The sequence below is a fragment of the Streptomyces sp. GL_140 genome (genome assembly GCF_057834465.1).
Genome location: NZ_CM174404.1, coordinates 448,026 through 504,534, shown reverse-complemented (window position 1 = coordinate 504,534; position 56,509 = coordinate 448,026). Strand labels below are relative to the sequence as shown.

Here is a 56,509-nt window from a genome sequence, read left to right as displayed (position 1 = left end):
CCATGCCGGACGGATTCGACGGCGCCGAAACCGCCCGGCTGCTCCGCGAGGCCCACCCGGACCTGGGCATCCTGATCCTGACCACCATCGCCGACGAGGAACACGTGGCGAAGGTCTGGCGGGCGGGCGCCGACGGCTACCTCCTGAAGACCGCCTCGGGCGCCGAGATGCGCGAAGCGGTGCGCAGCGCGGCCGGACACCGCGCGGTCCTCAGCCCGGCCGTGATCTCCACCGTCATGAGCCGCTTCTCCACCCACCACCACCCGGCCCCGACCCCCGAGGTCATGGAACGCATCCGCGCCCTCTCCCAGGGCGAGCTGCGCTGCGTGGCCGTCCTCGCCGACGGGCTCGGCAACCGCGAGATCGGCGAGCGCCTCGGCCTGGCCGAGGGCACCGTCAAGACCCACCTCTCCCGCGCCCTCCACAAATTCGGCCTCGACAACCGAACCCAGCTCGCCCTCCTCGCCAACGACCACCGCGAACTCCTGACGGCCCTGCTCCACTGAGCTGCCCCCGCCCCGGACACCCGGAAGCACCCGGAAGCGGAATGCGTGGGAACGGTGCGTGACCACTACTCCACCTGTGGTAATGCCTTGACGTGCATGTCGAACAGATTATCGAATACGGTCTACGCTGGAGAGACCGGACGGGGAGTCGGGTGTCGACGATCGGGGGCTGACAGGGAGCTGGAGGTGGTGGCGCGATGTTTGCGCACCTGCACGTCGCCTCCGGCTACTCGGTGCGCTACGGCGCGGCGCTGCCCGGCGGGCTGGTCGAGAGGGCGGCCGAGCGGGGTCTGCGGGAGCTGGCCCTGACCGACCGGGACACGGTGGCCGGTGCGGTCCGGTTCGCGCAGGCCTGTGCGAAGTCCGGGATCCGGCCGCTGTTCGGCGCGGACCTCGCGGTCCCGCCGCTCGGCCCGCTCGACCCGCTCGACCAGGCGCCGCCGAAGGCCCGTACCCCGGCCCGGGGCGGTGCCTTCGTCGCCGACTCCGCACCGCGGGCCACCCTGCTGGCCCGCGACGGAGTCGGCTGGGCCAACCTGTGCGCGCTGATCACCGCCGCCTGGGCCGCCCGGCAGCAGGCCGGCGGCGGGCAGCCGATCGTCCCCTGGTCCGCGATCCAGCAGCACGCCGAAGGGCTGACCGTACTGCTGGGGCCGACGTCCGAGCCGGTGCGGGCGCTCGCTGCCGGCCGTCCGGACCTGGCGGCCGAGCTGCTCGCGCCGTGGCGGGAGGTGTTCGGGCAGTACCTCCGGCTGGAGGCGGTGCACCACCGCCGCACCGGCACCGGGCCGGGTTCGCTCCGGCTGGCCGCCCGCACCGTCGCACTGGCCGCCGACCTCGACCTGCTCGCCGTCCTGACCAACGCGGTCCGCTACGCGGACCGGGACCAGGCGCCGGTCGCCGACGTACTGGACTCGGCCCGCCTGCTCACCCCGATCCGGCCCGGCCGCACCTGCAACGGCGAGCGCTCGCTCAAGGGCGCCGCCGAGATGGGTGAGCTCGCCGAAGAAGTCGCCCGGGCGGCCGGACAGGAGAACGGCGGGGCCGCGCACCTGCTCGCCACCACCTCCCGCACCGCCTCCGAGTGCCGCCTCGACCCGTACGCCGACCTCGGGATCGGCCGCGTGCACTTCCCCGAGGAGCGCGTCATCGGCCTGGCCCCCGGTACGTCCGCCCGGACGCTGCGCGAGCGGTGCGGGGCGGCGATGGTCCGCCACGGCTACGACCGCTCCGCGGCCATGCACGCCCGCCTGGAGGAGGAGCTCCGGGTGCTGAACACGCTCGGCTGGCCCTCGTACGCCCTGACCGTCGCCCAAGTCGTCGACGACATAAGGGAGATGGGCATCCGGGTGCAGGCCCGGGGTTCCGGCGCCGGCTCCCTGGTGGTGCATCTGCTCGGCATCTCCTTCGCCAACCCGCTGGAGCACGGACTGCTGATGGAGCGATTCGTCAACCTGCGCCGCCGCACGCTGCCGGACATAGACATCGACGTGGAGTCCGCCCGGCGCCTGGACGTCTACCGCCGGATCATCGACCGGTTCGGCACCGAGCGGGTCTGCACCCTCAGCATGCCGGAGACCTACCGTGTGCGGTGGGCGATCCGCGACGCCGGACTGGCGCTCGGCCTGCCCCCGGACGAAGTCGGCCGGCTCGCCAAGGCCTTCCCGCACATCGCCGCCCGCTCGGCCCGCACCGCGCTGCGCGAACTCCCGGAACTGCGGGAGGTCGCCGCCCACGCCGACCGCTACGGGCGGCTGTGGGACCTGGTCGAAGGCCTCGACGCCCTGCCGCGCGGCACCGCGATGCACCCCTGCGGCGTCATCCTCTCCGACGCCACCCTGCTGCGGCGCACCCCGGTCGTCCCGACCGCCACCGAGGGCTTCCCCGCCACCGTCTTCGACAAGGAGGACGTCGAAGGCGACGGCCTCGGCCTGCTGAAGCTCGACGTCCTGGGCGTGCGGATGCAGAGCTCGATGGCGTACGCGGTCCGCGAGATCGAACGCACCACCGGAGAGCGGATCGACCTGGACGACCCCGCCCAGGTGCCACTGGACGACCCGGCCGCCTACGAGCTGCTGCGCGAAGGCGAATCGCTGGGCGTCTTCCAGCTGGAGTCCCCGGGGCAGAAGGACCTGCTCGGCCGGCTGCAACCGGAGACCTTCGCCGACCTGGTCGCCGAGATCTCGCTGTTCCGTCCGGGCCCGGTGCAGGCGGACATGATCCGCCCGTTCCTCCTCGGCCGGCACGGCAAGAAGCCCGTCACCTACCCGCACTGCGACCTGGAGCCGTGGCTGCGCTCCACCTACGGCGTGGTCATCTACAACGAGCAGGTGGCCGGCCTGTTCTCCACCATGACCCGCAGCGACCTGGCCATGGGCGAGGAAGCGCGCCGCGCCCTGGCCCAGCCGGAGCGCGTGGCGAGGCTCCAGGACTGGTACCGGCGGAGCGCGGCCGCGGCCGGCTACCGGCCGCAGGTGGTCGACTCGGTGTGGCGGATGCTGGAGAACATGGGGGCCTACGGCTTCGCGAAGAGCCACGCGACCGCCTTCGCCCTGCCCACCCTGCAGTCCGCCTGGCTGAAGGCGCACTTCGCGGCGCCGTTCTACGCCGGGCTGCTGGAGCACGACCCGGGCATGTACCCGAAGCGGCTGGTGCTGTCCGACGCCCGCCGCCGCGGCGTCCCGATCCTGCCGCTGGACGTCCAGCACTCCGCCACCGGTTACCGCACCGAAAGGCTTCCGGACGGCCGGCTGGGCCTTCGGGTCTCGTTGGCCGACGTCCACGGCATCACCGAGGAGCAGGCCGCCCGGATCGAAGCGGGCCGACCGTACGCGGACCTCGCCGACTTCTGGGCCCGCGCCCGGCCCACGCACCCGGTCGCCGACCGCCTCGCGCGGATCGGCGCCTTCACCACCCTTGCCCCGGGAGCGGGTCGCCGCGACCTGCTCCTGCAGATCGACGAGCTCCACCGCGGCCGCCACGCCACCGCAGGACCCGGCCAGCTCACCCTCGCCCCGACCGCGGGCTCGCCCACCCGGCCGAGCGGCCTCCCGGCGATGACGCAGAGCGAGCAGCTGGAGGCCGAGCTGGAGGTCATCGGCATGGACGCCTCCCGGCACCTGATGGAACCGCTGCACCCGCTGCTGGCCGAGCTCGGCGTCACCCCCTCCTACCTGCTGGGGGACCGGCCGGCGGGCGAGACCGTGCTGGTGGCCGGTGCGAAGGTCGCCATCCAGACGCCGCCGATGCGCTCCGGACGGCGCACCATCTTCGTCTCCCTGGACGACGGCAGCCCTGGTGGTCAGATCGACCTCACCTTCTTCGACGACACCCACGAGCAGGCGGCCCACCCGCTGTTCCACCACTTCCTGCTCCTCGCGCGCGGGGCCGTCTCACGCCGCGGCAAGTCCGTCTCGGTCATCGGCACCCACGCCTGGAACCTCCAGGACGTCGCCGACACCCACCGGGACGGCGGCGCCGCCGCCGTCCGAGCCCTCCTCGCCACCGAACCCCGCCCCGATCACTCCGACGGCTACTTCGACGCTCGCTCCGGCGGAGCCGGCACGGGCGGCCGCCCGACCGGATCCGGGGGAGCGGGACGGCTGTGGCACGCCAGCCAGGGGAGCGCCGGATGAACGCGAACGCCCCCACCGAAGTGACGATCCTCCACCTGCGCGTCCACGGAGCCCCGTTCGACACGTACCGTGAACTGTTCACCGTGCTCGGAGACATCACGCCCGTGGTCCAGGCCCTCCCGCCGGACAGCGCACTCCTCGAACTGGCCGGAGCCATCCGGTACTTCGGACAGTCGCCGGCCCAGCTCGCCGACCTGCTCCAGACCCGCCTCGCCGCCCGCTACGGCCTGCTCACCACCGGCGGGATCGGCCCCAACCGCATGCTCGCCACCATGGCCGCCGACGCCGCCGCCCCCGGTACCGTCACCGTGCTGGACGACGACCCCGTCGAGCAGCGTGGATTCCTGCGGACCCGTCCGGTCCGGGAACTGCCGGGTGTCGGACCGGCGCTGGCGCGCTCCTTGGCCAAGTACGGCATCCAGCGGGTCGGAGACCTGGCCGACCTGCCGGTGGCCACCGTCCAGCGCATCGCCGGAGCCTCGACCGGCCGTCTCGTCGACGAACGCGCCCACGGCGTCGACCGGCGCGCCGTCACCCCGGCCGGACCGCCCGCCACCATCACCAGCGGCCACCGCTTCGACCGCGACGTCCTGGACCACGAGCAGATCCGCCGCGCCCTGCTCGCCGCCGCGGGCGACCTCGGCACCCGCCTGCGCGCGGCCGGGCAGACCGCCCGTACCGTCGAGCTCCAGGTCACCTACGCGGACCGCTCCACCAGCACCCGCTCGCGCACCCTGCGCGAACCCACCGCCCACACCCCGATGATCCGGGACGTGCTGTACTCCGCGTTCGCCTCCCTCGGCCTGCAGCGGGCCCGCATCCGGGCGGTCACCGCCCGGACCGGAAACCTGGCCGCCGCCACCGGCGCCGCCGTGCAACTCACCTTCGACCGCCCCACCGAGAGCCGCCGCGCACTGGAACCCGTCCTGGACCGGGTCGCCGGCCGCTTCGGCTCCGCCGCGACGGCCCCGGCCGCCCTGGCAGCCGCGAAGGCCCGCCCCGGCAGCCGGGGCCGTGCTCCGTAGTCGTCCGTACGGGTCACTATGCTGCCGGGATGACCGAACCATCGCCCCCGCCGCTGACCCTGGAAACCGCGAGGGACCTCCAGAGCATGCTCCGGGCCGAGATCGGGCCCGGCCTCAGCGAGCGGGAACTCGACGCGGTCGAGGCACGGTTCGGCTTCACCTTCTCGGCGGACCACAGGATTTTCCTTGCCGCCGGGCTCCCGCACGGATCGCCGAGCTGGCCCGACTGGCGAAACGGCGACCCCGAAGACCTGGCCGCCAGGCTCTCCGGACCGGTCGAGGGCGTGCTCTTCGACGTGGAGCGCAACGGCTTCTGGCACCCGGCCTGGAGCCCGAGGCCGGCGGGTGCATCCGAAGCGCTGCGGATCGCACGGGCCGAGCCGGCGGCCGTCCCGCGGCTGGTCCCCGTCTACAGCCACCGCTACCTGCCCGGCACAGCGGGCGAATGCGGTCACCCCGTGCTGTCCGTCCACCAGACCGACATCATCGTCTACGGCAACGACCTTGCCGACTACATGCGCCACGAGTTCACCGGCCGGGCGAGCGGCCTTCCCGGCCACTCGACCGTCGGCTTCTGGTCGTACTTCGTCCACGGCGGTTCCGGCACCGACGTCGCCCTGCCCACTCCCTTCACCCCCTACGCCGTCAGCGCGCAGGAGGCTGTCGAGTGCCTGCGGATGCTGGCACTGGAGCGACTGATCGGCCGACGGCACTACCCGCACCAGCTGATCGAGGCAGCCCTCACGGCGCTGGTCCTCGATGTCGGAACGGAGTCGCTTCCGCTGCTCGCCGGCCTGTCGCGCACCGAGCACGAGAGCGCCGACGCGCTCTTCGACAAGGTGCTGGCCGAACTGGGGCCGACCGAGGGCCTTCCCGGCGATGACACCGGCATCCCCTGGGAGGCGGCGCGCTGGGAACTCGTACGCTGGTGGCTCCGGCTGATCGTGAACGGGAGTCTGGCCCCCGGAGCCGGCGGCGACGTGATCACGTACGAGGGTTGGGGCGCACTGGCACGACCCCAGTCGCTTCGGCCGCTGGTCGACAAGGCCGACGCCCACAACGGCTGGGAGGCGATCCGGCACGGCACGCGCGAGCAGCTGGCCGGTGAGATCGTCGCGGAGGCCGAGCGTCTGCTCACCGGCCCCTGGCCGCCTCTGGACTGATCGCCATCGGATTCGGAACGCGCACCTGCGGACCGAATGGGCCCGATATCCAGGCCGGCATGCAAAAACACCCCGGAGCCGATTGACGGCCGGGGTGTTTGTCTGCGTATATTTGATGTTTCACATCTTCGCAGAGCGATGACGTGAAGAAGCTTATGAGGACACTGTATCGCGTCAGGAGTGGAATTGTCAACCGAAGAATTCCGGAATGAACAGCAATTCATCACCGCCCTCTACACTCGCCTCGACGACCTGCGTGACCAGGCCGAACGTGCCGTCCAAGTGGCCCTCGGCGCCGCCGGCACCGGGTTTCAGGCGCGGCTGGAGCGGGATGTCCTGGTCGCCGAGCAATCCGGTCTGCTTTCCGCTCTGAACTCCGGCGAGAACGGCCTCTGCTTCGGCCGTCTGGAGTTCTCAGACGGGCGGGACCACCACATCGGCCGTATCGGGATCAGGCAGGACGACAACGAGCGCACCCCCCTCGTACTCGACTGGCGCGCCGATGTCGCACGCCCCTTCTACCTCGCGACCGGCCATTCCCCCATGGGGCTGCGGCGACGCCGCCACATCACCACCCGGGGGCGCGAGGTCACGGCCCTGCACGACGAGATCCTCGATCTCGCCGACACCGAGCGCACGGGACACGAAGGGGCCGACGCGGACGCCGTGCTGCTCTCCGCGCTCGACGCCGCCCGCACCGGCCGGATGCACGACATCGTGCAGACCATCCAGGCCGAACAGGACCGCATCATCCGCTCCACCCACCGGGGGATCCTGGTCGTGGAGGGCGGACCGGGCACCGGCAAGACCGCCGTGGCCCTGCACCGGGCCGCGTACCTCCTCTACGCGCACCGCGAGCTGCTCGCCAAGCGCGGCGTACTGATCGTCGGGCCGAACCCGGCCTTCCTCGGCTACATCGGAGAGGTGCTCCCGGCCCTCGGTGAGACCGGAGTACTGCTCGCCACCCCCGGCGAACTGTTCCCCGGCATCCGCGCGACGGCCGTCGACCGCCCCGGCGCCGCCGCCGTCAAGGGCCGCGCCGCGATGGCCGAGGTCCTCGCGCAGGTCGTGCGCGACCGGCAGGCGCTGCCCGAGACCGTACCGGCGGGCAGCGGCGAGGAGGCCGACCTGGTGCCCGAGGCGGCCCTGGAGATCGACCACGACGACTACGGGACCCTGCTGCTCGACCGGACCATGGCCCACGAGGCCCGGGACCGGGCCCGCGCCACCGGGCTGCCGCACAACCTGGCGCGCCCCTACTTCGCCTTCCGGATCATCGACGCGCTCACCGAACAGCTCGCCGACCGGCTCGGCGCGGACCCCTACGGCGGCCCCAACCTGCTGGGCCCGGACGACATCGCGCAGCTGGGCAAGGAGATCGCGACCAGCGCCGAGGTGCACGCCGCCATCCACACGCTGTGGCCGCCGCTCACGCCCCGCCGACTGATCTCCGACTTCCTCGCCGACCCCACGCACCTCCCGGAACGGGACGCCGAGCTGATCCGCCGTACGACGACGGGCGACGCGGACTGGACTCCGGCCGACGTCGCGCTGCTCGACGAGGCCGCCGAGCTGCTCGGGGTCGACGACACCGCCCGGCGAGCCGCCGAGGAGCGCGAGCGCCTGGAACGCGTCGCCTACGCGCAGGGCGTCCTCGACCTGTCCGCGGGATCGGAGTCGTACGAGTTCGAGGACATGGAGAACGAGTTCCTCGCGGCCCACGACCTCATCGACGCCGAGCGGATGGCGGAGCGGCAGGAGGAGGACGACCACCGCAGCGCCTCCGAACGGGCCGCCGCCGACCGCACCTGGGCCTTCGGTCACGTCATCGTGGACGAGGCGCAGGAGCTGTCCGCGATGGCCTGGCGCCTGCTGATGCGGCGCTGCCCGACCCGCTCCATGACCCTGGTCGGCGACCCGGCCCAGACCGGCGACGAGGCCGGCTGCGGCTCCTGGCAGCAGATCCTGGGCCCCTACGTCGAGGACCGCTGGGAGCTCGTGCGCCTCGGCGTCAACTACCGCACGCCCGCCGAGATCATGGACGTGGCGGCCGCCGTGCTCCGGGCCCGCCACCCCGGCTTCGAACCGCCGAGCTCAATCCGTTCCACCGGCCGGCGCCCCTGGGTGCGTGCGACCGCGGATCCGGTCGCCGCGGTCGCCGAGGCGGTACGGGAAGGGGCCCCGGCCGAGGGCCGGCTCGCGGTGATCGCCCCGCGCCCGCTGCACGAGGCCCTCGCCGCCGCGCTGCCCGGCGTACGCGCGGGGGAGGAGCCCGACCTCACCCGCCCCGTCGTGCTGCTGGAGCCGCGCCAGGCCAAGGGGCTGGAGTTCGACACCGTGATCGTCGTGGAACCGGCGGACCACGAGCCCAGCGATCTCTACGTGGCCCTGACGCGCGCCACCCAGACCCTCGGGGTGGTCCACACCGGGCGCCTTCCGGAGGGCCTGGAGGAGCAGCCGTAGGGAAGCCGTAGGGAAATGGGGTGGCATCGGACGGCGAGGTCCATATCGTGGACGATCATGACGAACTTGATCACCACCCCCGTGGACCCCGGCCTCCTGCGCGGCGCGCTCGACGTGGAACGCACCGCGCACGGCGTGCTGCCCCACCGGCTGCCCGCCCGGGCCCGCGCCCAGTTCCCCGACCCGTACCTCGCCATGGTCGAGGCCCAGCCCTCCGGAGTCCGGCTGGTCTTCCGCACCCGCGCCACCGTCATCGAACTGGACGCGCTCCCCACGAAGACCGCCTACCAGGGCGCACCGGCGCGGCCGGACGGCGTGTACGACCTGCTCGTGGACGGCCGTCCGGCCGGGCAGGGCAGTGTGCCCGGCGGCAACCTCCGTACGGTCGTCGACATGGTCACCCAGGCCTCGGAGTTCACGCCCGGCCCGCCCGGCACCCTGCGGTTCGCCGGGCTGTCGGACGAGACGAAGGACGTGGAGATCTGGCTCCCGCACACGGAGGTGACCGAGCTGATCGCCCTGCGCACCGACGCCCCGGTCGAGCCCGCACCGGACCGCGGTCGCAGGGTCTGGCTGCACCACGGCAGTTCGATCAGCCACGGATCCAACGCCGCGAGCCCGGCCACGACCTGGCCGGCGCTGGCCGCGGGGCTCGGCGGCGTGGAGCTGATCAACCTGGGACTGGGTGGCAACGCCCTGCTCGACCCGTTCACGGCCCGCGCCATGCGGGACACGCCCGCGGACCTGCTCAGCGTCAAGATCGGCATCAACCTGGTCAACACCGACCTGATGCGCCTGCGCGCGTTGGGTCCCGCGGTCCACGGATTCCTCGACACGCTGCGCGAAGGACATCCGACCACACCGCTGCTGGTCGTCTCCTCCGTCCTGTGTCCCATCCAGGAGGACACCCCGGGCCCCATCGCGCCGGACTTCAGCAGCGGGAGGCTGGGCTTCCGGGCCCTGGGCGACCCGGCGGAGGTCCCGGCCGGACGGCTCACGCTGTCCGTCGTCCGGGAGGAGCTCTCCCGCATCACCGCGCAGCGGGCGGCCCAGGACCCGAACCTGCACTACCTCGACGGCCGCGCCCTCTACGGCGAAGCCGACTTCGCCGAACTGCCGCTGCCCGACGACGTGCACCCGGACCCCGCCGCCCACCGCCGGATCGGCGAGCGCTTCGCGGAGCTCGCCTTCGGCGAGGGTGGGGCGTTCGCGCCCCGAAACCCGCTACAACCTGGATCGTGATCAGGAAGATGAGGGCCCGCGGGCCGTCCGTACTCGCCGCCGCCGCATGCGCGGCCGCCTTGCTCGCCCTGCCCCCGGCGGCGGCTCCGGCGCATCCGGCCGAGGTGGCGCCCCGTACCGGCTTCGAGGCCGCGTACGGGGGCCGGTGGACCACCGGTCCCAGGAGCGGGAGTTCCTCGACACCCTCGACCGGGACCACGAGGCGGCCCGGTCCGGCTGGGCGGCGCGGACAACGCCCCCGCGACCGACGCGGAGGTCCTGGGCGATCCACCCTGCGGCTACCGCCTCACGCCGTCGCGGTACGCCGAGGTCGCCGACCGGCTCGCACTCCACGGCGTACGCGTCACACGTGCGGGTGCAGGGGCGGAGGTGTTCGTTGCGCTGCTCCTCGACGGCCGGGCCCGCGACCGGCTCGCGGTCGGCGAGCCGGTCGCGGACTGCCGATCCTGACGGGGCGTCGAACGGCACAAGTGCGCTGGTCATCCAGGTGGTGTGAGCTATGTTGGGACGGGATCGGTGCGAGAGGGAGGACCGTCGGTGTCATCGGGGCAGAAGGCGCGGGCACAAGCGGCCGCGATCACGCCGAGCGGGCAGGCGGCCGATCACGAGCGGGTCCCGGTCGACCGGGTCCAGGCGCTCTTCGACGGGCATCCCCTCTCTCCCGGACAGCGCCGGATCGCCCAGTACCTGGTCGACCACCTCACGGAGGCGGCGTTCCTCTCCATCACCGAACTCGCCGAGCGGGCCGGTGTGAGCCAGCCGTCCGTGACCCGGTTCGCGGCCTCCCTCGGCTTCAGCGGCTACCCGGCCCTGCGCGAGGTGCTCCAGCCGATCGCGCTCAGCGCGGTGGCCGGTTCCCCGGACGGCCGCGAGCAGACCCGCCGCAACGAGCTCCAGGCGGCCGTCGACGCCGAGATCGAGAACCTGGAGAACCTGCGTCGGCTCTTCGCCGACACCAACCAGGTGCTCGACATCGGCCGCGAGCTGGCCCGGTCGGTGCCGTTGACCGTTCTGGGGCTGCGGATCTCCGTCTCCCTGGCGGAGTACTTCGCCTACGCGGCCCGCCGCATCCACCCCGACGTGCGCCTGGTGACCGGCGGCGGCAGCGTCGCCTACGACGCGCTGTTGCAGGCCCGTGCGGCGGGCGGCAGCTGGGTGCTGGCCTTCGCCATGCCCCGGCACGCCAAGGAGACCCTGGCGGCGCTGCGGGTCGCCCGCCGTGCCGGACTGCGGATCGCGCTGATCACGGACCGCACGCTGGGACCGCTGGTGGACGAGGCCGACGTGGCGCTGACGGCCGGCACCGGCTCACGACTGGTCTTCGACTCCTACGCGGCGCCGGGCATCCTCTCCGCAGCACTACTCCAGGCCATGGCCGACGCCGAACCCGAGCGGACGCAGGCGCGGCTCGAAGGCTACGAGCAGGCCGCTGACCAGCACGGATTCTTCCTCTAGGGCCGATCGTGGGGTCGATCCGGCCAATGTATTCAGGCCATCTGCGGGCATGAATATTTTCATACCCTTGCCTACTCCACGGTATATATGTTTACTGATGGCGGCGCGGTCATCCGTCAAGATGCCAGGGAGAGCGACCCCACGCTTTCTCGGAGCAGACACCCGGCGTGACGTTCCTCCTCCTCACGCCCCGCCAGGTGTCGCGTCCGGCTTCCGGATTTCCGGAGCGCCTTTTGCGGCCTCGGCCAACCCCTGGGCCGAGGCCGCCGCAGACCCCTCATGGACACCTCCCGATCAGAGCTCTACACCCTGTGGAAGCGGCAAGAATGTCTCAGACGGCACTCATCACGCGCAGCCCGGACTGGCCCCTCCAGGTCAAGCGCCCCGGGAACCACGACTGGGAACGCACGGCCGTCCGCTGGCTGCGCGACCTGCTGCCGGCCCGCTACGCCGGCTACGTGACCTTGACCCGCAGTCCCGTACTCCTCGCCCGCCACGCGCAGTTGCAGGTGCAGCACGAGATGCGGGCCGTACGCGTGGCGTTGCAGACCAGCCGGGCCGAACTCCCCTCCCTCGGGGTGGCCGACGTGGTCATCGAGAACTCGATCAGGATGTACGCCGTCGAGCTCGAACAGCTGGCCCGCCTGGCCCGCGGCATCCGCCTCGTCACCGACGCCCTCAGCCAGGCGGCGGCCGCCAGGCGGTAGCGTCTCGGCTACTCGGGGCGCCGTACCGCGGCCACGGCCTCGTCGTAGAGCGCGAGCGGATCGGCCGCTCCACCGCCGCGGATCCAGACCTCCGTGGCGGTGTCCGCGCAGGCGAAGACGGCCGCGATGACGGCCATCGCGCGCGCGTCGGGGACCGGACCGCTGTCCAGGCCCATCCGCTTCTCCACGCCGGGCAGCAGCAGTTCGCGCCAGTGCAGCCGCTTCTCCACGTAACGCGCCCTGAGCGAAGGCGTGGTGAAGATGAGCGTGGTGATCTCCAGGACCCGTTCGGGGGTGTGGTCGGCGACGAGGATCGCCGCGAGACCGGCCCGCAGCGCGTCCCAGGCCGAAGTGGATTCGGGCTGGGCGTCGACGGTCGCCCTGAGCAGCTCGCCCAGGGAGTCCTGGTCGCCGCAGACCATGTCCTCCTTGGTGCCGAAGTAGCGGAAGAGCGAACGCTGGGAGATGCCCGCCTCGGCGGCGATGCGGGCGATCGTCGTGTCCTCGTACCCCTGCTCGGCGAAGAGCCGCATCGCCGTGTCGAGGATGCCCTCGATCGCCGCCTGTCTGGAACGGTCCCACAAAGTCGGCGGCGCCTGGCTCTTCCCCATGCGGCCCAGCATATCCAGCCGACCACCACTTTGGCGGTCGCTGACTGCTTGGCAGTCACTGCCAGGTACGCGTACGGTGGCCGCGCACGGGGACGCACGCCACCACACGAACGGGAGACGCGCCATGAACGCGGTCGACTACCGGGGCCAGACCACGCTGATCACCGGCGCCAGCTCGGGTCTCGGGGAGGAGTTCGCCCGCCGGCTGGCCGCGCGGGGCTCCGACCTCGTCCTGGTCGCCCGCCGCGAGGACCGCCTGCGCAAACTGGCCGAGGAGCTCTCGGCGGCCCACGGGATCGAGGCCGTGATCCTGCCCATGGACCTCGGCGCGGACCGGGTCGGCGAGGTGCTCTCCGAGGAGCTCGACCGGCTCGGCATTACGGTCACCAGCGTGATCAACAACGCCGGGTTCGGCACCTTCGGGCCGCTCCACCTGGAGGATCCCGCGCGGCTGCGCCAGGAACTCGCCGTCAACGTGGGCGCGGTGGTCGACATCAGCCGCGCCTTCATCGGGCGGCTGCGCACCCACGGCAAGGGGGTGCTCGTCAACGTCGCGAGCATGGGCGCCTACCAGCCCGTGCCCCACATGGCCGTCTACGGCGCCACCAAGGCCTTCGTGCTGAGCTTCACCGAAGCGCTCTGGTACGAATCCCGGGGCACCGGACTGCGCGTGCTCGCGCTCTCTCCCGGCGCGACGACCACCGAGTTCTTCGACGTCATCGGCACGCGCGAGGTGAACGGCGGCACCAGGTTCCAGACCTGCGAGGAAGTGGTCCGCACGACCCTCAGGACCCTCGACCGCAAGAACCCCGGCCCGAGCGTGATCTCCGGCGCCCTCAACCGGATGATGGCCGTCGGCGGCCGCCTCCTGAGCCGCCGCCAAATGGTCAGGTCGGTGGGCCGCCTCATGCCCGCACCCGACGGCGAGGGCGCGAAGGCCCCCGCCGCCTGAGATCAGCCGATGGTGGTGAGGCCGGCCAGCTGCTCCGCGATCACCTCGGCGGAGGGGAACCGCATGCCCAGCGTCGAGACGTGCTTCCAGTGCAGGGTGCCGTCCGGAGCGATGACGAAGACGGCCCGGCGCAGGCCGATCACGGGCGCCGCGATGCCTAGCGCGCGGGCCACCTCGCGGTCGGTGTCGGCGAGCAGCGGCATCCGCAGACCGCGGGCCCGCGCGAACTCCTCATGGCTGTCGACGCCCTGCGGGCTGATGCCCCACACCTGCGCCCCGCACGCGCCGAGTGCTTCCAGCCCGTCGGAGTAGGAGCACAACTGCGCCGTGCACACGGGGGTGTTGTCGCCCGGGTAGAAGGCGAGAACGACCGGGTTCCCGCGCTGCCCGCCGAGCGTGTACTCGCCGCGGACGAAGGTGTCTTCGGTGAGCTGACCGCCGGGGAGCGAGAAATCGCCCACGACTTCGCCCACGGCCGGGATTCGGGTCACGATGGCCGTACCTCTCTGTCGGTGAAGGCCGTACGGTACCCCGGTCGCGCTGACTTCGGTTCAGCGGCGGTGCATCGTGTGCAAGGCCTCCAGGAGGACCCGGGGATCGTGGCCGCCCTTGTAGACGGGCGGCGGCTGCCGGTCCAGGTGGAGCAGCCCCGCCACGGCGGTCCAGGCGGTGCGGACCGAGTACTCGACGGTGAACACCACGTCGTCCGGGACCTCGGCGTACTGCCCGATGAAGGCAAGGTTGGTGGAGCCCGCCGGGACGACATCGGGCCGGTCCCCGCCCTTGCGGACCAGGAACTGGCTGGTGATGTAGGGCATCAGCGCCGGCCGCACGACGGAGGATTCCAGGATCTGCTCGCTCTGCGCGAGGCGCAGGTGCCCGAGCACCTCCGTCAGGATCTCGCGGCCCGTGCACTCGGCCATCGTCTTGCCGACGTGGTCGCCCGCCTTGTCGGGGAAGAGCGCGTAGCCCCACCAGACGAAGGTGCCGTCGGGCTGCTCGTGGAAGTGCGGCTGGTGGTTGAGGACGATGGTCAGCAGCCAGCCGGAGTCCTTGAAGGTGATCAGCCCGCCCTTTCCGGCCTCGCTGCCGGAGAATTCCTCCATGGCCTTGAAGAACACCGGGTCCTGGCTGGTCACGGTGAAGGATCCCCACGTGGAGTCCGCGACGGAGGAGTCGAACACGGAAGGGTCGCCGAGGCGTCCGGGGCGTTTGGCCGCCAGGGTCTGCCACAGGCGCCACGAGGCATCGGGCGCGGAGGTGTCCAGTACGGCGGGGGTGTCGGTGGTGCCCAGCGTCGAGTTCGCGGTCATCGAACCGTTGGTGACGAACACCAGGTCCCCGGGCGCCACGGGGATCCGCTCGGCGGCGCCCTCGCGCGTACAGGCCAGGGCGCTGACGGTGATCCCGTCGCCTTCGGCCAACTCCACGTCCGTCACCGTGGTGTTCATCGAGAACGAGACGCCCTTCTCGCGCAGCCACGACTGGAGCGGACGCACGATCGAGTCGTACTGGTTGAAGCGGGTGCGGTAGATGCCCGACATGGTGTCGAAGGTCTTGAACAGGTGGACGAACCGGTTGAGGTAGCGGCGGAACTCGATCGCCGAGTGCCACGGCTCGAAGGCGAAGGTCGTGCACCACATGTACCAGAAGTTGGTGGTGAAGAACTCCGGCGTGAAGCAGTCCGAGATGCGCTTGCCGTCGAGACGGGACTCGGGGGTGGCCACGCACGCGACGAGATCGAGCCGGTCGCGCTCGGAGAACCCCATCGAACGGGTGTCGACCCGGTGCCCGGCCGCGTCGACCAGGCGGGCCTTGTCGTTCCAGGCGAAGTCCTCGTGGAAGGCGAAGGTGTCATCGGTGACCGAGGTGCCCGGCGCGTCCAGGGAGGGGATCGAGCGGAGCAGGTCGTAGGTGCACTCGAAGTGCAGCTCGAACATCCGCCCGCCGCGCATGGTGTAGCCGCTCTCGGGGTCTCCGGAGGCGTCCAGACTGCCGCCGGTACGGTCCTGGGCCTCCAGGACGGTGATGTCCGCGCCCGCGAACTTCCCCTCCCGGATCAGCAGCGCGGCCGCCGACAGAGAAGCGATCCCCGCACCCACCAGATAGGCCTTCGCCACGACACGTCTCCTCAGCCCGGCCGCCCCGGCCCCGGTCGGCCGCACGGTCACCCCGCCAGCCCACCACCCCCCGCGGCCCGTCGCGACCCGGGTGCGCCATTGGACTGTGGGGTCCCCCTGCAGTCGGGGCCCAGCGGCGCTCGACCAAGATCACGTAGGCTTTGTGCCCATGTTCAAGTGGTGGAACTCATTACCGACCGAGGGGGCGACAGCGGTGCAGACCGGATCCGTTCGCGAGCGCGGGGGCGCGGCTGCCGTTCCCGGCCCGACGCCCCGTAGGACCGACCTCGGCTGGGACTTCGTCCGGCAGGATGCGTCAGGGGGTGGTGCATCCGCATCGTGAGATGCGATTCCACGGACACGTGGCCCCGTGCAAGACTCCTCCCATGCTGCGCCAGCTGATTATTAGCGCCGGCGTGCCGGCACCGAGCTGACCGGGCGATCGCCCTAGAGCTCACCGCCCGCACGCAGACCTCTCGCATCCGCGAGGGGTCTTCTTGCTTTCCGGGCCCACTCGGTCCCCGTTGATGCCCCCCGATCCCGATCTCCGAGCCCCCCGCACAGGACAGGAGCCTCCACTCATGACCCTCAGCGCTGTTCTCCCCGCCGCCGACACCGTGCGCGCCGTCCCCGGTGCCGCCTCCGTCGCCGGAGCCGCCTCCACCGGCTGCCACACGCTGACCGTCACCGTCCGGGACGGGGGCCACGCCCTCACGCGCATCTCCGCGATGCTCAACAACCTGTCCGTCAGGGCGCTGTCCTACCGGGCCGCCGACAGCGGCGGCTTCGCCGTGTGCGAGATCGTCGTACCCGCCGCCGACTCGCCCCGCGCCCAGGCCAAACTCCTGCGCTGCGTGGAGATCGTCGAGCTCACGGCACACCCGGCCGCCTGAACCCCGGACCGGCCGGCCGCGATTGCGGCTCGCCCGCACGGGTGGACTCCGGGCTCGCCTTCATGCTCGTCACCGCCTCCGCCTCCAACGGGAGGGCCGACGACGCCGCGCGCTCGGAGGCCCACGCGCTGGACCACCTCGCCGAAGTGGCCGACTACGCGCCCCCAGCGCTGCGTCAGCGACTGCGCGGTGACGCGGTCTGCTACGCGCGGGCCGTCCAGCACGAGGAATGGCCGGCCATGGCCGAGGGCAAGGGCTCCTCGGTCCCCAGCGTGTGGAGCGGGGACTTCCGCGCGGGCTTCAAGGAACTCGGCAACAACAGCCCCCTCTTCGGACTGCTGGTCAACGCGGACAATCAGCGCTCCCTGGGCCGGCAGGCCAGGATGGCCGAATCCACCGCGACGATCCCGGGCCTGATCTACAGGTTCATGCTGGTGACCATGGCCGTCACGGTGATCGGCCTCGGCCTGTGCCTGCCCCGCAGCGACAAACAGGGGGGCCGCTCGCCGTCCTGATCGTCGTCACCGCCCTGCTGACGACGACCCTGCTCATCATCCGCGACGTGGACCGCCCCTTCGCCGGTGTGATCGTCGTGAAGGCCACTCAGATGGCGGAGACCGAGCAGGAGTCGACCCGGGACTTCCTGGCCGACTACAAGGCGGACCAACTGCCCTGCGACGACCGGGGCCACCCCGCCCCCGGCCACCACCGGTAGCCTCACCGCGCCACGGGCGAGGACCCTCCCTCCACCACCCGCCGGGGTGCGCCCGTGCCGTCCGCGGGGACCGTCCAGATGTCGCTCGCGCGGCCGTCCGTGCCCGGGAGGGCGTAGGCCACCGTGCCGTCGTCCGTCCAGGAGGCCTGGTCGTCGACGCTCCGCGTCTCCGCGAGCGGGGTCTCGTGCATGGTCGCCAGGTCCAGGACGTACAGCCGCCACGGCGCCGCCGGGTCCTCGGACACCTTCTTCTTGAAGGCGATCCGGGTGTTGTCGGGAGACAGGGAGGGGCATTCGACGTTCTCCCGCAGCGCCTTCGCCGACCAGTCCTTCATGTTCCCCTCGACCAGGTACGTGTGCCCCTTGCTGGAGACCGTCGCGTAGAAGCGGCTGTCGTCGCGGGCGAAGCTCACCCCCCAGTAGTTGAGGTCGGGGGCGTGGTAGCGGGCCCCGTCGATGGTGAGGGGGATCTCCTCGATGGACTTGACGAGGTATCCGGTCCGCAGGTCGAGCACGGCCGTCCTGGTGGAGAACGCCGTGGTGGCGTAGGAGTCGCCGGTCGCGAACACCGTCCACGCCAGCATCTGCCCGGAGGCGGAGACCCGGGCCCGGGTCGGGATGCCCGGCACGGTGACCCGGCGCACCTCGCGCAGCTGCTGGTCGAGGACGATCGCGTACGTCTTCGGCAGCACCCCCGGCTCCGCGCGCAGGCACAGTGCGGTGGGCCCGGCGGTGTGGAACCGGTCGCAGACGGGGCCGCCGGGGATCCGGGACCCGCCGGGGGCGGACGCGGGGCCGGTGGAGCCGGCCGAGGCCGTCGGCAGCGGCTGGTGGCTGATGCGCCCCGTGGCGGAGTCCCGGAAGTACAGGGCCGAACCGCCGAGGGCGAAGGAGGTGTCGGCGGCGCCGCGCGAGAGGTCCGAGCGGTGTCCCGCGTGCACGGTGTAGCCGATGGACCCGCCCGCGAGGAGCACCACCGCGGCCGCCACGAGGGCGGTACGGGTCCGCCGGCCCGGCGAACGGCCCACGGATCTCGGGAACCTGACAGTCATCCGGTGCGCCTCTCGGGGGAGTGGGTACGGGGTCGGTCGCCGGGCGGGTCCTGGGGGCCGGGGCTCGGGCCGCCCGGCGGAACGCGGGGCAGCAGGGCCCAGCCGCCGGCCAGCGCGGCGAGCAGCGCCGCCACCGCCGCCCACAGCGCGTGGCCCGGCCCCCACACCGTCCACGCGGCTCCGAAGCCCGCCGCGGCGAGCATCCGGGCCACCGCCTGGCCGGTCTGCAGCAGGGCGAGCCCGCCCGCCCTGCCCTCGGCCGGAAGCACGGGCCCGGCGAGGGCCATCAGCACCCCGTCGGTGGTGGCGTAGAAGACTCCGAGCAGCACGAGGACCGGCACCAGGAGCAGTGCGGCCGGTCCGCGGTCCGGGGCGAGCAGGGCCCCGTAGGCGCCGAGCAGGGCGAGGTGTCCGTACAGGAACGGCAGCCTGCGCCCGATCCGGTCCGCGATCCGGCCCGCCGGGACGGCGAGCAGCAGGTACGTGGCCGCTGCGCCGAGCGGGAGCAGCGGGAACCAGGCGGCGGACAGGCCCAGCCGGCGTTGGAGCAGGAGGTAGACGAAGGCGTCGCCGATGGTGGCGGCGCCGAGCAGGGCGGCGGCCGCGAGGATCCGCCGGAAGGCGGGGTCGCGCAGGGCGCGGAACGGGGTCCCGGTACGCGGAACCGGCTGCGGAGCCGGCTGCGGGGCAGGGCGCGGAGCAGGGCTCGGCGGCAGCGCGGCCGGATGCCGGTCCCCGGGAACGTAGAGCACGAGCAGCAGGACGCCGAGCAGGCCGACGCAGAAGCTGACGACGAACACCGCGTCGTACGCGCCGGCGCTCGCCCAGAGCAGGGCGAACGCGGCCAGCGGGCCGAGCAGGGCGCCGGTGGTGTCCATGGCCCGGTGCACGCCGAAGGACCGGCCGAGGTCGTCGGGGTGGCTGCTCAGGGTGATCAGCGCGTCCCGGGGAGCCGTCCGGATGCCCTTGCCGACCCGGTCGGTGGCCAGCGCCGCCGCGATCCCGCCGGTGGCGCCGCCCGCGAGCAGCAGGCCGAGCCGGGAGCAGGCCGAAAGGGCGTAGCCGAGGCCCGCCACCCGCTTGTGCCGGTGGCCGCGGTCGGCGAAGTGGCCGCCGAGCAGCCGTACGAGGGCGGCCGCGCCGTTCAGCAGGCCGTCCAGGAAGCCGAATTGGAGGGGGGAGAGACCAAGTCCGAGGACGAGGTAGAGCGGTAGCACCGCGGTGACCATCTCGGAGGAGATGTCGGTGACGAGGCTTACCGCGCCGAGTGCCAGGATGGTGCCGGGGAGGCGCCGGCCCGCCCCTTCGGAAAGGGACGGGACCGGCGTGTCCCGGCGGCCTGTGGTCGCCAGGTACATCAGTGGCAGGTGTACTTCGGGCTGGTGTCCTGGGTCTTGCCCGCGGTGTCCACGTAGCTCCAGCTGTAGCCGGTGTCCGTGAAGTCCAGCTTCAGGACGCCGTACTGACCGCTGATCCGCTTCTGGCTGTTGGGCTGGACGTTCTCGATGGGATACGGCTCGGCGCCGCCCATGCCGCCGACGATCTCGACGATCCCGTCCGAGACCGCCTTGCCGTCGGGGTTCTGCGGGGCGAACCGTTCGTAGTGGTGGTCGTGCCCGTTCAGCACGAGATCGGCCTTGGCGCCGTACAGGATGTTCCAGACCGGCTTGCTGACCGGGTCGTTGCCGTGACCGCCCGAGGAGTACAGCGGGTGGTGCCAGTACGCGGCGATGCAGGACTTGCCGTTCGCGGCGAGGTCGGCCTTGAGCCAGTCGATCTGGGCCTTCTGGTCGAAGGAGTTGGAGTCGAGGGCGATGAAGTGCCAATTGCCTTCGTCGAAGCTGTAGTAGCTCTTGCCCTGGGGGTAGGCGACGGCCCCGAAGTACGACTTGTAGCCGGCCAGGGAGCCCGCCGGGTCGTACGTCTCGTGGTTGCCCGGAATCGGGTGCGTCTTGTCCTTGAAGGCGCCCCAGCTCTTGTCGTAGTAGGCGCGGTAGTCGGCGATCCGGGCGTCGTCGTACTGGTTGTCGCCCATCGTCAGATAGAACTTCGGGTTGATCTTCTGGGCCTGCGCGGCGGTCTTGGGGTGGGCGCAGCCGCTGTCGGAGGCGGTGCACTGGGCGGCGATGTCGCCGGCGGCCACCACGGTGAAGGCGCCGGTAGGCGGGGGCGTACCGCCGTCGAGGGTGCCGTACACCTCGACCTCGTGCAGCGAGTAGCCGTAGGCGGTGCCGCGTGCGGTTCCGTACACGCGCAGGTAGCGGCCCTTGCCGGACAGGCCCGTCCAGTCGTCGGAGCCGCCGTTGCCGGCGGTCTCGTTGGCCAGCCGGGTCCAGGTGGTGTTGTCGGCGGAGATCTCGACCCGGTACACCTTCGCGTACGCGGCCTCCCAGCTGAGCCGCACGCGCGTCACGTCGGCGGTGGCACCGAGGTCCACCCGGATCCACTGCGGGTCCTTGCCCTCCACGCTCGCCCAGCGGGTGGCGGCGTCACCGTCGAAGGCGTTCTGCGCGCCGAAGCCGGAACCTTCGGTGGAGGAGGCCGTGGCGGGCTTGCCACGGGAGATGAGGGGGTCGGCGGCGGCGCCGGCCCGTTCGGGGTAGGCGAGCAGCAGGCCGCCGACCAGGAGGAGCACGGCGGCGATGACCACGCCCACCGTGCGGGGCGATGTGGCGGTACTGGGTGGAGCTTGGGTGTTCAGGCGCATTCCTGACTCCCTGGCCTCGGGGGGGGTGGCGAGAGCTGGCACCGGTACGTGACCCCGCGACCCCGCGCGCGTGCGGGCAGGGCGGGACGGTGTCACAGCGGCCGGGTCAGAGCTCTCGCTGAGCGCGTCACGCCCACAGGATCGGGGCACCGCGCCAAGCCGCCGAGCGGGATGCTAGCAAACAGGAAACTTTCCTACCAGTCATTCGACGGCCCTCTGCGATACGCCCCGACCGCCCTCGGGACTGCCCTCCGGGAGGCCTTCCGGCCGGGCCCCCGGACGCCGCCCGGTGGGGGCCGCGTGGCTGGTGGGGAGTGCGGCCGACGTGGTCCGGCACGGGCGGGGCGGCGGGTTCGTGGGCCGTACACTGGGCGCATGAGTCGCATGGGTGCTGAGAGCGAGAGCCTGCGGGCCGCCTCGGCGCCGCGCCCGGCCGCCGTCATGGCCGGTCGGGGTGGGCTGACCGGCTGTTCCGGTCCGGCGACCGCCGTCGCCTCCGAGGCCCCCGAGCCCACCCTCTGCGCCCTGCACGGCCACGGCTAGCTGTAGATCGTCCAGTACCGCGGGGCCGCTCCGCGCGGCCGTTTCAGCGTGCCCGTGCAGCGGCGGGCGGCGCCGGGAGATCTCCCGCTGACCGGCGAACCGCCGGGCATTCGCCCCATGTGACGGACCGTCCGACCCGGTCCCTCCTTTCTCCTCCCTTCCCCCGAGGCACCAAGGCTCCGCCCGCCGAGCGCGTCCAGTCGCGTCCCCCTCGCCGAGCAGCCTGTTCCACGTCACCACCGCAGCCACCGGCATGCCGCCGCCGCTGCAGTCCGGCGACGGTCGCGCGACCGGGCCGCGCGCCCAGTTCGAAGGGATCACCGTGAAGCTCAGCGACATGCTGGCCGGGCACGACCACGAAGTACTCCGAGGCGACGCCGAAGTGCTCGTCACCGCCGGAACGACCTTCGACGTCCACCGGGTCACCTCGGGCTCCCTGTTCATCGCGGTACCGGGACATCGGGAGGGCGGCCCCGAGTCCGTCGCGGCGGCCATCGCACGAGGCGCCGTAGCGGTGCTCCTCGAGAGCGGAGCGCCGGAACTTCCGGCACCGCTACGGGCGTCCGGCCCCGGAGTCTGCCTGGTCCGGGTGCCGGACACCCGCAAGGCCGCCGCGATCGCCTCCTCCCACTACTACGGAGAACCGGGCCGCCGGATGGACATGGTGGCGATCACCGGTACCAACGGGAAGACCTCGGTCTCGTACATGGTCGAATCCGTGCTGCGGATCGCCGAGGGCGCGAGGGTCGGAGTCATCGGGACGGCCGGCAGCCGGATCGGCGACGAGCTGATCCCGATGCCGCCCTCGGTCCTGACCACCCCGGAATCACCCGACCTGCAGTACCTGCTCGCGTGCATGCGCGACCGGGAGGTCTCCGGCGTGGTGCTGGAGGCGACCTCGATGGCACTCCTCACCCACCGGGTGGACCGGGCGTTCATCGACGTCGGGGTCTTCACCAACCTCACCCAGGACCATCTGGACGACCACGGCACGATGGCGAACTACCGGGACGCCAAACTCCGCCTGTTCCAGGGACTGTGCCGCCGCGCCGTCGTCAACGCCGACGACCCCGTCGGCGCCACGATCCCGGCGATGATGCCGGGCGCGGTGACCACGTACGCCCTCGACGCCGAGGCGGACTACCGGGCGACCGGCATCGTCATGGACGCCTCGGGCACACGGTTCACCCTGCACCACGGCGGCCGCGCGTACCCGGCGTCGATCCCCGTCCCCGGCCGGTACTCGGTGGCCAACGCCCTCGCCACCGTGGCGGCCTGCCACACCCTGGGCCACGACCTGGCCGGGCTGGTCGCGGCGCTGGAGCGGATGCCCCCGATCCCGGGCCGCTTCGAACGCTTCGAAACCCCTGACAAGACCTCCGTGATCGTGGACTACGCGCACTCTCCCGACTCCCTGCGCAACGTCCTGACCACGATCCGGGGCTTCGCCACCGGCCGGGTCGTCACCGTCTTCGGCTGCGGTGGGGACCGCGACACGACCAAGCGCGCCGAAATGGGCGAGATCGCCGGAACCCACTCCGATCTCTGCGTCCTCACCTCGGACAACCCGCGTACCGAGGACCCCGAGGCCATCCTCGACCAGATCACACCCGGCCTCGCCGCGACCGGCACGCCCTTCGCGCGCTTCGCCGACCGCCGCCTCGCCATCGCCTACGCCCTGGCCTCCGCCGGGCCGGACGACATCGTCCTGGTCGCGGGGAAGGGCAGCGAACCGCACCAGATCGTCGGCGAGGAACTCATCCCGTTCAGCGACATGGCGACGGTCCGCGAACTCGCCGGCGCCTGACCCGGCCCGGCGGGTGCGCGGGCCGCCCGGGCGGCGTCAGCACTGCCACAGGAAGGCGGCCCGCGCGCAGGGGGCGCAGGCGAAGGCGTACGCACTGCCGCCACCGCCGAAGTTCATGGCCGTGGCGGGATCGGGCCCCTCCTCCAGCTGCGCGACCAGGTCCATGGGGCGGGCGCAGTCCGGGCACGGGGGCGTTTCGTCGCCCTGGAGCCAGTCGGGCGCTCCGCCGAGCTGCCCCAGGACGTCCCGCGGACCGTTCCCGCCCCGGTCGGCCCATTCCTGGCGCGCGCCGCGGTAGTCGGCGGACTCCATCACCACCAGGGCCACAGAGTTGACGGCCCCCAGGACGAAGCCGTCCTTATCCTCGTTCTCCTTCGGCTCCGGCACCGGCATCGGGTGCAGGGCTCCGGCGGGGAACAGGAGGGCGCGGTTGCCGCCCTCCGTCGGACTCCACTCCTCGCACCCGCCGGGATCGTTCTGGCACATGAACACCGCCATGACGAGCCCGGCCGGGGCGTCGCCCGCGGTGACCGGGCGGCCCCGGTCGTCCAGGACGATCTGCGTCAGGAACCGCATCGGCCCCCCGCAGGTCGCGCAGCCGGGCCAGGCCGTCCCCGCCGGGGCGAGCGGATTGCCTCCGGTGCGCGTCACCGGGGCATCGGGCTCGCCAGGTCCCGCGTACGTCATCAGCGTCGTCGTCATGGACCGACCCTACGACGGTTGCGCGGGCGCGGCCTTCAGGAGATCGCGTACCACTGGCTGGCCCAGCCGGTGTTGATCGTGCTCGTCGACTGTTCCGCGAGGTTCACGGTCGCCGGCAGGGAGCTCTGGCCCGTCAGGACCGTGCTGTAGCGCAGGTTCGGCGGGGTCAGGCCCGCGTTCACCGAGATTCCGGCGCCGGTGGACTTGAAGGTGAGGGCGTTGGTCGCCCAGTTGCCGTTCAGCAGGAGGGCGACGAAGTAGGTGCCGGGAGCGGCGGTGAACGACTTGGCCAGGGGCAGCGGTTTGGCGATCGCGTCGGTCATCAGCTGCGGCGAGACGTCCGCGGTGGACGCGCGCAGGGCGCCGCCCGCGTCGTAGACCCCGAGGTAGCAGTTGGCCAGCTGGGCGTTCGGGTCGATGCCGGCCAGCCCCAGCCAGACGTTGGACCAGGTGATCTGCTCGCGCAGCACGATCCGCACCAGGGTGACCCGGCCGCCCACCCCCGCCGCGCTCTGGGCGGTGACGTGCCCCGCGTCGTTGGGATCACCGGTCCAGGCCAGAAGGTTCTGGTCCTGCGGCCGGGGCCCCTCGAACCCGGAGCCACCGCCCGGCGCGGCAGGCGTCGCGGGAGCGGGAACGTGAACGGCGCTGCTGCTCCCCTTCGGCTGCGGGCTCCCGCCGGACGAGGAGCAGCCCGCCAGGACCAGCGACGCCGCGAGCACGGTGGCGAGGGCGGTCGAGACGGTGGTGGTACGGGTGTGCATGGTCCCCCCATGAGGTGCGGATGTGCCGAGGAGGACATGGTCACACGGGCCGCCCGGCAGCATCGCGGGGGTCTGGCGGGACCGCCGGACCCCCACTTCCGGGAAACCGTTCCGGCCTTTCGGGAACTGGATTACCTTGATCCGCGTTGCCGAACCGGGAGGGGTACCCATGGCCCAGAACGAGGCTCTGCACGAACAGCCGACCGCGCCGGTCAACGCGCTGGCCGCTCAGCGCGGCCTCGGAGACTGGGTGGACACCTACGCCTCCAAGCAGGGCTGGACGTACAGGATGTGGCGGGACTGGCGGCTGTACGTCTACGGGGGCGGCGTGGTCGTCACGGGACGCGACGGTTTCGACGCCGTCTACGACTGGGGGACCACCCGGGTCGTGGAATACCGCCGCAGGGTCAACGGCTCACTGGTGGACGCCCGTTACACCCTGATCGACCCGCGAGGCAGCGCCCTGAACATCGGGCCGGGCAGCCGGGCCCTGCTGAAAAAGGAGAAACGGAGCCTCGGCATCACCGAGCTGGTGAGCGGCGCACCGTTCCTCTACCCCGGCGACTGGGGCGACTACATCCAGCGCAACGTCACCCGCGCCCAGCTGTCGGGGACGGTCGCGCGCATCGGAGGCGGCGAGACGGTGGAGTTCGGCCCGTACAAGGCCGACCGGTACGGCCTGACGGGCAGGAAGCAGACGGCCGCCTGGACGAAGATCGTCGACTTCGACGTGAGCTACGGAATGCTGTCCCTGCGGGGCGCCGACAAGCGGAACGTCGTGGACCTCGAATACACCCACTACATCCCCAACGTGAACCTGTTCCTCAACCTGTGCCAGCACCTGATGGGCAGAACTTCCTGAGAATCGGCGCCGTCCTCGGCGGGGCGCCCGCCGCCGCGCCCCCCATACCTCCGTTCGGGTGAACCGCGTGGCCCCGGGCCCGCCGAATGCGGGGCGGTGGGGGGTTCCGTACGTGTACCCATGGAGGTACAGGTGAGGGGCTCCTACGCGGGTACCTCGCGCCCTGGACCGCACCGCAGGAGGAACGCATGCTCGGCACCGACTACCGCACCGGCTCGCCCAACTGGATCGACCTCGGCAGCCCCGACATCCCCCGGGCCGCTGCCTTCTACCGGGCGGTGTTCGGCTGGGAGTTCCATCTGCTGGGACCCGAGACCGGCGGGTACGGGTTCTTCCAGGTCGACGGCAGGACCGTCGGAGCGGTGGGCCAGCTGGACCCGGGGGCGAGCTCCGCGTGGACCGTGTACTTCCAGTCCGAGGACGTGGACGCGACCACCCGGGGCGTACGCGACGGCGGCGGAACCGTCCGCGTCGAGCCGATGGACGTCATGGGGGAGGGGTGGCTCGCGCAGTACACCGACCAGCAGGGCGCCGACTTCGCCATCTGGAAGCCGGGCAAGACGGCCGGACTGGGGCTGACGTCCGCCGACAACACCCTGTGCTGGGTCGAACTGCACGTGCCGGACCCGCTGGCAGCGGTCGAGTTCTACGGCGCCCTCTTCGGGCTGCGCTCGCAGGACATGGACGTGCCCGGCATGACCTACCGGGTGCTCAGCATCGCCGAGGGCGACCAGCAGGACGGCTCCTTCGGCGGGGTGGCGCCGCTGACGGAGGGCGAGACGAACGCGCGCTGGGTGCCGTACTTCGCCGTCGCCGACGTGGACGCCGTGGTGAGCACCGCGCGGACCAGCGGCGGAACGGTGCTGATGCCCGGTGCGGACGTGCCGGACGTCGGCCGGATCGCCTGGCTGGCGGACCCCAGCGGGGCCGTCTTCGCCCTGCTCAAGCCCAATCCGCGGGCGAACTGACCGGACCGCGCGGGCCCGGCCACAGGGGGTACGGGGTGCGGCGAGGGCAATTGGCGTGAGGCGGGCCGTGAGTCGCGTACAGTTGGGTTTACCGACGCGGGGTGGAGCAGCTCGGTAGCTCGCTGGGCTCATAACCCAGAGGTCGTAGGTTCAAATCCTGCCCCCGCTACCAAATGATTCGGCCCCCTCGGCGCTCAAGCGCCGAGGGGGCCGTTTCGTGTGCCCAGGTCCGCCCAGGGTGACCGTCCGCCCCGTTTCTTTTCGCCCCGCCGGTGCGAGAATTCTGGTCACCTCACGAGGGGCGGGGCGATGGGCGGCGGGAAGAAACGGGCGGCGGCCGTACGGGGGCTCGGGCCGCGCGGGATGGCGGTGGCATGGACCGTGGTCATCGTGCTGGCCGCGGCCGGCACGTTCGGGCCGGCGATGTTCGACCCCGGTCTGGGGATCGTCCTCGGCGTCATCGTGCTGATCACGCTGTACGCGTGGGTGCTGCGGCGGATCTCCTTCGGCAGCAGACCCGTACCCCGCTGGGCCAGGACGGCGTACTGGACCGGCGGCGCCCTGATGGTCATCGGCGGGGCGCACGCACCGGACACCTTCCTGGCCCTCACCGGCGAGCAGGGCACGGCCACGGTCGCCTACTCCTCGACGGGGACCGGCGCCCACGGCACGAAGTACACCCGTTGCTGGATCGACCTGCCCAACGGCAACAACGAGCAGCTCCCCGGGACCGGGTCCTGCCCCGCGCCGCACGGCACACCGCTCACCGTCGTCTACTCGCCGGGCGGCGTCGTCGGCCCGATCGTCGGGTCCGAGGACGACCTGATGTGGTGGTGGGCGGCCGCCTTCCAGCTCGCCGGCATCGGACTGCTCACCGCGACGGCCGTGGTGACCGTCCGCGATCCCGTACTGGAGTGGCAGCCGCGGTGGCTGGTGGGACGCTGAAAGGGTGCGTGTCCTAGGCCGTCTCCGGACGGGCACCGGCCCCCTGCCGGCGGCCGCGCGCCGGGCCGTCCGCGTCACCCTCGCCGCCTGCGCCGGCTTCTACGGGTTCCTGTACGGGCTGGACCAGCAGGTCGGCGCCACTTACGCACTCTTCGCGGCCGTCGCGATGGCCGGGCTCTCGCGGATCCCCGGGACCGGCCGCCAGCGGTCCGCCTTCCTCGTCCGGGCGTTGCCCACCGCCTGCGCGCTGGTGATCGTGGGCACCCTGCTCGCCGTACGGACCGGGGCCGCCGTGGCCGGCATGCTGCTCATCGGCTTCTGCGTGGCCTTCGCAGCGGCGGCCGGACCCCGTCAGGCGGGCGCCGCTCCCGGGCTCCAGCTCCTGTACATCCTGCCCAGCTTCCCGCCGTACGCCCCCGACACCATCGGGCAACGGCTGGCCGGCACCGTCACCGGGATCCTGCTGCTGATCCTCGCCGAGCGGTACGTCCTGCCCGACCCCGGCGTCCCCCGCTACCGGGACCGGGTCGCCGAGGCCGCCGCCGGCGCCGCGCGGTGCGCCGCCGCGCTGGAGGAGCCGCCGTACACGCTCGGCCGGGCGCAGGAGGCCCGCGCCGACGCGCTGGCCCAGGCCCTGCGGCCCTCCCGGGTGGCGGAGGCGGAGCGCCCCGCGGGACCCGGCCTGCGCGAACGCGCGCTGGCCCACACCGGGCTGGCGGCGCGCACCCTGCTGGCCAGGCTACGGGCCCTGCCGCCGCCGGATCCGGGCCCGCGGGCCGGGCCGGCCGGGCTGGACCTCGTACGAGCCGTGCGGGATTCGGCGGCCGGGACCGCCGCCCTGCTCGGGCAGGGCCGTCCGCCCGCGTCGGACCGCGCCCTGCACGACCTGCGGAACTCCCTCGCCCACGACCCCGTCGCGGAGCCCGGGTCGGGGCGCCGGCAGGCCGCGCTGGTGGAGCTGGCGGACGCGGCGCTGATCCTGCGCGGCGCCGCCGGGATCGCCGTCCGGGGACGCGCGGCGGCTCCGGACGCGGAGCCGGGAGGGGGACCGGCCGCCGACCGGTACTGGTACGCCCGGCAGAGCACCCTCGAACTCTGGTGGCACCGGCTCGCGGGTCACACCGGTCCCCGGTCCGTGTACTTCCAGAACGCCGTCCGGCTCGCCGTGGCCCTGGCCCTCGCCCGGACCGTCGCCGGGGTCGGCTCCCTGCCGCACGGCTTCTGGGCGATGCTCGCCGTCCTGAGCCTGACCCGCACCACCGCCGTGCAGACCAGGGCCACCGTCCGCCTGGCCCTGATCGGCACCTGCCTGGGCGCCCTCGCCGCCGGCGGGGTCCTCGCGCTGGCCGGGGAATCGAGCCTCGTGTACGCGATCGCGCTGCCGCCCCTGATGCTGTTCGCCTTCTGCGTCGGGCCGGTGCGCGGGGTGGGCTGGGCCCAGGCCATGTTCACGCTGGTCATCGCCCTGGCCTTCGCCCAACTGGCCCCGGTCACCTGGCGGCTGGCCGAAGTCCGGTTCATGGACGTGCTGATCGGCAGCGTGATCGGGATAGTGTGCGGGCTGCTGGCCTGGCCGCGCGGCGCCCACGAGGAACTGGGGCGGGCGGTCGCCGAGCTGCTGCGGGCCTGCGCCGACGACGTCCAGGCGGCAACCGCCGCCGTCGGGCGGGCCCGCTCCGGGGAAGCCGACCAGCGGGTCCGGCGCGCGCTGACGATGGCCGAGACCGCGTACTCCCAGTACCAGACCGAGCGGCAGCGCCCGGCCGGGCCGGGCCGGGACTGGCAGGCCGCGATGATGACGGGCCACCACGTGCTCTGGGGAGCCCGCCGCCCGGGCGGAGCCCCTCCCGGACCGGGCGAGGAAGCCGTGGTCAGGGAGTACGGGGCCTGGGTGGCGGCCGGGCTGCGCAGGGCGGCCGACCGCACCGACCCGGTGCACGCACGGGCCCTTGGACCCGCTGATCCCACCGACGGTCCCGGCCCCGTACCGCCCCGGCCCGCGCCCGCGGCCGCACCGCCCGTGTTCTTCGCCGCGATGGCCTGGCTGGACTCCCTCACCGCCGATCTGGCCCTGCTCGACGGGAGCGCGGCCGCGCCCGCCTGAGCGGCCGAACGGGCCGGTCGGACCGGGCCGGTCGGAACGGGCGGACGCACGCTCAGCGGCGCGGACGGTCCTGGCGCCGGCGGCGCTGGAAGAGCCAGCTGGCGGCGGCCCCGACCAGGAGGGCGACCACGAGGACCAGCCACATCGGGGCCTGCGCCCAGAAGACCCAGAAGTGGATCCGGACCGATCGCGTATTGATGAGGACGAACCAGACGCTCAGGGCCACGAGCAGCGCACCGACGAGAACACGGGGAGAGACGGACAGCCCCGCCGTCCTGCTTCCATGCTGTGTCGTCATGGCCTGTCTCCTCCGCCGTCGAGCGGCGGACATCGCCGCGGATCCCCTCGTTTCAGCCTTTCACGAAGCATGCGACGGCGCACGCCGCGGCGGTTCGGCAGGTCTGTGCGGGCAGCTCGTAAAGTGGCCGGGATGTGGCATGACTTGTTCGACACCGGAATCACCTACGGCGAGAAGGCCGTACGCACCGTCGTGGTCTACCTGGCACTGATCGTGCTGCTGCGGCTGGTCGGCAAACGCGGGCTCGCCCAGTTGAACACCCTCGACCTGGTGGTCATGCTCCTGCTCTCCAACGTGGTGCAGAACGCCGTGATTGGCGAGGACAACTCGCTCAGCGGCGGCCTGTTCGGCGCGGCCGTGCTCATGGCGGCCAATTCCCTGCTGGTCCGCTACGCCGCCCGCTCCGACTGGCTGACCTGGCTGTTCGAAGGCAGTCCCAGCGTGCTGGCGAGGAACGGCGCCTACGACGACCGGGAGGTCCGGCGCCTGGGTCTGCGGCGGAGCGACCTGGACGTGGCGGTGCGCCACCAGGGCGGGGACGGCATCGCCGAGACCGAGCTGGTGGTCCTGGAACCCGGAGGCACGATGGTGGTGGACCTCCGGGACGGCGACCAGACCGCGGACAAGAACGACATCGCGGCCCTGCGGGAACAGCTGGAGCGGCTCCAGCTCAGGCTCGACAGCCTCGGAACCGACGGCGCCCCGGCGCCCCGCTGTTGCGGCGGGGGAGCCGAGGGGCCGGGCGCGGCGCCGTAGAGCCGCCGTGTGTCACACCCCGGCGGCCGTGACCACGGCGTCCGTGGCGAATCCCAGCAGCAGGCCGAGCAGGATGCACCAGGAGGTCAGTTCCTTGGTAGCGGCGCTGCGCCGGGCCACGGCCAGCAGCTCGATGACGACGTAGAGGATCGATCCGGCGGCCAGGCCGAGGAAGGCGATGGACAACGTGTCGTTGACGAGGTGCTGGCCGAGCAGGGTGCCGAGGAACGTCGGGCCGCCGCCGACCACGCCCAGCAGGAGGAGCGTGCCCCAGGAAGGGCGTTCGCCTTCGGCGGCCAGCGGGGCGACGATGCCGAACCCCTCGGTGGCGTTGTGCAGGCCGAAGCCGATCACGAGCAGGACGGCCAGGGAGATCTCGCCCTGCGCGGCCGAGTTGCCGATGGCGAGGCCTTCGGCGAAGTTGTGCAGGCCGATGCCGGTGGCGATCATCAGGGCGAGCTCGCCGGCGTGCGAGCGTCCGGCCGGGGCGAGTTCGCTCGTGGCGGCCGCTCCGGGGCCGGCCGGGCGGACCGACTTGGCGCGCCGGGCGGCGGTCCACCGGTCGTAGTGCACCAGCCCGCCGAGCCCGGCGGCCAGGCCTGCTGACAGGACCAGCCCTCCGGTGATCGAGGAACCCCAATTCCCGTCCGACAGTGCCCCGTCGATGGGCTCCCAGGCGTGGCTGAGGATGTCCCAGACGAGGAAGATCAGGATGCCGATCGCGACGGCGTTCAGGCCGGCCTTCAGACGCGGCGCTGCGTTGCGGAGCCTGCCGATCGGCAGGCCGAGGAAGATGGTGAGACCCGCGATGGCGCCGAGCAGCGCGATCTGAGTGCCGGACATGGAGACTCCGAGGGAAGGGTGTGGCAGGGGATGGCCCACCTCCGAAGGAAGGTAAGGCTGCGCTAACCATAGGCTTCCCGGGCCGTCTTCGTCTACAGGCTGTAGACACTCATGTGCATCGCCCCCCGCTATCGCCCCCGGCTACCGGCCCGCGGACCCCGGGGCCGACTTCGGGAGCAGTCGCAGCAGCGGGGTCGTGGGCGCCTGACCGGACCCGGAGCAGGCCGCCCCCGACAGCTCGTCCCAGTGCGCGGGCAGCCGTCCGTCCCCCATCGGCTTGAAGAGCTGGTCGAGCCGCCCGCTGGTGCAGTGCTCGCGGGCGGGGCACAGCGCCATGCCCACCTCCCATGCCACGTCGGTGAAACCGGCCTCCAGCTCGGCCCGCCGGAGCTCGATCCCGGTGAGGGCGGGCTCCCGCTGGGATTCCTCTTCCGGGGTGACCTGCGGGCCCTGCCGGCCGAGGAGTTCGGTCAGCCGGTCGACCTCTGCCAGGGCCGCGTGCAGGTGCGCGGCCCAGCTCGCGGGTTCCGGGTGGGGCGCCGCGGCCGCGGCGGCGCGGGCCGCCTCCAGCGGGGTCGGGTCGGTCACGGAGATTCCTTCCGTCTCCCGGAAGGCCGGGGTTCTGCGTTCGGACGGCTCAGAATACGTGCGGGCCGGTCAGCAGCGCCGTGGCGCGTTCGATGCGCCGCGTCAGCAGGTACGCGTACGGGGACTCGCCGTAGGCCAGCCGGAACTGGCGGCTGAGTTCCCCGGCGGTCATGCCCGCGCCGCGCGCCAGCGCCAGGACGTCCAGCGGCTGCGCGAACTCCCGGTCGATCCGGTCGCGGACGCGGCGCAGCCGTGCGAGCTCGGTCAGGCGCTGCGCCGCGGCACGCGCACGCCCCCACGCGGGGAGACACATGGGAGAACTCCTCTTCGAAGACAGCGGCAGGGCACGACGGGCTCAGCGGAGCTCTTGGATGCGGATCATGTTGCCCGCGGGGTCGCGGAAGGCGCAGTCGCGGACCCCGTACGGCTGCTCGGTCGGCTCCTGCACGACCTCGGCTTCGCTCGCCCGCACCTTCGCGAAGGTGCCGTCGAGGTCGGGGGTGGCCAGCAGGATCCAGCCGTAGGTGCCCTTGGCCATCATCTCGGCGATGGTCCGGCGTTCGTCCTCGGTGATCCCGGGGTCGACGGCCGGCGGCGCGAGGAGGATGGAGGTGCCCGGCTGACCGACGGGACCGACCGTGATCCAGCGCATCCTGCCCTGCCCGACATCGCTGCGGACCTCGAAGCCGAGGGCGTCGCGGAAGAACGCCACGGACGCGTCGGGGTCGTCGTGCGGCAGCACGGTCATGTGAATGCTGATGTCCATGACGCAGATGCTAGGCAGGACCGCCCGCCCCCCGCTTCTCGAAACCTGCCCGATGGGGGATCAGACGGGTCGCGTCGCGTAGCAGAAGAAGTGCTCCTCGGGCCCCGCGAGGGGACCGGCGGGGACGAAGGTCGAGGTGTGGTGGTGCAGCACCTCGAGACCCGCCCCGGTCAGCCGCCGCAGGTGCTGTTCCACGGAGAGGCTGCTGACGGTGACCGGGTGGCCCATCCACTCGATGTCCAGCCCCCGGATGTCTCCCGGCACCGTGGCCAGCACCAGGTACCCGCCCGGCGCGACCCATGACGCCATCCGGTCCAGGGCCGCCTCGATCTCGGGCTGGTCCATCACCAGGAGCGGGAAGAACGAGCACACGCCGTCGAAGCCGCCGGCCTCCGGTACGTACGTGCGCACGTCGGCCTTCTCGAATCGGGCACCCGGCACCAGGGCGCGGGCCGCCTCGACCATGGCCGCCGAGACGTCGATGCCGGTCACGGCGTGCCCGGCATCGACGAGCACCTGCGCGGCGGGTCGGCCGGTGCCGCTGCCCACGTCCAGCACCCGGGCCCCGGCGGGCAGCCGGTCCACGAGCCAGTCCAGGGCCGCCAGTTGATCGGGCACCCGGCCGAACAGGTCCTCGTAGCGCTCACCCAGCGCGTCGAACAGCTCCGCGGCGCTCTTGCGTCGTGTCGTCATGTCCCCTCCTCGACTCGGCTGTTGTCACGCTACCGGCGGCCGCGGCAGGACACACTGGGTCCGCCCTCATCCGCGCTCGCGCAGGTACGCCTCCAGCTCGGCCGCCCCGGTCAGCATCGCCCGCCCGCGGGCGGACAGCCGGCCGTGCCAGTCGCGCAGCGCGGCCTCCAGCGGCTCCAGCCCGCCGGCCGCCCGGACTTGGGCGATCAGCGGGGCGATCTGTTCCAGCAGGTAGCCGCCCCGCCTGAGCTGGTGGGCCAGCCGGGCGTCCCGAACGTCGGCCTCGTCGTAGACGCGGTACCCGGTCCGCGCGTCGCGGCGCGGGCGCACCAGACCGGCGTGCTCCCACTTGCGCAGCGTCGCCGGCCGGATTCCGAGCCTTCCCGCCAGCGGCCCGATGAACGTGCCGCCGGGCCCGGCCGCCGCGCCCGGCTCGGGCTCCGGGACGGGACCCAGGTCGCGCAGGGCGTCCTCCACGGCCCGCAGGGTCCGCCGGTCGTCGAGGAGCTGCGCGTGGCTCTCGTCGATGAGGCGGAACGCCTCGTCGGCCGCGCCCTCGTTCACGGCCCGCATGATCGAGGTCGCCGTCGGGTGCCCGTGGCCGGGCAGCAGGGCGAGGAACGCGCGCAGGGCCCCCGCGTGCAGCGGCGTATAGGTGCGGTAGCCGTGGGGGGTGCGGGCGGCCGCCGGAAGGATGCCGGCCTCCTCGTAGTTCCGCACCGCCTGCGTGGACAGACCGTGCCCGCGCGCCAGATCGACCGGCCTCAGGCGTTCACTGCTTTTAAGGTTTCGCGCCATGGCCCTGCCGAAAACGCGGGAAAGTTTCAACCGACGGTTAAACGATAGCGTTGAAGGCATGGTCACTGACACCGACATCATGGACTCTGCCCGCCACGTCGGGGCGGCCGCCGTCATGCGGCTGCTCCCGGTCCGGCCCCGGCTCCTCGCCCTGGGCGAGCCCACCCACGGTGAGGACGCCCTGCTCGACCTGCGCAACGAGATCTTCCGGCAGCTCGTCGAGGAGGAGGGCTACCGGACGATCACGATCGAGAGCGACTGCCTGATGGGCCTGGTCGTGGACGAGTACGTCGCCTCGGGCACGGGCTCCCTCGACGAGGTCGTGGAGCGCGGAATCAGCCACGGATGGGGTACCTCCGCGGCCAACCGCGAGCTCGTGCGCTGGATGCGCGCCTTCAACGAAGGCCGGCCCGCGTCGGACCGGCTCCGCTTCGCAGGCTTCGACGGCCCTCTGGAGATCACGGGCGCCGCCAGTCCCCGACATGCCCTCACCGCGCTCCACGGCTACCTCTCGGCCGAGGTGGACCCGGACCTGCTCCCCTGCACCGCGGACACGCTCGACCGCCTGCTCGGCGACGACGCCCCGTGGTCCGATCCCGACGCGATGTGGGACCCGTCCCGGTCCGTGGGGCAGTCGCCCGAAGCCGGCCGGCTGCGGCTGCTCGCCGACGACCTGGTGGCGCTGCTCGAAGAGCAGACACCGAACCTGATCACGGCGACCTCGTCGGAGGACTGGGACCGGGCGTGCCTGTACGGGCGCACCGCGACCGGCCTGCTGCGCTACCACCACTGGATGGCCGACGGCTCACCGGCCCGCATGACCCGGCTGGTGGGCGTGCGGGACCGGATGATGGCCGACAACCTCCTCGCCCTCGCCGCTCGGGGCCCGGTACTGGTCCACGCCCACAACGCCCACCTGCAGCGGGAGAAGAGCAGCATGCGGATGGGCGGGAAGTCGCTGGAGTGGTGGAGCGCCGGTGCGCTGGTCAGCGCCCGGCTCGGCGAGGAGTACGCCTTCGTGTCCACGCTCCTCGGCACGATCCGGCACCGGGACGTGGACGCGCCGCCGCCGGACACCGTGGAAGGACTCCTGTACGCGCTCCCGGAGGACCGCTGTGTCATCGACGCCCGACGGCTGGCCGCCGCCCTCGGCGACACGCCGCCCGCACCCCGCGTGTCGCCCTGGTTCGGCTACGCACCCTTCGACCCGGCCCACCTGGCGGGCAGCGACGGCATCGTCTTCCTCAAGGACGTCCCACGACGACCCTCAGCGCAGTAGCGGCGGGCGTGACGGCGAGCCGGCCCGGCACGGGCCTCACGGCCCCCGCCAGACATTGGCGAAGGCGGCCTTCTCGATGGACCGCCGCTGGCGTACGGCCTCCAGCTCCATCACCGCGTCGTTGACTCCGGCCAGCACGGTCGTCACCGCCTCGTCGTCGAGGCCCGGCTCGTCCTGCGGCTGACCGCCGTCGATCCCCACGGCCGAGGCGAGGGCGGCGAGGACGGGTTCCTCCGCCTGCCGACGGCTCGCGGCCCGGCGGCGCTCGGCCGAATCGGTCAGCTCCAGGCGATCGGCGCCGAAGGGCGACCGGCCGCGCCGTCCGCGGATCAGGTGCCCGTCCTCCTCCAGGGCGGCCTGATAGGCCGCGGACAGGTCCCGGCCCCTGCGCCACAGCCAGTCCTCGACCGGCTCGTAGGGCGCCTGCCGGGTGAGCGCCGCCGACGCCTGGTCGAGCAGCCCGTCCTCCAGTGCCGGCTGCCCGTCCGGCACGATCCGGTCGCCGTCCAGCGAGACGGCCCGCGCACCGATGAGGTCGATCAGTTCGGCTCCCGCGAGTGCGAGTGAGAGGTCTCCCTGTCCCACGGGACGGTCCGGTTGTGTGTCCATGGAGATGATGAACAGGTCTTTCGCCGTGCTCATGAACAGTTCCCCTCGGAGTCGTCGGCCAGCTGTCTCCAGTATCGCCCCGGGCCCCGCGGAGGGGGGCCCGGGGCGCAGGACGCGCTGGAGCCGGGCCCGCCGTTCGCGGGCCCGGCTCCTCCCCTCGGGGCTCGCCCCGGATCAGACGCGGTCGGCCGCGATCAGGAGGTACTGGAACGAGCCGTCCTTGTACGAGTTGATGAACGCCTCCTCGATCCCGGTGACCAGGGAGGAGGTGGCGCGCAGCTCCCAGTAGGGCAGGGTCGCGGGGGTCAGGTCGATGACGGCCTGCGGTACGAGGCGGTTGTCGGCCATGGCGCGCATGTACTCCCGACGGGAGTGGATGTTGCACTCGAAGTGCGCGTTGATCTGGGAGACCCACTTCGAGGGCTGGCCGTAACGCGGGTTCCAGCAACCGGTGATGGTCACGTAGCGGCCGCCGACCGAGAGGATCCGGGAGTGTTCGGCGAAGAGGTCCTGCAGGTCGACGTACATGCTCGACTCGTTGTTCCAGGAGGCCGCGGCCTGCCCGGTCTCGAAGGGCGTGTCGAGCATGTTGCAGACGCGGGCGCGCACGGATTCCTCGATGCCGAGCTCACGGGCGCGCTGGTTCGCGAAGTCGGCCTGCTTCGCCGACAGGGTGACGCCCTCCGCCTTGCAGCCGAAGCGTTGGTGGGCCATCACGAGCGAGCCGCCGCGGCCGCAGCCCGCGTCCACGAGCGTGTCCTCGCGTCCGATGGGGCCCAGGTGGTCCAGGAGGACGTCGGTCTGGGCCGACTCCAGCCGGTGCAGCTCGGCGATCAGCTTCTTCTCGTAATTGCTGTCGGCGGTGTCGCCGAGGGCGGCGTGGTCGATGTCGCCGACGCCGTAGTGGTGGTGGTACAGGCCGTCGACGTCACCGAGGCGCAGGTTCACCGGGCGCGCCTCGTTGTTCCAGTAACGGGCGATGTCGCCCTGGTACGGGGTCGCCGGGGAGGGGATGACCACGGAAGCCGGGGAGGTGGCGATGTTCGTGCTGGTGCTGGTCACAGATGAATCCGTCCTTACCAGAAGTCGGGCAGGCTGTATCGATAGGTGTTGGTCTGGTGCCAGTAGTGGTTGCCGTCGACCCATACGGCCACGCCCCGCAGGAAGCGCAGCATGCTCGGTACGGGGAAGGCGGCGGCCACGTCGGCGGCCGCGGCCTCGAAGGCGTGCATGAGGTCGTTGTGGACCTCCACCGCCTTGAGGAAGGCATCGCGGACCGAGCAGTTCTCGCGTTCGGCGATCACCACCGGAAGGTTCAAGTGCGTTCCGGGGCTGGCCAGTTCCTTGGTGTAGGAGTACAGGTCGTTGACGATGGTGGTGGCGTTCCCGGCGAGCGCGATGACCCGCTGCACCGCGGGCTGTGCGTGCAGGTCCGCCGGAAGCTCGTAGCCGCCCACGGTGTCCGTGATGGTGGGGCAGGGGCGGAAGTTGTTGAACTGCCGCATCGACAGGTACTCCCAGACCTCCGGGACGTAGTCCGTCTCGGCCCAGGCGGCCTCGGCCAGGTACCCCAGGTGCAGCCGGGCCATGTCGTGCCGGTAGCGGTCGGCCTGGGAAGGGCTGGCGGACCGGACGAAGTACTCCATCGCGGAGGCGTAGGCGCGCCGGGGGGCGTCCGAACGCAGCGATTCGGCCCACTTCGGCTGGTACTCCGCCGTCGTGTGCACGGGGTCCAGGGCGGTGTGTGCGAGCAGCAGGCGTCCGCCGAGCCCGACGGGAGAGCCGCCGTGGTCCTCGCAGTAGACGTCGTCGACCGCGTTCTCGGCTGCCATCAGCCTCGTGGCGATCATCAGGTGCTCGACGGTGGGGGCGTCCGGATGGCAGGCGACCATGTACCGCCCCAGCGAGAACCCGTCGAACTGGTCCTCCCAGTCCGGCGGGAACAGCTCGACCTCCTCCACCGCCCACGTCTTGATCCTGCGGCTGACCTCCTCCACCCGGACGGGATCGGGTTCCGGCACCGGGTGGAAGTACAGCCCCGGCACCGGATTCCCTGCCGCCTGCGGGACTTCGGGCGCTGCCGACGCGGCTCCGGACCTGACCGGACGGAGCCCCGCCGCTCCCAGACCGCTGGGGCCGCGCAGGATCCGCTCCAGAGCGGCACCGGCACCGGGCATCCGCAGCGCGGCGCCGCCCTCGAGGAGGGAACCGGCCGCCGACTCGCCCACCACGAGTGGACTTTCCCCGGCCACGGGTACGGCTACGGGTGCTGCCGGTACGAGTACGGGCGCGGGCTCCGCCGCCCGCACGGGCAAGGTCCCTACGACGGGTACGTGCCAGGAAGGCGCTCCGGGCACGGGGGAGGGGCTGGACGGAGCGGGCGGGGTGGAGGCGGCGGCCACGACGGGCGGGGCGGCCACGACGGGCGGGGCGGGCAGGACTGGTGGATCGGGCAGGACGGGCGGGGCGGGCAGCGCGGACGGACCGCTGCCGACGGCTTCGATACCGCGGCCGTGGCCGTGGGCCCCGAAACTGGCCGCGGCGGCAGGCAGGCTCGACTTCGGGGAGGAAGGCCCAGGATCGGGCATCCGTAGCTCCTTGGGGAGATGGTTGGGCTGTCCCGGATCCGGGGCACGCTAGGCCCGGCCGCGGGAAGGCACGGGCCTTCGCGGCCCTGGCGGGGAGCGGGCAGGGGTCGGGCAGGGGTCGGGCCCGCGCGGCCGTGGCGCGGGCGCGCCCCGGCCGTCGCGGCAGGGTTCGCTAGCCGTGCCTGCGGGCGATCTGGACGTTCTCCAGCACGCCGAGCGCGTCGGGAACCAGGATCGCGGCGGAGTAGTACGTGCTGACCAGGTAGGAGATGATCGACTTCTCGTCGATGCCCATGAAGCGCACCGACAGGCCGGGCTCGTACTCCTCCGCCAGGCCGGTCTGCCGCAGGCCGATGACGCCCTGCTTGTCCTCGCCGGTTCGCATCACGAGGATCGAGCTGGTGTTGTCCTTGCTGATGGGGATCTTGCTGCACGGCAGGATCGGGACCCCGCGCCAGGCCGGGACCTGCTGTCCACCGAGGTCGACGTGGTCCGGGTAGAGCCCGCGGGCGTTGAACTCGCGGCCGATCGCCGCGATCGCCTTGGGGTGGGCGAGGAAGAACTTGGAGCCGCGGCGGCGGCAGAGCAGCTCGTCGAGGTCGTCCGGGGTCGGGGGACCGGAGTGGGTCTGGATCCGCTGCTTGAAGGCGGCGTTGTGCAGGAGCCCGAACTCCGGGTTGTTGATGAGCTCGTACTCCTGGCGCTCGCGCAGCGCCTCGATGGTCAGACGGAGTTGCTCCTCGGTCTGGTTCATCGGCTCGTTGTAGAGGTCCGCGACCCTGGTGTGGACCCGCAGTACGGTCTGGGCGATCGAGAGCTCGTACTCGCGCGGGTTGAGGTCGTAGTCGACGAAGGTGCCCGGCAGTTCGGCCTCACCGGTGTGGCCGGCCGACATCGAGATCTCGGCCTCGCCGTGGCGGTTCTGCCGCTGGAGCGGAAGCGAGGCGAACTGCCGTACATGGGATTGGAGGTGCGGAGCACCGGCCACGACGGCGGCGAAGTCGGCGCGGGAGAGGGTGAGCAGGGTCCCGGCGGTCTCGGCGGTGGCGGTGTAGTCCCATGTCGCATCGGCGTCCAGCAGGGCGTTCTCGCCGAACTGGTCGCCGTCGGCGAGGACGGCGACGGCGATCTCGTCGTCGTACTTGCCGACCGAGGTCTGGTTGATCCGGCCGTGGGCGATCAGGTGGATCCACTCGGCGGGCGTACCGCGCTGGACGAGCACCTCACCGGCGCGGAAGTCGCGCTGGACGCAGCGTCCGGCCAGCGCGTTCAGCACGTCCTCGTCGTCGAAGTCGCGCAGTACCGCGAGCTCGCCGAGCTCGCGGGGGATCACCCGGACACGGGAGCCGTCCTGGACGAACTCGATCCGCCCGTCGCCGACGGTGTAGGTCAGCCGGCGGTTCACCCGGTAGGTCCCGCCCTTGGTCTCCACCCACGGCAGCATCCTCAGCAGCCAGCGGGAGGTGATCTCCTGCATCTGGGGCGCGGACTTGGTGGTGGTGGCGAGGTTGCGGGCAGCGGCCGTACCCAGGCTGGACTGTCGGAAATCCGACTGCGCCTCGGGGCTGGTGTCCACGGTCATCAGACTGGCTCTCTTTCGTAAGGGCAGTGATCGACGTCCGCGCGCATCAGCCGGTGAAAGAAGAAAGAAGAAGGCGAATATCCGGGCATTCCGTCGAGATCAGGAGCACACTAACGGCCGCTTCGGCGGATCAGCCCCTGTAAGCCATTGGTATTACCTCGATGCGGTGATCTTGCCCGCAGATGTGTTTAGAGGCAGCTCAGGTGGCATTTCGAGCCTATTCGAACACTTGATGCCGGGCTTGCGGCGCCCGGGCTCGGCCACGCCGTGCGGCAACGGTAAGCTTGATTCTGCCGAAATGGCTGAATTAATGGTCCGCGATGGCGAATTCCCCCGATCGGTGCACCGGTATCGGGTGGCCGAATTCATATGGAACCCCGGCCGGTTCCAATCGTTCTCGAGCCGGTGTCCGGCCCTCGGAGGGGCCGGACACCGACCGTGGGTCAGGAGACGGTCACGAATTTGGCGATGCTCGGCACCCCCTGGGCGTCGAGCGCGAAGAGCATGTAGGTACCCGGGAGCACCACACCGGGATCGGCGGGCACGGACACCGAGTACGTCCCGGTCCCCGTGGCGGTCGACACCAGCGGGACCCGACGCTGGTCGTTGTCGGTGGAGTGCGTCGCGGCCGCGGCCCGCATGAGGACGAAGGAGGCCACCGGCGCCTGGGTGCTCACGGTGAGAGAGGTGCCCGGAGCGGTCCTCGGGGGCACGCCCGCGGTGATGACGGGACGGGGCTTCGGCGAGCCGTCCGCGTTGAGCAGGTACGGCGGGGTGAAGACGGCACCGTCCGGATGGTTGGTCGCGCAGTCACCGCAAAGGCCTCCGCCTCCGGAGAAGATCCGCCCGTCCGGCAACAGGTTGGCCACGCTGTGGTAGTTGCGCGGGACGGCCATGCTGGCGAGCGGGGTGAAGGCGCCCGTGGCCGGGTCCCACAGCTCGGGGGTCAGGACCGAGGTCGCGTCGCTGAACGGCACCGGATAGGACTGTCCGCCGAAGACGGCCACCTTGCCGTCGGGCATGACGACGCTGTTGCTGAAGCCGCGGGCATACCCCATGTCGCCGGTGCGGGCGGCCTGGACCTGGCTGCCGTCGACGGTCACGGTGTAGGCGCGCGGGGTCGCGGGGGTGTTCTGGTAGGCGGGCGAGCCGCCGAGGGTGAGCAGCTTGCCGATGTCGTAGGCGACCGCGTTGCCGGTCATCGCGTCCGCGCTGTCGGCCCGCGGACCCGCGGAGGTGATGCTGCCGATCCCGCTGGTCGAGATCCAGTTCATCTGCTTGCTCGGCCCCACCTGCAGCACCTTGCCGCCCGAAGTGGCGTGCAGCCACATGTGGTTGTCGGCGCGGTACGGTCCGGCCGGGTCGGCCGTCTGGGCCGGCGCGGCGGGGACGCCCGGGAGCCTGCGCCAGGTCCGGGTGTCAGGTGACCAGACCTCGCCGGACTTGTCGCCCGCGGGCCCGCTCCAGGATCCGCCGAGGACGAAGGCCTCGCCGGTGGAGAGCAGGGTCATGGCCTGGTATCCGCGGGCGATGTTCATGCTCGCGGTGGCCGACCAGTCGTCGGTGGCCGGGTCGTAGATGCTCGCCTTCTCCGCGTTGCTGCCCCCGGTGACCAGTACGCGGCCGTCCGCCAGCATCGCGATCCCGGGACAGAACATGTCGTGGCCGGTGTTGTCGATGCGGCGCTGGGTGACCTTGCCCGTCTTCAGGTCCAGGATCGCGGTCTGGGTGTACCCGTTGCTGCCGCCGAAGCGGTCGACGGCGTACGCGGACCAGGCCAGCAGTTTGTCCCCCGGCAGGACGGCGGTGGCCACGGGCACCAGGGGGAAGCCGGTGATCCGGTCCCAGGATCCGTGGACGGCCGGGCTGGCCGGCCCGCTCAGGCGTATCTCCGCGGCCGAGGTCCACGGACCGCGTCCGCCGGCCTCGCTGGTCACTGTCAGGCGTATGAAGCGGGTGTTCTCGGCGCGGGTGAAGGTGGCGGTCTTGACGGTGTCGTCGTCCCGCCAGGTACCGGCGGAGACCGGTGCGCCGAAGGTGGAACCGTCCGTGCTCGTGGCTATGGTGTACGCCCCCGCCCGCCCGTTCGCCCCGTCGGCACGAGGTTGGTAGCTGAGCGCGGAGACGACGGCCGTGCGGTGCATGTCGATGGTGATGCTGTGCGGGAAGGGCGTGGGGGCGCCGCCGCTCCACTTGCTGTGCCAGATGGTGCCGCCGTTCCCGTCGAGCACGTTGGCGGCCCGCCCGCTCTCGCCGGCGCCCTCCTCGTCGCTCGCCGCCGCCGTCCACCCGGTCCGGGGCAGGTCGACGGTGGCCGCCGGGGTTCCGGGGTCACCCAGCAGGTTGATCTCGGCGGCGGAGGTCCAGGGTCCGCGGCCCCCGGCCTCGGTGAGCGCCGTCAGCCGTACGAACCGGACCCCCTGAGGGGCGAACCCGAGCGTCTTGGCGCTGCCGTCGTCCGCGAGGGTGCCGGTGGCCACCGGTCCCGCCCAGCTCTGCCCGTCCGCACTGACACTGATGCCGTACTCGCCGACGCGGCCGTTGCCCCCGTTCGTCCGGGGCAGGTACACGAGCGCGGAGACGACCGCCGTGCGGTGCATGTCGATGGTGATGCTGTGCGGCAGGGGCGCGGGGGCGCCGCCGCTCCACTTGCTGTGCCAGATGGTGCCGCTGTTGCCGTCGAGCACGTTTGCCGCGCGCCCGTTCTCGGCGCTGGTCTCCTCGTCGCTCGCCACGGCCGTCCACCCGGTCCGGTCGAGGACGGGGGCCGCGGGCTCCATGGCGTTCGCCGGGACGATGCCGTGGTGCGGAGACTTGGACGCCGGCTGCTGGTCGAAGGGCGCGAGGGTGGACCCGGGATCGTTGCCCCGGTCGGCCGCGGCCGAACTCTCGACCCCGAGCATCGGCGTCAGCGCGAGCAGCAGCGAGCCGATGCCGAAACCGATCAGCAGATGGGACCGGCGTAACGCGCGGCCGAGGAAAAGGGGGTGCCTGGACTGCAATCTGACCTCCTGAAGCGAACTGGTGCCCGCAGAACATAGGTCGGAACGGCAACAACCCACATGAAAGGAAAGGGAGTCAGCGTGAAACCGCGAGTGCCTGGCCGATTTGGTGCAGGCGTGCGACCGGCACGGGCCGGGGCCCGAACGGCCTTCCGGCGGTGGTGGCCCCGCGGACACGCCCTTAACTTCGGTTCATGGACTCGACGAGTGGCGACCCGCCTGCCGGGACATCGCCTGCCGGGACACCGGCCGGCCTCCCGGCCGGACTCGTCGTCCTGGCCTGGCTGACGCAGTTCCTCGTGGGCACCGACCTCTTCGTGGTGGCCCCGCTGCTTCCCGCCGTCGCGACCTCGCTCCATGTGTCCCCCGCCGGCACCGGGCTGATGATCACGGTGTTCTCCATCGCCTACGTGGTGGCTTCGCCCTTCGCCGGCTGGCTCTCGGACCGCAGGGACCGCGCCACGATCCTGGTGTGGGCCCTGCTGCTGTTCTCGGTGGCCAACATCGCCACCGCCCTGGCTCCGAACTTCGGCCTGCTGCTGGTGACCCGCGTGGTGGCCGGAGTCGCGGCCGCAGCCACCGGCCCCACCGTGTACTCGCTGGTCAGCACCCGTGCAAGGCCCCAGGCGCGGGCCCAGGTGCTGGCCGTCGTGGGCTCGGGACTGCTGACCGCCCTGTGGGTGGGTGCCCCGGCGGGGGCGCTGCTCAGCCAGCACGTGGGCTGGCAGGCCACCTTCGTCATCCTCGCGGCCGGCACGTTCCTGCTGGCCCTGCCCAACGCGTTCGTCTGGCGGGGCGGTCCGGGTTCCGTGAGCGGCGCGCCGAAGGAGGCGGTGAAGGGCGGGCGGAGCGGTACCGGCGTCGCGGTGTTCGCAGTCGCCGTCACCACCCTGTGGGCCTTCGCCGTCTACAGCCTCTACACCTTCCTGGCCATCGCCCTGCACTCCGACGGCAGGAAGGGCGATGTCACGTGGCTGCTCGTCGTCTACGGGGTCGCGGCCGTCATCGGCGGGCAGCTCGGCGGCCGGTTCGCCGACCGGGCCGGCGCCGTACGCGTCACGAGGGCGGCTCTGGCCCTGACGGCCGTACTGGAGGCGGCGGTGGCCCTGGTCTATCCGGCCACCTGGGCCCTGGCCTGCGCGCTGGGGCTCTTCGCGCTGGCGGCCTACGCGTTCTTCCCCGCCCAGCAGCGCCACCTGGTGGACATGTTCCCCGAGCGTGCGACCGGGATGCTGTCGTGGAACAACAGCGCGCTGTTCGTGGGCCTCTCCCTGGCGGGCGCCGTCGGGGGACAGGCGGTGGACGTCCTCGGATACCCGACGTTCCTGTACATCGGCGCCGCCGTGGCCGTGGCGGCGTGCCTGATGGCCGGCGGGCGCCCCGCCCGTCGGCCCCGCCCGGCCCCGCCCACCGGACAGGAGCCCCGGACATGACGGATTCCCCTCCCTCTTCCCCTTCCCCAGGCTCCTCCGAACCGACGCCGCCCGACGGCGGCCGGTACGGAGCGGACCTGTTCGAGCCGGAGCACCCGCGCGAGGCCGAGCGCATCGACGACGCCGCACTGGCCTACGACCCCGTCACCACCCGGCGGCTACGGGAACTGGGCGCCGGGCCGGGCATGCGCTGCCTGGAAGTGGGCGCCGGGACCGGAACGGTGGCGCGCTGGCTGCTGGAGGAGGCGGGCGTCGACGAGGTGGTCGCCCTGGACCGGGACACCAGTGCCCTGACCGGCCTCGCGGGCCCCCGGCTGCGGATCGTCACCGCCGATCTCACGGACGAGGAGCTGCGGCCTGGCACATTCGATCTGATCCACGCCAGGTTCGTCCTCATGCACCTGCCCGAACGCCGCCGACTCCTGTCGCGGCTCGCGGGCTGGCTGGGCCCCGGAGGCCGGCTGGTGCTCGCCGACGCCGTGGAGCTGCCCGATGCCCTCGACGCCTCTTCCGCCTACCGGCGGACCATGGACGCCATGTGGCAGGCGCTGAGAACGACCATCGGCACCGACACGTCCACCGTCCCGGCGTACCCGCACTTCCTGAGGGAGGAGGGCCTCCAGGACGTCGCCGCCGAACTCTTCGCTCCGCCACTGTCCGCCGGCGGCCCGGCGGCCCTCTTCTGGTCGCAGACGTGGAGCCGGATGCGTCCCGCCCTGGAGGAGACCGGCCTGGTGGACGCCGCCGTCGTCGACGAGGCCCTGGCCTACCTGGCCTCGCCCGGGCTTGCCGAGCTCGGACCGGGCATGATCATGGCCTGGGGCCGGCGGCCCTGACGGCTGTGGCAGCATGGCGGAAGTGCTGAACATAGAGATCAACGGCCGCAGTGCCACCGTCGAGGACGTGCACAGGGCCGCGACGTGGAACTACGGCCATTTCACCTCGATGCAGGTGCGTGAAGGGGTGGTTCGCGGCCTGGAACTGCACCTGGGGCGGTTGGAAGCGGCCTCGCACGAGCTCTTCGCGGATGCCGTCGAAATCGACGGGGACAGGATCCGGGAGCTCGTCCGGCACGCGCTCGGTGACGAGCGCGCCGCCTCGGTCCGAGTGACCGTCGTGCCCGCGGTCACCACGCCTTCGGCCACCGACGTCATGGTGTCGGTCTCCGGTCCCGTTTCCGATGTCCCGGCCCCGGCCCGGCGGGTGGTGACCACGACGTACGAGCGCGACCTGCCCCATCTCAAGCACATGGAAGGAGGGCCGCCGATGCCCGCAACACTGCCGGTACCGATCGAGTTCCGCATACCCGGGGGCCGCCCCGCCGTGCGCCCGCGGACCGGGGAAGGGGTCTGACGATGGGTCGGCTCTGGGACAAGTACATGGGCACCGTGCGGCCGGACGAGGGCGCCACGGCGATCCCCACGCAGGAGCTGCGCGCCGCCCTGCTCGCGCTGAACGCCCCGGGCGCGGCGTTCACCGTGCGTGAGACCGGCAGCGAAGCAGCCCACCTGGTGGCGGAGTGGAAGGTACTGGAACCCCCCACGGGCTCCGGCACGACCCGTCGGCAGGTGGAGCGGACCTTCAAGATCTGGATGCGCCTGCTCCCCGTGGAACGCGAGGTGCGGGCCGTGGACGAGCAGTGGGCCGTGACCCGGGCCGGCAACCCGCCAGGCCACACCGTGCGGCGCGAACACGGTCGCGGCCCCATCCACCACGTACAGAAGGAGTGGACCTTCGAGCGGGGGCCCGACGGACGCCGACGCAAGGTGGAGACCTTCAGCCTGGACACCCGGGAAGTGAAGGACCCGCTGCGCAGGACCGCCGTAGCCGCCGGCTGGACCTGGCGCGGCGCGCACAAGCTCTGAGGGGCTCTCCCGCCGGTGCCGAAAAAACTTCGGCCGAGGATGTCGAGAACCCGTGCCCGGCTCCGTCCCAGGAGTGAATGCGACCAAAATGGGTCGCATCCGCACCGAGGAGAGCGACCATGGCCAAGTACCTGCTGCTCAAGCACTACCGCGGCGCCCCGGCCCCGGCCAACGACGTCCCGATGGACCAGTGGACCCCGCAGGAGATCACTGCGCACGTGCAGTACATGCACGACTTCGCGGCCCGGCTCGAGGAGACCGGCGAGTTCGTCGACGGTCAGGCGCTCGCCCCCGAGGGGACATGGGTCCGGTACGACGGCGAAGGCCGTCCGCCGGTCACCGACGGACCGTTTGCCGAGACCAAGGACCTCATCGCGGGCTGGATGGTGATCGACGTCGACGGCTACGAGCGCGCCGTCGAGCTGGCCGGGGAGCTGTCCGCCGCGCCCGGGGCGGGCGGGAAGCCGATCCACGAATGGCTGGAGGTGCGCCCCTTCCTGGCCGCGCCCCCCACCATCACGGAGTGAGCCCTCAGATGAACGAGGCCCTGCTCCGGAGCCTCACACCGAGCGTGCTCGGGATCCTCGTCCGCCGCGGAGCCGACTTCGCGGCGGCCGAGGACGCCGTACAGGACGCACTGGTCGAGGCGGTCCGCGTCTGGCCGGTCGAACAGCCGCGCGACCCGAAGGGCTGGCTGGTCACCGTCGCCTGGCGCCGGTTCCTCGACGCGACACGGTCGGACGTCGCCCGCCGCCGACGGGAGGAGCTTGTGGACGAGGAGCCCGCCCCCGGGCCCGTGCCCGCGGTGGACGACACCCTCCAGCTCTACTTCCTGTGCGCCCACCCGTCCCTGACCCCCTCCTCCGCGGTCGCGCTCACACTGCGCGCCGTCGGAGGACTCACCACCCGCCAGATCGCCCAGGCCTACCTGGTGCCCGAGCCGACCATGGCGCAGCGCATCAGCCGGGCCAAGCGCACCGTCGCGGGCGTCCGGCTGGGCGAGCTTGGCGACGTCGCCACAGTGTTGCGCGTCCTCTACCTGGTCTTCAACGAGGGCTACTCCGGCGATGTGGACCTCGCTGCGGAGGCCATCCGGCTCACCCGCCGGCTCGCGGCCTCGATCGACCACCCCGAGGTGGCCGGGCTGCTCGCCCTCATGCTGCTCCACCACGCCCGGCGTGCCACCCGGACCGGGCCCGACGGCGCTCTGGTGCCGCTGGCCGAACAGGACCGCGGCCGGTGGGACACGGACCTGATCGCCGAGGGCGTCGACATCCTGCGGGCGGCCCTCGCACGCGACCGGCTGGGCGAGTTCCAGGCCCAGGCCGCCATCGCGGCCCTGCACGCCGACGCGCCCACCGCGCAGGAGACCGACTGGGTGCAGATCGTCGAGTGGTACGACGAGCTGGTGCGCCTGACCGACAGCCCGGTCGTCCGGCTCAACCGCGCGGTGGCCGTCGGAGAGGCCGACGGACCGCGCGCGGGCCTGGCGGCGCTTGCGGCGCTGGACGACTCCCTGCCCCGCCGCACCGCGGTGGCGGCCTACCTCCACGAACGCGACGGAGACCCGGCGACGGCGGCACGCCTGTACGCGGAAGCGGCCCACAAGGCCGCCAACCTCGCCGAGCGCGACCACCTGACCCGCCAGGCCGCCCGGCTCAACACCCGAGGGCGGCACTGAGGCATCGTGCCCGGATCAGGTTCCGGCCAGCTCGGCGGCGCCGAAGGAGACGTCGAAGCGGTCGCACCAGATGGTGACGCTGGTGTACTCGGCGAGGTTCACGTCCGCGGGGATCTCGTAGTTCTGGTCGCCCTTGTTCCCCTTGAGCCTGCCCAGGCTGACGTACTTGCCGTCGTCGAACACCCGCCAGCCGGCCGTGCCCTCCTTCACCGGCGCGTCCGTCAACCAGACCCGCAGGTCCGGCCCGTTGCTGGTGTCGAGGTCCTCCAGACGCAGGGTGCGGGAACCGTCGGACAGCCGGATGAGCTTCGCGGTCCCGGTGGTGGTGTGCTCGTGGCTGATCAGCCGCCCCTGGGCGAGCGTCTGCGGACCGCCCGCGGCGGGAGCCGACCGCGCGGCCGGCAGGGCTTCGTCGACCGCCTCGTCCTGCCAGAGCTTCCACGGCTGGAACCAGTACAGCACCACACCCAGCACCACCACGGCCGTGACCATCGCGCCGATGACCGACCCGCGCCGCGTCTTCCCGCTTCCCACGCCGACTCCCTCGCTCCCGTACCCGACCCGATCCCCTGACCGGTCCCCTTCAGTCAACGGCCTCGGAGCGCGCCGGACCATGACTCCAGGCATGACGATTGCCTTACGGGCACTCCGGCGCGGGCCGCCGGGGCCGGGTTGCGGGGCGGGCGGCGGGGAAGCTGGCAGGATGACGGCATGGAACGTGTGCTTGGAGTCGGCGGGTACTTCATGAGGGCCGCCGATCCGGTGGCGCTGGGAGCCTGGTATCGCGAATGCCTGGGCCTGGACGCCGACGAGAACGGCCTGTGGCGTCCGGAGGCAGGGTTGACGGTGTTCGCGACCTTCGAGTCCGGGACCGAGTACTTCGGCTCCCGCACCCAGCAGACGATGCTCAACTTCCGTGTCCGCGATCTGGACGCGATGCTCGCGCAACTGCGGGCCAAGGGAGCGGACGTGGCCGAGGAGACCCAGGACATGGACGGCGTCGGCCGGTTCGGCTGGGTCACCGATCCCGAGGGCAATCGCGTCGAGCTGTGGCAGGCCGCCTGACGATCCGTCCCGTGGCGGAGACGACCCCGCCCCGAAGGGGTTCCCTGCCTCAGTGCGGGTGACCGGTTCGGCGTAGGGCGCCGGGTGTGGTGCCGTACCACCGTTGCACCGCCCGGCGCAGCGCTCGGGCGTCGGCGTAGCCGCTGCGGGCGGCAATCGCGTCGATGCTGAGGTCGGTGTCGTGGAGCAGCCGCGTGATGTGCGTCCGGCGCAGGGTCTCGACCTCGGTGGTCCATGTGGTGGCGTGTTCGTCGAGCCGGCGCTGCAGGGTCCGCGTGCTGATGACCATGCGCCGGGCCACGTCGGGCAGCGTCGGAGTGGCCTCGTAGTGGAGGGAGGCCAGGGCGGTGCGGAACAGGTCCAGCCAGCTGTGCAGTGGGATCGCGTCGGCGAGGTTCTGCTCGGCGTGCCTGCGGAGCACGGCGGAAAGACCGGGCTGGGCGTGCGGTGTCGGGGCCTTCAGGTCGCTCGTGAGGAAGGTGATGGAGCTGACCGGTGCCCCGAACTCGATGGCGCGGGTGCCGTACAGCTCGATCAGGGCGTCGTGCCGGCGGGGAGCCTCGGTCGCCAGGGTGACGCGGATCGGAACGAGGCGCCGCCGCACGGCCTCGCCGAGGCGCCGCTGGTACAGCCCGAGCGCGTAGGCGAGGATGGCGCAGGCCGCCTCATGGGTCAGGTCCGAGTTGTTGAGGTGGCTGATCGTGACCTGTTCGCCGTCCTCGGTGACGCGCAGGGTCTCGGTGCCGGCGTCGGCGACGCTGCCTATGTAGGTGGAGGCGTCCCGTATCCCTTCGAGCGGCGTCGGCGCCGAGGTGATCAGGTAGTCCCAGACCCCCAGGGAGCCGAGGGGCGACTGCTCCGCCATCAGCAGGGACACATCGGCCCAGGGCGCGTGGACGGTCGACAGTTCCGCGATGCGGATGCTCGTGGCCGCGGGGGTCCGGCACAGGTCGTCATTGAGGTGTTCGGGTTTCAGGCCCAGCATGTGTGCGTATCCGTCCGGGGGTACGCCCAGCAGACGAGCGGCATTGACGTTGAGACGGGTGAGGGCCGAAGAGGTCGTTCCCTGATGCGCGTGCGAGACCACAAGGCCGGAGCATATGTCAGGCCGAAGTGCTCGATCACCTCCGGAGTCCGGCGCCCGATGCCCCCATCGTGACGCGGAGGGTCCCCCGTGGCCGGATCGGGTACGAAGGCCCGCCCGTTCCGCCGCCGACTGGCCCTGTGAGCAAGCGCTTTCGAGTGACTGCACCGCTCGGCCTTGTGCGGGCCGCGGCCGAGGCCGCCGACCATCGGCGGTGGTCGTTCGTGTCACGGACGTGATCCGTCGCCAGCCGCGGAGGAGATTTCGTGCAGGTCCTGCTCATCGCCAGTGCCTTCAACAGCCTCACGCAGCGCGTCCACGCCGAGCTGCGCGACCACGGCCACCGGGTGGCGGTCGAACTCGCCGTCCCCGGCGCTTCCATGACGCCGGCCGTCGAACGCCACCAGCCGGACCTGGTCATCGCCCCCATGCTGCGCACGGCGATCCCCAAGGAGGTCTGGTCCGCCCGGACCTGTCTGATCGTCCATCCCGGTCCGGTCGGCGACCGCGGTCCGTCCTCGCTCGACCGGACGGTCCAGGAGGGGCGGACCCGCTGGGGCGTGACCGTCCTCGAAGCCGTCGAGGAGATGGACGCCGGTGACGTCTGGGCCTCCGTCGAATGCGCCGTCCCGCCGGTCGCCAAGAGCGATCTGTACCGCGGTGAGATGGCCGACGCCGCACTCGAAGCGGTCCTGCTGGCGGTCGAACGCTTCGCCTCCGGCACGTACACCCCTCAGCCCCAGCTCACCGGCTGCGCACGCCCGTACCTGCGGCAGGAACACCGCCGCATCGACTGGGAGACGGACTCCACCGAGCGGGTGCTGCGCGTCCTGCGGGCCGCCGACTCCCAGCCCGGCGTACGGGACGAACTGCTCGGTGGCGAGTGGTACCTGCACGGCGGCCACCCCGAGGGCCGGCTGCGGGGGCGCCCCGGTGAGCTGCTGGCCACCCGGGCCGGGGCGCTGTGCCGGGCGACGACCGACGGCGCCGTCTGGATCCCCGAACTGCGGGCCCGGCGCGTGCCGGGGGAACCGGCGTCCGTGAAACTTCCCGCCACCGTGGCCCTCGGCGACCTGTTGCGGCCGCCGCATCTGCCGCGCCCGCTGCCCGAGCACCCCGCTCCGCCGTCCGGTGCGGCCACCGGGCACGTGCGGACCTGGTCCGAGACCGAGTACCGCGAGGAGGGCGGGGCGGGTTTCCTGACCTTCTCCTTCCCCGGCGGGGCCATGAGCACCGAGCGGTGCCGGCGCCTGCTGGACGCCTACCGGACCGCCTGCTCCCGCCCCACATCGGTACTCGTCGTCAGCGGCGGCCGTGACTTCTTCTCCAACGGCATCCACCTGGGCGTCATCGAGGCCGCCGCCGACCCGGCCGAGGAGTCCTGGGCGAACATCAACGCCATGGACGACCTCGTCGAAGCCGTCCTGACCACCACCGACCGCCTCGTCGTCGCGGCCCTCGGCGGCAACGCCGCCGCGGGCGGCGCCATGCTCGCCCTCGCCGCCGACGAAGTGTGGTGCCGCTCGGGCGTGGTGCTCAACCCCCACTACCGCCTGATGGGGCTGTACGGCTCGGAGTACTGGACGTACACGCTGCCGCGCCGCGTGGGGGCGGCCGCGGCCACCCGGCTCACCCGCGAAGCCCTGCCCGTCAGCGCCGCCGCCGCGCTGCGGATCGGCCTGGCCGACCGTACGGTCGCCTGCACGCCCGGGGCCTTCGCCGACGTGACGGCCCGCCTCGCCGTGCGACTGGCCGGTTCGCCCGGGGCGCAGGCCAGGATCGCCGAGAAGAAGGCCCGCCGCGAGTCCGACGAGGCGATCCGGCCACTGCTCGCCTACCGGGACACCGAGCTGGCCCGGATGCGGGAGACCTTCTTCGATCCCGAGGCCCCGTACCACGCCCTGCGCAGGGCGTTCGTGCGCAAGGAGACTCCAGCGGCCACCCCGGCCCACCTGGCCCTCGTCCACGGTGGCGGCCCCTGGCACGGCGACGGCCCCGCGGCCGGCCCGCTCCCGCGGCCGGGTGCCACCGGACCGGGCGCCACCGGACCGGGTGTCACTGGACTGGGCGTACAAGACCGCGCACCGGGCCCTCCCACCTGTTAGCAAGAAAGGTGAAGCCGGCATGCCGACCCTGCCGGTCTTCGTCTCCCCACACCCACCCCCGCACCCTCCCCTAGGAGGCATCCGGATGGACACTCGAACGCCGACCGAGGCCGAGGACCCCCCGATCCACATCCTCTGGATCAACGCGGGTCTGAGCTGCGACGGCGACTCCGTTTCGCTGACCGCCGCCATGCAGCCCAGCATCGAAGAGATCGTCATGGGTGTGCTGCCCGGTCTGCCCAAGATCGCCGTGCACTGGCCCCTGATCGACTTCGAATGCGGTCCCGTGGGGGGCGCGGACACGTTCATCGAGTGGTTCTTCAAGGGCGAGCGCGGGGAGATCGACCCCTTCGTGCTGGTCGTGGAGGGGTCCATCCCCAACGAGGCCATCAAGGCCGAGGGCTACTGGTCCGGTTTCGGCGACGATCCGCGGACCGGCCAGCCCATCACCACCAGCGAGTGGATCGACCGGCTGGCACCCAAGGCCCTCGCCGTCGTCGCCATCGGCACGTGCGCCACGTACGGCGGAATCCACGCGATGGAAGGCAATCCGACCGGCGCCATGGGGCTGCCCGACTACCTCGGCTGGGACTGGAAGTCCAAGGCCGGCATCCCCATCGTCTGCGTGCCGGGCTGTCCGATCCAGCCGGACAACTTCTCGGAGACGCTCACCTACCTGCTCTACCAGGCGGCCGGCTCCGCGCCGATGATCCCGCTCGACGACAAGCTGCGCCCGACCTGGCTGTTCGGAAACACCGTGCACGAGGGATGCGACCGGGCCGGCTACTACGAGCAGGGGCAGTTCGCGCACACCTACGACTCCCCGAAGTGCCTGGTCAAGCTCGGCTGCTGGGGTCCCGTCGTGAAGTGCAACGTGCCCAAGCGGGGCTGGATGAACGGCATCGGTGGCTGCCCGAACGTGGGTGGCATCTGCATCGCCTGCACCATGCCCGGATTCCCGGACAAGTTCATGCCCTTCATGGACGAACCGCCCGGCGGCAAGGTGTCCAGCGCCGCCAGCGGCGCGTACGGGGCGGTGATCCGCAAGCTCCGGGCGATCACGGCGCACACCGTGGACCAGGAGCCGAAGTGGCGCCACCGCGGCGACACGCTGACCACCGGCTACCGACCGCCCTGGTGACGGGGCCGGGGGCGGGCCGATCCACGGCATCCGGGGTCCGGTGACCCCGGATCCGCCCCCACCCGCGCAGCGCCCCCACTTCCGCAACCGCCCCCGCAACCGCCCCCGCATTCCTACGAGAACCACCGATCCCGCACCGAAGGGTCACGCAGACACGATGGCACCGAAGACGAACGCAGCCGGTGACGGCAGCGGCCTGGTGGAGATGGCCTGGGATCCGATCACGCGGATCGTGGGCAGTCTCGGCATCCACACGAAGATCGACTTCAAGCAGAAGCGGGTCGCCGAGTGCTACAGCACCTCGTCGGTCTTCCGCGGCTACAGCGTCTTCATGCGCGGCAAGGATCCGCGTGACGCGCACTTCATCACCAGCCGCATCTGCGGCATCTGCGGTGACAACCACGCCACTTGCTCCGTCTACGCGCAGAACATGGCCTACGGGGTGAAGCCGCCCCACCTCGCCGAGTGGATCATCAACCTGGGCGAGTCCGCGGAGTACATGTTCGACCACAACATCTTCCAGGAAAACCTGGTCGGGGTCGACTACTGCGAGAAGATGGTTCGCGAGACCAACCCCGGCGTCCTGGAACTGGCCGAGCGCACCCCGGCCCCGCACGCGGGCGAGCACGGCTTCAAGACCATCGCCGACATCATGCGCTCGCTCAACCCCATCGAGGGGGAGTTCTACCGCGAGGCGCTGCAAGTCAGCCGCTACACCCGGGAGATGTTCTGTCTCATGGAGGGGCGCCACGTGCATCCCTCCACCCTCTACCCGGGCGGAGTGGGCACCATCGCCTCCGTCCAGCTCTTCACGGACTACATGAGCCGCCTCATGCGGTACTGCGAGTTCATGAAGCGCGTGGTCCCGCTCCACGACGACCTCTTCGACTTCTTCTACGAGGCCCTGCCCGGGTACGAGGAAGTCGGCCGCCGGCGCGTCCTGCTGGGCTGCTGGGGCGCCCTGAACGACCCCGAGCACTGCGACTTCACCTACGCCAACATGACCGACTGGGGACGGAAGATGTTCGTCACCCCGGGCATCGTGGTGGACGGCAAACTGGTCACCAACGACCTCACCGAGATCAACCTCGGCATCCGCATCCTGCTCGGCAGTTCGTACTACGACGACTGGCAGGGCCAGGAGAAGTTCGTCACCCACGACCCGCTCGGCAACCCCGTCGACGCCCGCCACCCCTGGAACCAGCACACCATCCCCGCCCCCCAGAAGCGGAACTTCGACGACAAGTACAGCTGGGTGATGTCCCCCCGCTGGTTCGACGGCAAGGACCACCTCGCCCTCGACACCGGCGGCGGCCCGCTCGCCCGCCTGTGGTCCACCGCCCTGTCCGGGCTGGTCCACACCGACTACGTCCAGGCCACCGGGCACAGCGTGGTCATCACCCTGCCGCGCACCATGACCAAGCCCGAGACCCGCTTCGAGTGGAAGATCCCGAAGTGGAGCAACGCGCTGGAGCGCAACCGCGCCCGCACGTACTTCCAGGCGTACGCGGCCGCCATCGCCCTGCACTGCGCCGAGAAGGGCCTGGCCGAGGTCCGCGCCGGACGCACTCAGACCTGGGAGAAGTTCGAGGTCCCGGACGAGGGGCTCGGCGTCGGCTTCACCGAGGCCGTGCGCGGGGTGCTCTCGCACCACATGGTGATCCGCGACGGCAAGATCGCCAACTACCACCCCTATCCGCCGACCCCGTGGAACGCGAGCACCCGGGACACCTTCGGCACACCGGGACCGTACGAGGACGCGGTGCAGAACACCCCGATCTTCGAGGAGAACACCCCGGAGAACTTCAAGGGCATCGACATCATGAGGGCCGTGCGCAGCTTCGACCCCTGCCTTCCGTGCGGGGTCCACATGTACGTCGGCAAGGGGCAGACCGTGAAGCAGATGCACGTTCCCACCGGACTGAGCGGACTGGGCGGATGAGCGCCCGCGAGAGCGTACGGGCGGACGCCCGCCAGACGGGCGTCCGCGTCGAGGAGGTGCTCGACCGGCTCGCCGCCACCGGGGACCGGCAGGTGTGCGAGGCCGCCGAGGAACTCGTACGCGTCCTCATGGACTTCTACGGGGCCGGGCTCGCCCGGATCGTCGACCGCCTCGGCGAGGACCGGCTCGCCACCCTGCTCGACGACGAACTGGTGGCGAGCCTGCTCGCCCTGCACGACCTGCACCCCGAGGACGTGGACACCCGGATCGCCCGCGCCCTGGCGAGCGTGCGGGAGGACGTGGAGGTCCTCGGCTTCGACGGCTCCACCGGGACGTTGCGGCTGAGCTCCGTGCCCGGCACCGGCTGCGGCTGCTCCGGCGCCGCCACGGGCCCCTCGCAGGCCGTCGAGGACGCCCTCGCCTGCTTCGCCCCCGAGGTGACCGCGGTCG

Annotated in this window: 52 protein-coding genes, 1 tRNA gene and 1 pseudogene (2 of these 54 only partly in view); 32 read left to right on the top strand and 22 right to left on the bottom strand. The window is 72.0% G+C overall.

Annotated elements, in window-relative coordinates:
- The 8 genes from AC3IYJ_RS02545 to AC3IYJ_RS02510 all read left to right on the top strand — a co-directional run.
- Positions 1-506, top strand: the 3' portion of a protein-coding gene (locus tag AC3IYJ_RS02545) for a response regulator (RefSeq protein WP_489399695.1). It extends 166 nt beyond the left edge of the window; only the last 506 of its 672 coding nucleotides appear in the window; its start codon lies beyond the left edge, outside the window; its stop codon occupies positions 504-506.
- Positions 507-703: 197 nt separating this feature from the next.
- Positions 704-4,141 (top strand): DNA polymerase III subunit alpha, encoded by a 3,438-nt coding sequence (locus tag AC3IYJ_RS02540; protein ID WP_489399694.1) that lies wholly within the window; start codon positions 704-706, stop codon positions 4,139-4,141.
- Positions 4,138-5,166, top strand: a complete 1,029-nt coding sequence (locus tag AC3IYJ_RS02535; protein WP_489399693.1) for a DNA polymerase Y family protein — start codon at positions 4,138-4,140, stop codon at positions 5,164-5,166. Before AC3IYJ_RS02540 ends, AC3IYJ_RS02535 begins: the two co-directional genes overlap by 4 nt.
- Before the next feature lie 29 nt (positions 5,167-5,195).
- Positions 5,196-6,329 carry an SMI1/KNR4 family protein gene (locus AC3IYJ_RS02530; protein WP_489399692.1) on the top strand — a complete coding sequence of 378 codons (1,134 nt, stop codon included), beginning with the start codon at positions 5,196-5,198 and terminating at the stop codon, positions 6,327-6,329.
- Between the two features lie 186 nt (positions 6,330-6,515).
- Entirely contained in the window at positions 6,516-8,792 is a 2,277-nt protein-coding gene (locus AC3IYJ_RS02525) for a HelD family protein (protein WP_489399691.1), read from the top strand.
- A 57-nt stretch (positions 8,793-8,849) separates the two neighbouring features.
- Positions 8,850-10,034 (top strand): GDSL-type esterase/lipase family protein, encoded by a 1,185-nt coding sequence (locus tag AC3IYJ_RS02520; protein WP_489399690.1) that lies wholly within the window; start codon positions 8,850-8,852, stop codon positions 10,032-10,034.
- Positions 10,035-10,571: 537 nt separating this feature from the next.
- Complete coding sequence (locus AC3IYJ_RS02515; RefSeq protein ID WP_489399689.1) at positions 10,572-11,489, top strand: MurR/RpiR family transcriptional regulator; 918 nt, start codon at positions 10,572-10,574, stop codon at positions 11,487-11,489.
- Between the two features lie 326 nt (positions 11,490-11,815).
- Positions 11,816-12,196 carry a hypothetical protein gene (locus AC3IYJ_RS02510; protein WP_489399688.1) on the top strand — a complete coding sequence of 127 codons (381 nt, stop codon included), beginning with the start codon at positions 11,816-11,818 and terminating at the stop codon, positions 12,194-12,196.
- An 8-nt stretch (positions 12,197-12,204) separates the two neighbouring features.
- Here AC3IYJ_RS02510 and AC3IYJ_RS02505 read toward each other — a convergent pair whose 3' ends face one another.
- On the bottom strand, positions 12,205-12,807 hold the full coding sequence (locus AC3IYJ_RS02505; protein WP_489399687.1) for a TetR/AcrR family transcriptional regulator: 603 nt from the start codon (positions 12,805-12,807) through the stop codon (positions 12,205-12,207).
- A 124-nt stretch (positions 12,808-12,931) separates the two neighbouring features.
- Here AC3IYJ_RS02505 and AC3IYJ_RS02500 point away from each other — a divergent pair, with 124 nt between their 5' ends.
- Positions 12,932-13,759, top strand: coding sequence for an SDR family NAD(P)-dependent oxidoreductase (locus tag AC3IYJ_RS02500; RefSeq protein ID WP_489399686.1), 828 nt, complete (start codon positions 12,932-12,934; stop codon positions 13,757-13,759).
- Positions 13,760-13,761: 2 nt separating this feature from the next.
- Here AC3IYJ_RS02500 and AC3IYJ_RS02495 read toward each other — a convergent pair whose 3' ends face one another.
- Both AC3IYJ_RS02495 and AC3IYJ_RS02490 read right to left on the bottom strand, forming a co-directional pair.
- Positions 13,762-14,250 (bottom strand): peroxiredoxin, encoded by a 489-nt coding sequence (locus AC3IYJ_RS02495; protein WP_489399685.1) that lies wholly within the window; start codon positions 14,248-14,250, stop codon positions 13,762-13,764.
- 60 nt (positions 14,251-14,310) lie between these two features.
- A complete protein-coding gene (locus AC3IYJ_RS02490) occupies positions 14,311-15,879 on the bottom strand; it encodes an oleate hydratase (RefSeq protein WP_489399684.1) in 1,569 nt (522 codons plus the stop codon).
- A gap of 581 nt (positions 15,880-16,460) precedes the next feature.
- Between AC3IYJ_RS02490 and AC3IYJ_RS02485 the strand changes: the two genes are divergently transcribed.
- From AC3IYJ_RS02485 to AC3IYJ_RS02475, 3 genes are read left to right on the top strand one after another with little or no spacing between them, the layout of a single operon-like run.
- Entirely contained in the window at positions 16,461-16,772 is a 312-nt protein-coding gene (locus tag AC3IYJ_RS02485; protein ID WP_489399683.1) for a hypothetical protein, read from the top strand.
- A gap of 41 nt (positions 16,773-16,813) precedes the next feature.
- Positions 16,814-17,287, top strand: a complete 474-nt coding sequence (locus AC3IYJ_RS02480) for a bestrophin-like domain (RefSeq protein WP_489399682.1) — start codon at positions 16,814-16,816, stop codon at positions 17,285-17,287.
- Positions 17,242-17,487: a hypothetical protein gene (locus AC3IYJ_RS02475; RefSeq protein ID WP_489399681.1), complete on the top strand. Its 246-nt coding sequence runs from the start codon at positions 17,242-17,244 to the stop codon at positions 17,485-17,487. The genes AC3IYJ_RS02480 and AC3IYJ_RS02475 overlap by 46 nt, the downstream gene beginning before the upstream one ends.
- A 2-nt stretch (positions 17,488-17,489) precedes the next feature.
- On the opposite strand, the gene AC3IYJ_RS02470 is transcribed toward AC3IYJ_RS02475, so the two are convergent.
- From AC3IYJ_RS02470 to AC3IYJ_RS02460, 3 genes are read right to left on the bottom strand one after another with little or no spacing between them, the layout of a single operon-like run.
- The gene (locus AC3IYJ_RS02470; protein ID WP_489399680.1) at positions 17,490-18,539 is read right to left on the bottom strand and encodes a TolB family protein; all 1,050 of its coding nucleotides are present in this window, start codon (positions 18,537-18,539) and stop codon (positions 17,490-17,492) included.
- The gene (locus tag AC3IYJ_RS02465; RefSeq protein ID WP_489399679.1) at positions 18,536-19,897 is read right to left on the bottom strand and encodes an MFS transporter; all 1,362 of its coding nucleotides are present in this window, start codon (positions 19,895-19,897) and stop codon (positions 18,536-18,538) included. Before AC3IYJ_RS02465 ends, AC3IYJ_RS02470 begins: the two co-directional genes overlap by 4 nt.
- Positions 19,897-21,246, bottom strand: coding sequence for a discoidin domain-containing protein (locus AC3IYJ_RS02460; protein WP_489399678.1), 1,350 nt, complete (start codon positions 21,244-21,246; stop codon positions 19,897-19,899). The genes AC3IYJ_RS02465 and AC3IYJ_RS02460 overlap by 1 nt, the downstream gene beginning before the upstream one ends.
- Positions 21,247-21,621: 375 nt before the next feature.
- On the opposite strand from AC3IYJ_RS02460, the gene AC3IYJ_RS02455 reads away from it, so the two are divergent.
- Both AC3IYJ_RS02455 and AC3IYJ_RS02450 read left to right on the top strand, forming a co-directional pair.
- Positions 21,622-21,789, top strand: coding sequence for a hypothetical protein (locus AC3IYJ_RS02455; protein ID WP_489399677.1), 168 nt, complete (start codon positions 21,622-21,624; stop codon positions 21,787-21,789).
- Positions 21,790-22,111: 322 nt separating this feature from the next.
- Positions 22,112-23,596 (top strand): UDP-N-acetylmuramoyl-L-alanyl-D-glutamate--2,6-diaminopimelate ligase, encoded by a 1,485-nt coding sequence (locus AC3IYJ_RS02450; RefSeq protein WP_489402664.1) that lies wholly within the window; start codon positions 22,112-22,114, stop codon positions 23,594-23,596.
- A gap of 36 nt (positions 23,597-23,632) precedes the next feature.
- Here the strand turns inward: AC3IYJ_RS02450 and AC3IYJ_RS02445 are convergent, their stop codons facing one another.
- The gene (locus tag AC3IYJ_RS02445) at positions 23,633-24,298 is read right to left on the bottom strand and encodes a DUF1963 domain-containing protein (protein WP_489399676.1); all 666 of its coding nucleotides are present in this window, start codon (positions 24,296-24,298) and stop codon (positions 23,633-23,635) included.
- A 35-nt stretch (positions 24,299-24,333) separates the two neighbouring features.
- Positions 24,334-25,062, bottom strand: a complete 729-nt coding sequence (locus AC3IYJ_RS02440; protein WP_489399675.1) for a hypothetical protein — start codon at positions 25,060-25,062, stop codon at positions 24,334-24,336.
- 169 nt (positions 25,063-25,231) lie between these two features.
- On the opposite strand from AC3IYJ_RS02440, the gene AC3IYJ_RS02435 reads away from it, so the two are divergent.
- From AC3IYJ_RS02435 to AC3IYJ_RS02415, 5 genes are all read left to right on the top strand, one after another.
- On the top strand, positions 25,232-25,924 hold the full coding sequence (locus tag AC3IYJ_RS02435; protein ID WP_489399674.1) for a hypothetical protein: 693 nt from the start codon (positions 25,232-25,234) through the stop codon (positions 25,922-25,924).
- 188 nt (positions 25,925-26,112) lie between these two features.
- Positions 26,113-26,892: a VOC family protein gene (locus AC3IYJ_RS02430; protein WP_489399673.1), complete on the top strand. Its 780-nt coding sequence runs from the start codon at positions 26,113-26,115 to the stop codon at positions 26,890-26,892.
- Positions 26,893-26,987: 95 nt separating this feature from the next.
- Positions 26,988-27,064, top strand: a tRNA-Met gene (locus AC3IYJ_RS02425).
- A 137-nt stretch (positions 27,065-27,201) separates the two neighbouring features.
- A complete protein-coding gene (locus AC3IYJ_RS02420) occupies positions 27,202-27,837 on the top strand; it encodes a hypothetical protein (RefSeq protein WP_489399672.1) in 636 nt (211 codons plus the stop codon).
- A gap of 4 nt (positions 27,838-27,841) precedes the next feature.
- Positions 27,842-29,941, top strand: coding sequence for an FUSC family protein (locus tag AC3IYJ_RS02415; RefSeq protein WP_489399671.1), 2,100 nt, complete (start codon positions 27,842-27,844; stop codon positions 29,939-29,941).
- A 52-nt stretch (positions 29,942-29,993) separates the two neighbouring features.
- Here AC3IYJ_RS02415 and AC3IYJ_RS02410 read toward each other — a convergent pair whose 3' ends face one another.
- Entirely contained in the window at positions 29,994-30,239 is a 246-nt protein-coding gene (locus AC3IYJ_RS02410) for a lipopolysaccharide assembly protein LapA domain-containing protein (protein WP_489399670.1), read from the bottom strand.
- 132 nt (positions 30,240-30,371) lie between these two features.
- Here AC3IYJ_RS02410 and AC3IYJ_RS02405 point away from each other — a divergent pair, with 132 nt between their 5' ends.
- Positions 30,372-30,995 carry a DUF421 domain-containing protein gene (locus tag AC3IYJ_RS02405; RefSeq protein ID WP_489399669.1) on the top strand — a complete coding sequence of 208 codons (624 nt, stop codon included), beginning with the start codon at positions 30,372-30,374 and terminating at the stop codon, positions 30,993-30,995.
- A 12-nt stretch (positions 30,996-31,007) separates the two neighbouring features.
- On the opposite strand, the gene AC3IYJ_RS02400 is transcribed toward AC3IYJ_RS02405, so the two are convergent.
- From AC3IYJ_RS02400 to AC3IYJ_RS02375, 6 genes and pseudogenes are all read right to left on the bottom strand, one after another.
- Positions 31,008-31,838: a ZIP family metal transporter gene (locus AC3IYJ_RS02400; protein ID WP_489399668.1), complete on the bottom strand. Its 831-nt coding sequence runs from the start codon at positions 31,836-31,838 to the stop codon at positions 31,008-31,010.
- 141 nt (positions 31,839-31,979) lie between these two features.
- Positions 31,980-32,426 carry a hypothetical protein gene (locus tag AC3IYJ_RS02395; protein ID WP_489399667.1) on the bottom strand — a complete coding sequence of 149 codons (447 nt, stop codon included), beginning with the start codon at positions 32,424-32,426 and terminating at the stop codon, positions 31,980-31,982.
- Positions 32,427-32,496: 70 nt separating this feature from the next.
- Positions 32,497-32,739 (bottom strand): annotated as a pseudogene (locus tag AC3IYJ_RS02390) (AraC family transcriptional regulator); the annotation flags it as partial.
- Positions 32,740-32,781: 42 nt separating this feature from the next.
- Positions 32,782-33,192, bottom strand: a complete 411-nt coding sequence (locus AC3IYJ_RS02385) for a VOC family protein (RefSeq protein WP_489399666.1) — start codon at positions 33,190-33,192, stop codon at positions 32,782-32,784.
- Positions 33,193-33,252: 60 nt separating this feature from the next.
- Complete coding sequence (locus tag AC3IYJ_RS02380) at positions 33,253-33,885, bottom strand: class I SAM-dependent methyltransferase (RefSeq protein ID WP_489399665.1); 633 nt, start codon at positions 33,883-33,885, stop codon at positions 33,253-33,255.
- A gap of 66 nt (positions 33,886-33,951) precedes the next feature.
- Positions 33,952-34,683 carry a TioE family transcriptional regulator gene (locus AC3IYJ_RS02375; RefSeq protein WP_489399664.1) on the bottom strand — a complete coding sequence of 244 codons (732 nt, stop codon included), beginning with the start codon at positions 34,681-34,683 and terminating at the stop codon, positions 33,952-33,954.
- 58 nt (positions 34,684-34,741) lie between these two features.
- Between AC3IYJ_RS02375 and AC3IYJ_RS02370 the strand changes: the two genes are divergently transcribed.
- On the top strand, positions 34,742-35,962 hold the full coding sequence (locus AC3IYJ_RS02370; protein WP_489399663.1) for an erythromycin esterase family protein: 1,221 nt from the start codon (positions 34,742-34,744) through the stop codon (positions 35,960-35,962).
- A gap of 36 nt (positions 35,963-35,998) precedes the next feature.
- Here AC3IYJ_RS02370 and AC3IYJ_RS02365 read toward each other — a convergent pair whose 3' ends face one another.
- The 5 genes from AC3IYJ_RS02365 to AC3IYJ_RS02345 all read right to left on the bottom strand — a co-directional run bounded on the left by AC3IYJ_RS02365 (position 35,999) and on the right by AC3IYJ_RS02345 (position 43,743).
- Entirely contained in the window at positions 35,999-36,604 is a 606-nt protein-coding gene (locus tag AC3IYJ_RS02365) for a GOLPH3/VPS74 family protein (protein WP_489399662.1), read from the bottom strand.
- A gap of 141 nt (positions 36,605-36,745) precedes the next feature.
- Positions 36,746-37,717, bottom strand: a complete 972-nt coding sequence (locus tag AC3IYJ_RS02360; protein WP_489399661.1) for a geranyl diphosphate 2-C-methyltransferase — start codon at positions 37,715-37,717, stop codon at positions 36,746-36,748.
- Positions 37,648-39,159, bottom strand: coding sequence for a family 2 encapsulin nanocompartment cargo protein terpene cyclase (locus AC3IYJ_RS02355; protein WP_489399660.1), 1,512 nt, complete (start codon positions 39,157-39,159; stop codon positions 37,648-37,650). The genes AC3IYJ_RS02360 and AC3IYJ_RS02355 overlap by 70 nt, the downstream gene beginning before the upstream one ends.
- Before the next feature lie 172 nt (positions 39,160-39,331).
- Positions 39,332-40,741, bottom strand: a complete 1,410-nt coding sequence (locus AC3IYJ_RS02350; protein ID WP_489399659.1) for a family 2B encapsulin nanocompartment shell protein — start codon at positions 40,739-40,741, stop codon at positions 39,332-39,334.
- Between the two features lie 443 nt (positions 40,742-41,184).
- Complete coding sequence (locus AC3IYJ_RS02345; protein ID WP_489399658.1) at positions 41,185-43,743, bottom strand: galactose oxidase family protein; 2,559 nt, start codon at positions 43,741-43,743, stop codon at positions 41,185-41,187.
- 194 nt (positions 43,744-43,937) lie between these two features.
- On the opposite strand from AC3IYJ_RS02345, the gene AC3IYJ_RS02340 reads away from it, so the two are divergent.
- The 6 genes from AC3IYJ_RS02340 (at position 43,938) to AC3IYJ_RS02315 (ending at position 48,722) form a co-directional block, all read left to right on the top strand.
- Positions 43,938-45,176, top strand: a complete 1,239-nt coding sequence (locus AC3IYJ_RS02340; RefSeq protein WP_489399657.1) for an MFS transporter — start codon at positions 43,938-43,940, stop codon at positions 45,174-45,176.
- On the top strand, positions 45,173-46,012 hold the full coding sequence (locus AC3IYJ_RS02335; RefSeq protein WP_489399656.1) for a class I SAM-dependent methyltransferase: 840 nt from the start codon (positions 45,173-45,175) through the stop codon (positions 46,010-46,012). The genes AC3IYJ_RS02340 and AC3IYJ_RS02335 overlap by 4 nt, the downstream gene beginning before the upstream one ends.
- Before the next feature lie 22 nt (positions 46,013-46,034).
- A complete protein-coding gene (locus AC3IYJ_RS02330) occupies positions 46,035-46,529 on the top strand; it encodes an aminotransferase class IV (protein WP_489399655.1) in 495 nt (164 codons plus the stop codon).
- Between the two features lie 2 nt (positions 46,530-46,531).
- Positions 46,532-47,041 (top strand): hypothetical protein, encoded by a 510-nt coding sequence (locus AC3IYJ_RS02325; protein ID WP_489399654.1) that lies wholly within the window; start codon positions 46,532-46,534, stop codon positions 47,039-47,041.
- Between the two features lie 119 nt (positions 47,042-47,160).
- A complete protein-coding gene (locus tag AC3IYJ_RS02320; RefSeq protein WP_489399653.1) occupies positions 47,161-47,568 on the top strand; it encodes a YciI family protein in 408 nt (135 codons plus the stop codon).
- An 8-nt stretch (positions 47,569-47,576) separates the two neighbouring features.
- The gene (locus tag AC3IYJ_RS02315; protein ID WP_489402663.1) at positions 47,577-48,722 is read left to right on the top strand and encodes an RNA polymerase sigma factor; all 1,146 of its coding nucleotides are present in this window, start codon (positions 47,577-47,579) and stop codon (positions 48,720-48,722) included.
- A 15-nt stretch (positions 48,723-48,737) separates the two neighbouring features.
- On the opposite strand, the gene AC3IYJ_RS02310 is transcribed toward AC3IYJ_RS02315, so the two are convergent.
- A complete protein-coding gene (locus AC3IYJ_RS02310; protein ID WP_489402662.1) occupies positions 48,738-49,214 on the bottom strand; it encodes a DM13 domain-containing protein in 477 nt (158 codons plus the stop codon).
- A 219-nt stretch (positions 49,215-49,433) separates the two neighbouring features.
- Between AC3IYJ_RS02310 and AC3IYJ_RS02305 the strand changes: the two genes are divergently transcribed.
- A complete protein-coding gene (locus AC3IYJ_RS02305) occupies positions 49,434-49,787 on the top strand; it encodes a VOC family protein (protein ID WP_489399652.1) in 354 nt (117 codons plus the stop codon).
- Between the two features lie 49 nt (positions 49,788-49,836).
- On the opposite strand, the gene AC3IYJ_RS02300 is transcribed toward AC3IYJ_RS02305, so the two are convergent.
- Complete coding sequence (locus tag AC3IYJ_RS02300) at positions 49,837-50,874, bottom strand: AraC family transcriptional regulator ligand-binding domain-containing protein (protein WP_489399651.1); 1,038 nt, start codon at positions 50,872-50,874, stop codon at positions 49,837-49,839.
- 263 nt (positions 50,875-51,137) lie between these two features.
- Here AC3IYJ_RS02300 and AC3IYJ_RS02295 point away from each other — a divergent pair, with 263 nt between their 5' ends.
- From AC3IYJ_RS02295 to AC3IYJ_RS02280, 4 genes are all read left to right on the top strand, one after another.
- Positions 51,138-52,976, top strand: coding sequence for an enoyl-CoA hydratase-related protein (locus AC3IYJ_RS02295; RefSeq protein ID WP_489399650.1), 1,839 nt, complete (start codon positions 51,138-51,140; stop codon positions 52,974-52,976).
- A gap of 85 nt (positions 52,977-53,061) precedes the next feature.
- Complete coding sequence (locus tag AC3IYJ_RS02290) at positions 53,062-54,117, top strand: NADH-quinone oxidoreductase subunit B family protein (protein WP_489399649.1); 1,056 nt, start codon at positions 53,062-53,064, stop codon at positions 54,115-54,117.
- A gap of 157 nt (positions 54,118-54,274) precedes the next feature.
- The gene (locus AC3IYJ_RS02285) at positions 54,275-56,059 is read left to right on the top strand and encodes a nickel-dependent hydrogenase large subunit (protein ID WP_267815113.1); all 1,785 of its coding nucleotides are present in this window, start codon (positions 54,275-54,277) and stop codon (positions 56,057-56,059) included.
- Positions 56,056-56,509, top strand: the 5' portion of a protein-coding gene (locus AC3IYJ_RS02280) for a hypothetical protein (protein WP_489399648.1). The gene runs 80 nt beyond the window's last position; the window shows 454 of its 534 coding nt (coding positions 1-454); its start codon is at positions 56,056-56,058; its stop codon lies off the right edge, out of view. The genes AC3IYJ_RS02285 and AC3IYJ_RS02280 overlap by 4 nt, the downstream gene beginning before the upstream one ends.

Coding starts and splice junctions, on each gene's coding strand:
- AC3IYJ_RS02540 (WP_489399694.1), top strand. CDS start 704: ATGTTTGCGCACCTGCACGTCGCCTCCGGCTACTCGGTGCGCTACGGC.
- AC3IYJ_RS02535 (WP_489399693.1), top strand. CDS start 4,138: ATGAACGCGAACGCCCCCACCGAAGTGACGATCCTCCACCTGCGCGTC.
- AC3IYJ_RS02530 (WP_489399692.1), top strand. CDS start 5,196: ATGACCGAACCATCGCCCCCGCCGCTGACCCTGGAAACCGCGAGGGAC.
- AC3IYJ_RS02520 (WP_489399690.1), top strand. CDS start 8,850: ATGACGAACTTGATCACCACCCCCGTGGACCCCGGCCTCCTGCGCGGC.
- AC3IYJ_RS02510 (WP_489399688.1), top strand. CDS start 11,816: ATGTCTCAGACGGCACTCATCACGCGCAGCCCGGACTGGCCCCTCCAG.
- AC3IYJ_RS02505 (WP_489399687.1), bottom strand. CDS start 12,807: ATGGGGAAGAGCCAGGCGCCGCCGACTTTGTGGGACCGTTCCAGACAG.
- AC3IYJ_RS02500 (WP_489399686.1), top strand. CDS start 12,932: ATGAACGCGGTCGACTACCGGGGCCAGACCACGCTGATCACCGGCGCC.
- AC3IYJ_RS02485 (WP_489399683.1), top strand. CDS start 16,461: ATGACCCTCAGCGCTGTTCTCCCCGCCGCCGACACCGTGCGCGCCGTC.
- AC3IYJ_RS02470 (WP_489399680.1), bottom strand. CDS start 18,539: ATGACTGTCAGGTTCCCGAGATCCGTGGGCCGTTCGCCGGGCCGGCGG.
- AC3IYJ_RS02465 (WP_489399679.1), bottom strand. CDS start 19,897: ATGTACCTGGCGACCACAGGCCGCCGGGACACGCCGGTCCCGTCCCTT.
- AC3IYJ_RS02460 (WP_489399678.1), bottom strand. CDS start 21,246: ATGCGCCTGAACACCCAAGCTCCACCCAGTACCGCCACATCGCCCCGC.
- AC3IYJ_RS02455 (WP_489399677.1), top strand. CDS start 21,622: ATGAGTCGCATGGGTGCTGAGAGCGAGAGCCTGCGGGCCGCCTCGGCG.
- AC3IYJ_RS02445 (WP_489399676.1), bottom strand. CDS start 24,298: ATGACGACGACGCTGATGACGTACGCGGGACCTGGCGAGCCCGATGCC.
- AC3IYJ_RS02440 (WP_489399675.1), bottom strand. CDS start 25,062: ATGCACACCCGTACCACCACCGTCTCGACCGCCCTCGCCACCGTGCTC.
- AC3IYJ_RS02435 (WP_489399674.1), top strand. CDS start 25,232: ATGGCCCAGAACGAGGCTCTGCACGAACAGCCGACCGCGCCGGTCAAC.
- AC3IYJ_RS02430 (WP_489399673.1), top strand. CDS start 26,113: ATGCTCGGCACCGACTACCGCACCGGCTCGCCCAACTGGATCGACCTC.
- AC3IYJ_RS02420 (WP_489399672.1), top strand. CDS start 27,202: ATGGGCGGCGGGAAGAAACGGGCGGCGGCCGTACGGGGGCTCGGGCCG.
- AC3IYJ_RS02410 (WP_489399670.1), bottom strand. CDS start 30,239: ATGACGACACAGCATGGAAGCAGGACGGCGGGGCTGTCCGTCTCTCCC.
- AC3IYJ_RS02405 (WP_489399669.1), top strand. CDS start 30,372: ATGTGGCATGACTTGTTCGACACCGGAATCACCTACGGCGAGAAGGCC.
- AC3IYJ_RS02400 (WP_489399668.1), bottom strand. CDS start 31,838: ATGTCCGGCACTCAGATCGCGCTGCTCGGCGCCATCGCGGGTCTCACC.
- AC3IYJ_RS02385 (WP_489399666.1), bottom strand. CDS start 33,192: ATGGACATCAGCATTCACATGACCGTGCTGCCGCACGACGACCCCGAC.
- AC3IYJ_RS02380 (WP_489399665.1), bottom strand. CDS start 33,885: ATGACGACACGACGCAAGAGCGCCGCGGAGCTGTTCGACGCGCTGGGT.
- AC3IYJ_RS02375 (WP_489399664.1), bottom strand. CDS start 34,683: ATGGCGCGAAACCTTAAAAGCAGTGAACGCCTGAGGCCGGTCGATCTG.
- AC3IYJ_RS02370 (WP_489399663.1), top strand. CDS start 34,742: ATGGTCACTGACACCGACATCATGGACTCTGCCCGCCACGTCGGGGCG.
- AC3IYJ_RS02365 (WP_489399662.1), bottom strand. CDS start 36,604: ATGAGCACGGCGAAAGACCTGTTCATCATCTCCATGGACACACAACCG.
- AC3IYJ_RS02360 (WP_489399661.1), bottom strand. CDS start 37,717: ATGGGTCGACGGCAACCACTACTGGCACCAGACCAACACCTATCGATA.
- AC3IYJ_RS02355 (WP_489399660.1), bottom strand. CDS start 39,159: ATGCCCGATCCTGGGCCTTCCTCCCCGAAGTCGAGCCTGCCTGCCGCC.
- AC3IYJ_RS02350 (WP_489399659.1), bottom strand. CDS start 40,741: ATGACCGTGGACACCAGCCCCGAGGCGCAGTCGGATTTCCGACAGTCC.
- AC3IYJ_RS02340 (WP_489399657.1), top strand. CDS start 43,938: ATGGACTCGACGAGTGGCGACCCGCCTGCCGGGACATCGCCTGCCGGG.
- AC3IYJ_RS02335 (WP_489399656.1), top strand. CDS start 45,173: ATGACGGATTCCCCTCCCTCTTCCCCTTCCCCAGGCTCCTCCGAACCG.
- AC3IYJ_RS02325 (WP_489399654.1), top strand. CDS start 46,532: ATGGGTCGGCTCTGGGACAAGTACATGGGCACCGTGCGGCCGGACGAG.
- AC3IYJ_RS02320 (WP_489399653.1), top strand. CDS start 47,161: ATGGCCAAGTACCTGCTGCTCAAGCACTACCGCGGCGCCCCGGCCCCG.
- AC3IYJ_RS02315 (WP_489402663.1), top strand. CDS start 47,577: ATGAACGAGGCCCTGCTCCGGAGCCTCACACCGAGCGTGCTCGGGATC.
- AC3IYJ_RS02310 (WP_489402662.1), bottom strand. CDS start 49,214: ATGGTCACGGCCGTGGTGGTGCTGGGTGTGGTGCTGTACTGGTTCCAG.
- AC3IYJ_RS02305 (WP_489399652.1), top strand. CDS start 49,434: ATGGAACGTGTGCTTGGAGTCGGCGGGTACTTCATGAGGGCCGCCGAT.
- AC3IYJ_RS02290 (WP_489399649.1), top strand. CDS start 53,062: ATGGACACTCGAACGCCGACCGAGGCCGAGGACCCCCCGATCCACATC.
- AC3IYJ_RS02285 (WP_267815113.1), top strand. CDS start 54,275: ATGGCACCGAAGACGAACGCAGCCGGTGACGGCAGCGGCCTGGTGGAG.